Genomic DNA, 57671 nt, shown 5'->3' with positions numbered 1-57671 from the left:
ATACCGACCCGTTCCACAATCTCCTTTATCGATGGTCTCACACGTCTAGATACACGATGGTCCCCCGAACTCGACGACGCTTCCTCCACGTAGCGACGGCAGCGGCTGCCGGTCTCGCCGGCTGTAACACGCTGACCGGCGGCAGCGCGCAGTCCTCCCGGTCGAGCACTGGCAGCGAGGGCGCGGACCCGCCCGCGAGCGATAGCAAGACCGATCCACCGATGGTCCGCCTCCGGGCCGATTCGGACGTACCGCCGATACGGCTCGTCGACCCCGACGAGACCGAGACGAACTCGCCCCCGCCGTGGGAGTCTCGTCCCCGCGATCAGTACGAGGTAATCGACACCCGGGACCGGGCGGACCGGCTCACGGCCGCTCCAGAAAACGCCGAACGGGTGTCGTCGTTCGTCGCCGAGACTGCGTTCGACGCCGAGACGCTCTACCTCGAAACGAGGCGCGTCGAGGAGTGTTTCCGGCTGCGGCTCTGCCGGATCTCTTGGCGACCGAACGGGATCGAGACTGACTACGTGCGGCCGCTTCGCCCCTACGACGAGCGCTGTCGGGACGACGCGACGGTGTTCGAGTCGCGGCTCTTTCGGCTCCCCGTGGCGCTCGACGAAGAATCGGTCCGCTCGTTCGGAACGAGCGTCAGCGGGCGCAGTCGGTGCGGCGCGCCCGGCGGTGCCCGGGCGGGGAGTGGCGGTGGGGGCGGCAGTGGCGGTGGCGGCGGCAGTGGCGACTACAGTTCCGCGTCGTCGACACGCCGACGAGCGCCAGAGGGAGGCGACCGGTGATGCGCGACGCGTCGACGACTCGTCGCGGCTTCATCGCGGCGGCCGGGGCGACGCTGTTCGCGGGCTGTTCCGACCTCGACGCGCTCTCGGGCGAGTCCCGCGAGACGATCCGGAGCTATCGGCTCTCGGAGATGGTCGACGACGAATTCGACCCCATCGTCGTCGAGAGCGTGCCGGTCAATATCGAGCGGGCGCGACTGGCCGAGACGAGACAGCGCGTGTCGGAACTCCTCGGGATGCTCCCGATGCCGTTTGGTCCCGATGCCATCCCAAACGGACACGTCAGAGGGCGGCTCGTCGACGCGGCCGACGACGCGTCGGAATCTGTCGAACAGGCCCGGACTGCACAGACCCGGTTCGCGGCGCTCCGCTCGCTCAGGGACGCGCGCGGTCGGGCCCGGTATGCCGCCGCCGGGTGGGCGTTCGCGGACGGGACGACGACTGACGCGGACCTGCGAGCCGAGTATCTCGGAGCCTTGAGCGACGCCGAGGCGCTCCGAACGGACCACCGGTATCTCGGCCGCGATCCTGTCGACGCGGCGCTGGTCCACGCCCGCATCGAACGGAACCTCGATCGCGTCGGCGGTGAGCGGGACCCGTCAATCTACGCGGACCCCGACTCCCTGCTGGCAGTCGCCGAGTGGGGCGAACACGCCGAGACCGCCCGCGCGCTGGTCTCCGACAGCCGCTACCTGTTCGACAGGCTCGCGTCGTCGCTTCCGGACGACGCCGGCACGGTCGAAACGCGGCTCGCGAACGCCGCCGAGTCGCTCGAAGAGGCCCTTCGTGGCCGCCGGTCTCTTCCTCCGGAGCCGACCGACCACAGCCTCGAACTGCCCTTCCGACTCCGGTACGAACTCCGTGACGACGCCGAGTCGAGCGTCCGCCGGGTCGCCGAGTCCCCCGGTCCAGCGAGCGCCGTACTGGCCGCGACGCGGGGACTTACCGATTTCTCGGCGTACGACAGTGTCCGCGAACGCATCGAGGACGGCGAGCGGTTCCGGGTCGAGGACGCCGCCGGCGTCCGGGCGGTCCGCTCCGAGGCGCTCGACGCCATCCGTACGGCGCTGGACGAGAGCCCGCGCCCGGGACTGGCACGACCGGTGCTCGCGGACGCGGCGACCAGCGTCGCCTTCACCGACGACGCGCTCGCTCGGTATCGCGGTGCGGTCCGCCCCGAGCGCCTCGACGACGAGATCAGACGGTACACGACTGCGGCAGCTCGTGCCCGAAGCGTCCCGGCGGCGTGCCGGCGCGTCCTCGACGCGCTCGGTGTCTGACTCGGCTGTCGCGGCCACGGAACCGTTCGGCCGCTCCGCGGTCAGGGGAGGAGCGACCGCTCTCCTACCCGAACGGTGACTTCGGGGCGGAACGCCGTCCAGTCCGTCGACTCCACGCTCCGATAGGAGAGCGGGACCGGTTCGAAGTACCCTCGGAGCGTGTACGTTCCGGCGCCGTACAGCCGGTCGCCGTGAATCTCGTACCGCCGGGACACCGATTCTCCGGCGGTGAGCTGTCGGACGAGCGGCTCGTTGTCGTTTCCGACGCTGTTTCTCGACACCTGGACGTGGTCCGACTCGGCGTACCGGTCGGACAGGAGGAGGATTCGCTCCGGGCCGCGTTCGCGAGGCAGAGCCAGTGCGAGCAGTCCGAACGGCCAGACACCGGTGGTTCGAACGCTGAGCGCGCTGTCGCCGTCGTTTCGGAGCGTGAACGATAGCCGTGCGGGGCTGTCGACGGTCACGGACGTGTCGACCGGTTCCACGTCGAGCGTGAGCGTTCCCGGCGTCTCCGGAACGGTGACATCGATGACTGTGTACTCTGGGTCGCCGAGACAGCCCGACAGACCCACCAGGGCCGCGCTCGCGACGCTGAGATATCGGCGGCGTCTCATCGAACTCCCTCCCCGGAGCGGACGGAGTCGGCCGTGAGGTCGACGAAGACGTCTTCGACCGTCGCGTCGTCGCCGAGGTCGAGTTTCGAGCGGAGGTCGGCGAGGCTCCCCACGTCGACGAGTCGACCCCGGTGCAGGATACCGACCCGGTCACAGACCACCTGGACCTGTCCGAGGACGTGACTGGAGAAGAACACGGTCGCCCCGCGCTCTGCCTCGGCCGCGACCACGTCTCGCACCAGCGCCACGCCGTGCGGATCGAGTCCGGTGAACGGTTCGTCGAGGACGAGGAGGTCCGGCTCCCCGACGAGACTCATCGCGAGCGCCAGGCGCTGTTCCATCCCCTGGGAGAACTCGCCCGCCGGCTGATCGACGGCGTCGGCGAGACCGACCCGTTCGAGCAGCGCCTCGGGGTCGTCGGTTGCTCGCTTGGTGTCTCTCACCAGTTGGAGATGACGCCGGGCCGAGAGTCCGTCGTAGGTGTCGTACCGATCGGGCAAGATACCCACTCGCCGGTGGCACTCGACCACCTCGTTCCAGGGGTCGTATCCGAGGACGCTCGCCGTTCCCTCGGTCGGTTTGGCGTAGTTCAACAGCAGATTGATCGTCGTCGATTTGCCGGCTCCGTTCGGGCCGAGGAAGCCGAACACCTCGCCTCGTGAGACGGACAGGTCGAGGCGCTCGAGAGCGACGGTCTCACCGTAGCGCTTCGAGAGTCCCTCTGTTTCGATGGCCGGGGTCGTCACACCAGATCACCCCGCTCGAAGAGGTACCGGGCGACGCCGAGCGGGACGACGAGCCACACCACGAGAACGACGAATCCCGTCACTTCGTGAAGATAGAACGGAACCGGGGTCGTCTCGAACGCCGCTTCGACGACGAAGACGCTGATCGACGTGGGCGTCTGGAGCTTCGTGATCACCGCATCGTAGCTCGCGCCGGAATTCCCGACGCCGAGGATCCAGTTCGTCAGGACCCGATAGGACCGGTCCGGTGAGACTCTGAGGAGAGCGAACAGCAGGCCGTCGGCGGGCGCGTCGTACGGGTTCGCCGCCTGTCCGCTCACGGCGCTGTAGATCCTCGACGCGATGAGCTTCCAGAACACTGTCAGCACGAGGAAGACGACGCCGAAGACCACGCCCGTCGCACGGACAGTGCTCGTCGTCACTGCCGACACCGCCGTGGCGAGCGAGACGAGAACCAGGACGTACAGGTGCGTCGCGAGGAGGACAGCGAGGAAGCGAAGCGGCGAGAAGAGCCCGAACCTGACGAGACCGATCAGTCCGAGTGCCGACGCGGACACCGTGACGGGAACCGCGATGCCGACACTCCGCCCCAGGACCTTGCCGACCAGGACGTCGGTTCGTGTGAGCGGGAGTCCGAGAACGAACTTCAGGCTCCCGGAGCGTCGCTCCCCCACAATCGATCGATAGCTCAACAGTAGCGCGCCGAGCGGGAGAACGATCGTCGCGGTCGTCTGGACGAACCCGACCGTCATGTCCGGACCGAGTCCGTCCCAGGCGATATAACTCGGCCGGTACGCCCAGAGGACGAGGAGCGCTGCGAGTGCCCAGGGCCCCTTCGACGTGAGGAGGATCCGGGCTTCGTTCCGCGCGAGCGGGAACCAGCGGGGGAGGGCCATGTGAATTCACCACACCGCGTGACAATAGTAGTGACTATCGTCGAATATGAATAGTCCGGCATCGCCTTCAATCGTCGAGATATTTGCTATCAAATATTAGTATATTCCACTCGTGTCCACGAAGACACGAGGTTCGGTGCGCTGGCTCTGTTCGGAAACGGTAGCGGGGGACCACCTCGCTGTAACGCGAGTTCACCGGTCGGTGGAAACCATAGTCGCTCCCTCTTGTCGACTCTGTTCGCTCGATCCCGTCCGTCATCTCGCCCGAGACTCGCTGACACGGCGACTCCCGTCACTATCGCCGGCAACACACTCACGGCGTAACTCGGCTCGGCGAGACTGCCCGTCGCGATTGCCCACGTTTGACCGAGAATGGATGCCTTTCTCAATGAGGCGCTCGGTGTGTCCGTATGCGCCGGACTGGCTTCGTCGCGCTCGGGAGCGCCGTCTTACTGTACGTCGGCTCGCAGTCGATCCGGCGGTTCAATTTCGACCAGAGCGCGTTCGGGGTGACGCTCGAACCGCTCGTCCTGACGGGGCTCTCCCTGGCGGCGGTCCTTCTCGCGGCCTACGGGAGCTACGCCGTCATCGGCGGCTACCTGCTGGACCACACCGAGAGCAAACGCCGGCGTCACGACGTGCGGAACGTCCTCCGCCTTTCTTTCGGCGCTCTCGCCGTCGCCGCCGCGTTCGGCGTCCTCACGCGCGCCTGGGTCAGCGTGCTGTTCTCGCTCGGCATCGTCGGTTTCGCCGTCACCTTCGCGCTCCAGCAGCCGCTCTTCTCGCTCATCGGCTGGCTCTACATCACGGTCAAGCGGCCCTACCAGGTCGGCGACCGGATCGCGATCGAGGACACGCGCGGCGACGTCGTCTCGATCGACTTCCTCGTGACCGACGTGTGGGAGATCGACGGCGACCTGGTCTCGTCGAACCAGCCGTCCGGGCGGATCGTGACCGTGCCGAACAGCACCATCCTGTCGTCGCGCGTCGTGAATTTCTACGGAGAGGGCGTCCAGTACGTCTGGAACGAACTCTCGATACAGGTCGCCTACGAGACGGACCTGACGTTCGCCTCCGACCTGATGCGTGAGGAGGCGACCGAGTACCTCGGAGACGAGATGGCGCGGCAGGTCGAGGAGTACCGCCGTCGTCTCGCTGAGACGCCGGTCGAACTCGACGTCAACGAGCGACCGACAGTCAACGTCGTCCAGCAGGAGTCGTGGGTCGAACTCCGCCTCCGATACATCGTCCATCCCCGTCGCGGCACCCGGGTACGGAACGCGCTGTACGAGCGGATTCTGGAGCGGTTCAACGAACACCCCGACCGGGTGAAGTTCCCGGTCGGCCGCAGCCGATAGCCCGGTCTCCCTGCGACTCACCGGGATTCGTCGGTCCGTCTCCCCTCCTTCTGGGGCGGCTTCACTCCTCGCGGCCGCCGTCCAGTACCTGTCTCAGCAGATCGAGAAGCTCCCGGTTCGGTCCGTCTGTCCCGTACACCCGCACGGAGTCGACGCCGGCGTAGCCGTGGTCGCCCGAGTCGTCGCGTTCCCAGTAGAGCCACGCGGTCTCCTCTCCGCCGTCGAGTCCGGTCTCGTCCACCGGGAACTCCAGCACGAGCGCGTCGTGGCTCTCTCCGTGGCCGCTGTCTAGCTGTACGACTTCGCCGTCGTCGATCGGTCGCGCGCCGTTCCCGTCCCGTACTGCGTACCGGGACCCGAAGCGATAGCGGACCGTTTCCTCCGTCGGGTCGAACGTCGTCGTCTCGCCGTCCCCGTTGCGGAAGGTCGAGGGATGAACGGCGACCCTCACGGCGTCGTGTGCCGCGAGATCGATGAAATTCTCCGCGTTGTCCGGCTGGATATCGATGTCGAGTTCCGCGGGGAAGTGGGCCGAGGCCACGCCGCTCAGGGCGGGCACCGCGACCGCAGTCGCCGCGACGCCGAGAGCGCCTTCGAGCGCCCGCCGGCGGGTCAGTGTTCTCTCTGTTGACTGGTCAGTCTCCTGCTCATCGAGGTGGAATCTCATACGACAGGATAGTCGTCGGAGCGTCAGCGTATGGCGGTTCTGGTCCGATACTCGAAACTCTCATCGGACCGGCTGGTATTATTTGATTATGATATGTCTCTGAGACGTAGTGACACGGGGACCTCTCTCGGACGAGGTGTGCTGTTCGAGGACTCGTGGCGGCCGATTCGAGGGGTTCCGTCGTCGGGATTGGGGGTATCGATTTCTGAATGTAGCAGAACACTTTTGAGGGTCGTGATAATTCTCACAACTGGGCAGGCCCTGTCACCCGCTGTGTGGGTTGCCCAATTTCACTGTCAGAGGCACATGGGCCCTCTCCCCATGTTTCGGTGATACCAGTGAGCGGCGAGTTCCCGGTGCGAGGAACGAGTCCATGTAGTCCAGGTAGCGCGTCAGGGCAGTGTTGTGCATGGCCGCCTGCGGTGCGGACGCGCTCGCGGATCGACCCCACAGCGAACACGAGCCGCCGTCGTTCACGTCGGACACCGTCTCGGCGACGGTCTCGACGGGTGGTTCGCCCAGCGCACCGACGCCGATTCCCACGGAGTCCAAGACCCGTTTTTTTCAGTTCCTCGACCACGTCGTCGTCGAACTGCTCGTATTCGACGGCCTGCACGAACTCGGCGATCGTCTCTGTCGTTGCCATAATTTTAGGCCAGCCTAAAGTATTGAAAACGTTTTTGTTTTAGGCCTACCTAAAAAGAATGCGGCCGGACGTGGGTGGGACGATCGTCGGCCGACGGACCGCGAGACGGGGTCCGGTCGCACTCCGCTTCGGCCCGCGGAACACCGCCGCTACTCGGCACCGGGAGCGAAAAATCGGCCTGGGGCCGCCCGCGTCAGAACAGCGGCCCGTCGTCTTCGTATTCTTTCGCCGCTCCACTCTCGTCCGTCTCCGATGGCATGACCGCCCGCGGCTTCGTCCAGGTCGCACACCTCGAAGTGACCGCTGTGGTCCTGTCTCCGAGGCACGTTATTGCTCGGGCACGTCTGCGTCTGTTGCTCCAGTCCTTCGGCGCTCATACATCTCAGCCTCTCACGACATGTGATTGCGGGACCGGGACGGCCTCGCGACCGACTCGTCCTACCTACCCCGGGTTTCGGGATTCCGGTCTCTGCGAAATTTCGGGTTTTGACGGGTGAACTGTCCAGATGGTGGACGGTTTCGATACCCGCCGGCCCTTCGATTTCCGCTCCCGTAGTTACTGGCAGACAGTGCACGTCCGACAGAACTGCGACGGCGCGGATCGATGTGTGCCGCGCGCACCGTCGAACGAGGACCGACCAGTGACGCACGACTCCAGTGGTCGGGTGACACCGCTCCATTCATCACCTCTTTCTCGACGCTAGACCGTCTGCAGTCGGGCGGTTACAGTTGAGTGTACCTCGGTTGACCATCTTTCGTCGGGCGAGTACAGTCAACTGTATCTCTTCGAATGGGTACACACAACTGTATCAAGCGCGGGTCCTGAACCGAAATATTTTCACGAGCATCTGCCTGAACCAATAGCTCACGGGCCGATATTTGCAGTCATTGGTGGAATTTAGCGACCGGCAGCTGTCGGCAGATCCCGTTGAACGGTAGTTGGTTATAAATAGTGCATGAATGGATGGCTCGGCTATGCCAGCTCCACCGGCATACCGACACGAACGGACGTCCCGTCGCGGACAGAGACCCGACGCGGTATCTCGCTCGAGCGGGGGTGACGACTGAGGATGGCGACGGCAGCCCAGATCGGTCTGGCCGTTCTACCCCTCGCGACCATCGCGTTCCTGATGATCGGCCGCTACTGGTCGGCGACACGCGCGATGCCGGTCGCGTGGCTGGTCGCCATCGGCGTCGGATTCTTCGGCTGGGGGATGTCGCCCCGCTGGATCGCCGCCGCGTCGATAAACGGTGCCATAACCGCCTCGAACATCCTGTACATCGTCTTCGGGGCGATACTGGTACTGTACACGCTCAAGCAGACGGGCGCGTTCGACGTCATCAATCAGGGGTTCACGTCTATCAGCGACGACCGACGCGTGCAGGTCGTCTTGCTCGTGTTCCTGATGGGTTCGTTCATCGAGGCCGCGGCCGGATTCGGGACTCCGGCGGCCGTCGTCGGGCCGCTGCTGGTCGGTCTCGGCTTCCCCCCGCTGGCGGCGGTCGTCGTCGCGCTGACGGGGAACCTGATGGCAATCACGTTCGGGGCCGTCGGGACGCCGCTGATCATCGGCCTGCAGGATATCTTCAGTTCGACCGAGTCAATCGAGTCGACCGTCGCGGCACAGGGGATGACCATCCCCGAGTGGGTCGCACAGATCGCCATCTGGGCGGCCACCTACCACGTCATCGTGGGCGCGCTGCTCCCGTTCATCGGCGTGGCGATGATGACCCGGTTCTTCGGCGAGGAGCGGTCGATCAAGCCGGCGCTCGAAGTGCTGCCCCTGACGCTGTTCGCGTGGGCCTCGTTCTCAGTGCCGTACTGGCTGACCGCGTACTTCCTCGGTCCGACCTTCCCGGGCCTGTTCGGCGCGATGGGCGGGATGGTTCTCACCGTCGGCGCGCTCAAGGCCGGCTACTTCCACCCCGACGACGAGTGGGACTTCGCCCCGGAGGAGCAGTGGCCCGAGCACTGGGTCGGCGACATCGCCCCCGGCGAGTCCGCGACCGGTCAGAGCGGCACTGTCGCCGCTGACGGCGGTCAGGTCACCGCGGCCGCCGATTCGATGTCGCTCGCCCGCGCGTGGACGCCGTACGCAGTGCTGGCCGGCCTGCTGGTCGTCACCCGCGTCGTCGACCCCGTGACGAACTTCGTCACGTCGACGCTCGTCCTCGAGTGGGGATCGATTCTCGGAACCTCGATGGGCAACAGCTTCGCCGTGCTGTATCTCCCCGGCGCGGTGTTCGTCGCCGTTCACCTGCTGACGATTCCGCTGCACGGGATGGACGGCGGGGAAGTCAAAGCCGCGTGGGTCGAGACCGTCGAGAAGGTCACCCCCGCAGTGCTGGCGCTGGTCTTCGCCGTCGCCACGGTCCAGATCATGATCCAGTCCGGCGAGACCGCCGGCATCGACAGCATGCTCGTCGTCCTCTCGGAGGCGACGGCGAACACCGCCGGCTTCGCCTACCCGTTCTTCGCCGCGCTGGTGGGCGCGTTCGGGGCGTTCCTGGCCGGCTCGAACACTGTCAGCGACATCCTCTTCGGCACGTTCCAGTACAACGTCGCCGCCGACCTCGGGGTCTCCAGGACCATCCTCGTCGGCGCGCAGGCTGTCGGCGGGGCCATCGGGAACCTCATCGCGGTCCACAACGTCGTGGCCGCGCTGGCCGTCGTCGGTCTCGTCGGCGAAGAGGGGCGGGTCATCAGGCTCGAGCTCATCCCGCTGACCTACTACGCGGTGCTCTCGGGCATCCTCTCGCTCCTGTTCGTCTACGTCCTCGCACCGGGGACGTTCTGACCAGCCATGTCGGGACAGGACACGCCGGCGCAGACCGACGCGACGCCGGCCGCGGACCCGCGGGCCGACTACGACCACGTCGACAGCGGCGACGCCGACTCTGCCCTCGCATCGGCGCTGGCCGACCGGGTCGACGGCGATGTCCGCTTCGACGCGTACTCGCGGGAACTGTACGCCACGGACGCGAGCATCTACGAGGTACCGCCAATCGGCGTCGTCTTTCCGGCGTCGACGGCTGACGTGGCCGCCGTCGTCTCCCACTGCGCCGAGCACGATGTCCCGGTCCTGCCCCGCGGCGGCGGGACCAGCCTCGCCGGCCAGACCGTCAACGAGGCCGTCGTCCTCGACTTCACGCGCCACATGGACGCGCTCGGCTCCGTCGACGCCGACGCGCGACGGGCCACCGCGCAGGTCGGGACGACGCTGGGCGAGTTGAACGCCGCACTCGCGCCACACGACCTGAAGTTCGCGCCCGATCCGGCGTGGGGCGAGAAGTCCGCGCTCGGGGGGGCCATCGGGAACAACACCACCGGCGCGCACTCGCTGCAGTACGGCAAGACCGATCACTATATCGAGGCCTGCGAGGTCGTGCTGGCGGACGGGACCGTCACCACCTTCGGCGAGGTGGCGGTCGATGACCTCCGAGACCGGGCGACCGACGCCGACGGACTCGAAGGCGGCATCTACGCGGCGGTCGCGGACGTCCTCGACGACCACCGCGACGAGATCGCCGCGGCCTACCCCGACCTCAAGCGCAACGTCTCGGGGTACAACCTCGACCGGCTCGTCGCCGAGGCCCAGGGCGAGTACGGCGAGTCCGGCACGGTGAACCTCGCCAGCCTGCTGGCCGGCAGCGAGGGGACGCTCGCCGTCGCCACCGAGGCGACCGTCGCGCTCGAACCCGTTCCCGAGACGAAAGCGATGGCGCTGCTGTGCTACGACGACCTCGTCGACGCGATGGCCGACGTCGCGCCCATCCTGGAGCACGACCCCGCGGCCGTCGAGGTGCTCGACGACACGATGCTGGACCTCGCCAGGGACACCGCGGAGTTCGCCGACGTGGCGGCCATGTTACCCGACGGGACGCGTGCGACGCTCATCGTCGAGTTCTACGCCGAGCACGACGACGCGGGTCACGAGTCGGTCGACCGCCTGCTGGCCGACCGACTCGCCGGCTCCGGAGCGGTGACCGACGCGCCCCGCACCGCCGTCGACGCGCTCGAAGCCCACGGGGAGGCCGACCGCGAGCGGTTCTGGAAGCTCCGCAAGTCCGGGCTCCCGATCCTGCTCTCGCGGACGACGGACGCGAAACACGTCGCCTTCATCGAGGACACCGCCGTGCCGCCGGAGAACCTCCCGGAGTACGTCGCGGACTTCCAGCGCGTGCTTGACGACCACGACACCTTCGCGTCGTTCTACGCCCACGCCGGGCCAGGTGTGCTCCACATCCGCCCGCTCGTCGACACGAAGTCCGTCGACGGCGTCGAGCAGATGGTGTCTATCGCCGACGCCGTCACCGACCTCGTCGTCGAGTACGGCGGCTCTGTCTCCGGCGAACACGGCGACGGCCGCGCCCGCACTTGCTGGAACGAGAAGCTCTACGGGACGGATGTCTGGGACGTGTTCCGGCGCCTGAAGACCGCGTTCGACCCCGACTGGCTCCTCAACCCGGGGCAGGTCGTCGGCGTCGACGAGTCCGCCGTCGAGGCCGGCGAGGCCCCGCCGCGGGCCGAGACCGTCGACATGGCTGCTCGGCTCCGCTTTTCCCCCGACTACGAGTTCGACCAGTCGCTGACCCCGACGCTTGACTGGGACACCGAGAACGGGATGCAGGGGATGGTCGAACTCTGTCACGGCTGTGGCGGCTGTCGCGGCCCGCAGGAGACCACCGGCGGCGTGATGTGTCCGACCTACCGCGCGGCCGACGAGGAGATCACCGCGACGCGGGGCCGAGCGAACATGCTCCGACAGGCGATGAGCGGCGACCTGCCGGAAGACCCCACCGACGAGGCGTTCGTCGCCGAGGTGCTGGACCTCTGTATCGGCTGTAAGGGCTGTGCCCACGACTGCCCGAGCGGGGTCGACATGGCCAAGCTCAAGGCCGAGGTCACTCACGCGTACCACCAAGAGCACGGTGTGAGTCTCCGCGACCGGGTGTTCGCCAACGTCGACACGCTGTTCGCGCTCGGGAGTCGCATAGCTCCCGTCGCGAACGCGCTCTCGTCGCTCCCCGGTGCCGACCGGCTCCTGGGGGCCACCGTTGGCATCGCCCGCGAGCGGGACACTCCGACGCTCCACCGGGAGACGTTCGTCGACTGGTTCGAGCGTCGCGGGACGACCGTCCCGGCTGTCGACGCCGAGCGCTCGGCCGTCCTGTTCCCTGACGCGTACACGAACTACGCCCATCTCGATGTCGGCAAAGCGGCGGTCGCAGTGCTGGAAGCGGCCGACGTTCACGTGACGGTCCTCGGGGACCACACCGACAGCGGTCGCCCGGCGTACTCCAAGGGGATGCTGGACCACGCGCGGGCGACGGCCGAGACGAACGTCGACGCGCTCGCCGATCACGTCCGAGACGGAAGGGACGTGGTGTTCGTCGAACCGTCCGACGCCGTCATGGTCCAGTACGACTACCCGGACCTGCTGGGCCACGACGACGAGCAGACGGCGACGGTGGCGGCGAACACTTACGGGTTCTGTGAGTATCTGGACCGCCACGACTTAGACCGCCGAATCGACTGGACGGACGCGGACCGGTCGCTGACCTATCACGGCCACTGTCATCAGAAGGCGACGAAGAAAGACCACCACGCGGTCGGCGTCCTGCGCCGCGCTGGATACGCCGTCGACCCGCTGGACTCGGGGTGTTGCGGGATGGCCGGCAGTTTCGGCTACGAAGCCGAGCACTACTCGATGAGTCGGGCCATCGGCGACATCCTCTTCCAGCAGGTCGACGACTCCGCCGGGGACCAGGTGGTCGCGCCGGGGACCTCCTGCCGAACGCAACTGGGCGACCGCGGGGAGCGGCCGGAACCACCTCATCCAGCGGAGACGCTCGCGGAAGCACTACCAGCCAACCGACCGTAATTCAGAGTATACACCCGTGACTACCGATCACACGACGCTCGACCGCTTCACCGAGCGACTCGACGACTTCGACGTATCGCACACGCTGACGACGCCGGACGGCGTCCCCGACGCCATCGAGGCGGTGACGGACCTCCCGGCGGTCGGCGTCGAACTGCCCGACTCGCTGGGGCGACTCCCCGAGTCGGTCGAGACCGACCCCTCGCCGAGCGATCTGGAAGCGGCCGTGACGGGCGTCACAGCCGCGACGCTCGGCATCGCCGACTACGGGAGTCTCGTCCTGCCGTCGACTCCCGACGGGGCCGAACCCGCGAGCCTCTACCCGGACCGACACGTCGCCGTCGTCGCGGCGGCGGACGTCGTGCCCGGGATGAGCGAGGCGCTGGCCCGCCTCGGGGACCGGTTCCGGGCCGACGGCGGCGACGCGATCGTCGCTACCGGTCCCAGCGCGACGGCCGACATGGGCGCACTGGTGAAGGGCGCACACGGCCCGAAAGCCGTCCACGCCGTCGTCGTCCGACCATGACCGCGAGCGACCGCCGGTCGAAGGCCGACCGCATCCGGCACGTCCTCGAGGCCGAGGGCGACGCCGTCGCCGCGAACACGCAGGGGTTCAACGCGGGCCGGTACGAGTCGGTCGCCGACCTCGAAGCCTACGAGGACCTCAAGAGTGAGGCCCGAGCGATCAAGAAGGACGCCATCGAGCGGCTCCCGGAACTCATCGACGAACTGGAGGCCGCCGTCGAGGCGAACGGCGGAACGGTGTACATTGCGGACGACGCGGCCGACGCGAACGCGTACGTCCGCGAGGTCGTCGCGGACCGCGACGCCGACCGCGTGGTCAAGAGCAAGTCGATGACCAGCGAGGAGATCGAACTGAACGAGGCGCTGGCAGCCGACTGCGACGTGGTCGAGACGGATCTCGGCGAATGGGTCTTGCAACTGGCCGAGGAAGCGCCCTCCCACATCGTCGCGCCGGCCATCCACAAGTCCCGCGAGGCCATCGCGGACCTGTTCAACGAGCGCTTCGACCCCGACGAGGAACTGGAGACCGCCGAGGAGCTGACGATGTTCGCCCGCGAGAAACTGGGCGAACAGATCGCTGACGCCGACGTCGGCGTCACGGGCGCGAACTTCCTGACCGCGGACTCCGGAACGATGGCGCTCGTCACGAGCGAGGGCAACGCCAGGAAGACGGTGGCGGCGACGGACACGCACGTCGCCGTCGCCGGCGTCGAGAAGGTGATTCCGAGCGTCGAGGAGCTCGCGCCGTTCGTCGAACTCATCGGGCGCTCGGGGACCGGCCAGGACATCACCTCCTACGTCTCGCTGCTGACGCCCCCGGTCGACTCGCCGACGCTCGACTTCCAGTCCGACGAGACCGGCCCGGCCGCCGACCGCGACTTCCATCTCGTCCTCATCGACAACGGTCGGCTGGCGATGCGCGAGGACGACCAGCTCCGAGAGACGCTGTACTGCATCCGCTGTTCCGCCTGCTCGAACTCGTGTGCGAACTTCCAGCAGGTCGGCGGTCACGCCTTCGGCGGCGAGACGTACTCCGGCGGCATCGCGACCGGCTGGGAGGCCGGCATCGAGGGCCTCGACACGGCCGCGGAGTTCAACGACCTCTGTACCGGCTGTACCCGCTGTGTGAACGCCTGCCCGGTCGAAATCGACATCCCGTGGATCAACACCGTCGTCCGCGACCGCGTCAACCTCGGCGAGGACGCGGAATTAGACTGGCTCGTCGACGGGCTGACGCCCGACGAGGAACCCGCGGGACTCGACCCGCAGAAACGGCTGTTCGGCAACTTCGCGACGCTCGCCAAACTCGGGAGCGCGACCGCACCGCTGTCGAACTGGCTGGCCGACACCGGCGTCTCCCGCCGCCTCATGGAGCGGTTCGTCGGGATCGACCGGCGCAGGGATCTGCCGGCGTTCGCGTCCGAGACCTTCCGCCAGTGGGCCGACGGCCGGCCGACGGTGGCCGACCCGGAGCGCGAGGTCGTCCTGTTCCCGGACCTCTACACGAACCACGTCCAGGTCGAGCGCGGGAAGGCGGCGGTTCGGGCGCTCGAGGCGCTGGACGTGGCGGTCCGCGTCCCGGACGTGCCCGCGAGCGGCCGCGCCCCGCTCTCGCAGGGGATGATCGAAACCGCACGACGTCACGCCGAAGCGGTCGCCGACGGACTCCTCGACCACGTCGAGGCCGGACGGGACGTCGTCGTCATCGAGCCGAGCGACCACGCGCTGTTCCAGCGGGAGTACGAGCGCTTGCTCGACGCAGACCGGTACCGCGCGCTGGCCGACGACAGCTACGAGCTGTTCGAGTACGTCTACGGCCTGCTCGCCAACGGCGCGAGCGGGGACGCGCTCGCCAGCGGCGACGGTCGGCGACTCGCCTATCACAGCCACTGCCAGCAGCGGACCCTCGGCGTCGAGCGCTACACCGAAGCGGTGCTCGACGACCTCGGGTTCGACGTCGTCACGTCCGACGTGGAGTGCTGCGGGATGGCCGGGAGCTTCGGGTACAAACAGGAGTACTACGACGTCAGCGTCGCCGTCGGCGAGGAACTCACGGCGCAGTTCACGGCCGACGGCGTCGAGGACCGGGCCGTCGTCGCCAGCGGGACCTCCTGTCTCGACCAGCTCGACGACCTGCTGGAACGCCCCTCGAAACACCCCATCGAACTGGTCGCGCCGACCGCGCGGGCCGAGCGGGTCAGCGGCGACTGAGCCCCGGGAGCGCGTCTCGAAGCCCGAGTCCAGGTTCTCGCTCGACCGTCGCGTCGTACGGCGCGAGCACGGTCCGTACCGCGCCCGCGAAGGATTCCACGTCGACGTCACCGTGGACTCTCACCGTCAGTGACTGACCGGTCGCGCGATCGAGGACGACCTTCTCTCGTCCGATACTGCCGCCGTCGTAGATTCTGACCGTGTCGAGCGTCTCGAAGGGGACCTCTCGGACACGCTCGGCGGTGTCGATGGCAGCCGTCACCCCCTCGCGTCTGACCGTCGTCGCGAACGCGTCCGCGCGCCGCCTGTGGCCGCCGGTCGCGATGTCGAACGCCGTCAGACACTCGTACTCGACGGTCACGACCCGGTCGGCGTAGAACAGCAGGTCGAGCAACCGGAGCGGATAACGCCCGGTCATCGCGTGGTGGAGGTGAACGCGGACCCGCTCGGTGTCGCTCACGGGAACAGCCCCCGACTGGCGTCGGCCCCGTCGACGGTCCCCGCCCGCTCGACCTTCGCTCGCGCGGTCCGGTAGACGACGTAGCCCTGCACGGCGCCGTAGCCCGCCCACAGCGCCAGCCCGCCCGGGCCGCTTCCGAGCACGGTCGTCTGCACCGCGAAGGCGGCGACGCCGAGTTGCGTGCTGAGGACGGTCCCGACGAGCAGGACGCTGAAGTAGCCGAAGAAGGCGGCGGCGATCCACATCGCGACCGTCCGGCCCCAGCCGGGCATCGTGTGCTCCGGCAGTTTGACGGTGTTGACGAGCTGTATCACGACGATGTAGGGCCACATGATGAGCCCGGACATCGCCGCGCCGACGACCAGCAGATTGAACGGGTTCTCCACCTCGAACGGGAGGAGCAGAATGAGGATGCCCCAGCCACAGAAGACGGTCAGCAGGCCCCAGAACAGCCGCGGGAGTTGCCAGCCCGCTTCGCGCCCGTACAGTTCGTAGATGACGTCCGAGCTGTTGCGGACGAACGACTCGATGATGGCGTACTCGGTGGTAAAGAGCGCCAGAAAGAGCGTGGCGTAGATGGTCGCGCCCGCCAGCGGGCTGACCGACGGCGCGATACCGACGAGCCACATGTCCACGGCCGTCCGCGTCGTCCCCGGGGCGTACGTCCCTGCGATGAGGACCAGGACGGTGGTGACGACGACGAGGCCCACGGCGAAGGTCAGCAGGTGTTCGAGCTGTGCCACCCGCCACCAGCCCCGCCACCGCTCCGTGTTCGGCGACGCCGGTCGGAACGAGAACCCGTCTTCGTGGACCGTCTCGGGGTCGTCACCGGCGAACGGGTTCTTGATGCGCCCCTGATATCGCCCCATTCCGTACCCTTTCTCGCGGACCCAGAGGCTCTGTGAGAGATTGAGGTAGCCGCCCGCGCCGGCGTACGCGATGCCGCCAAGCAGTATCGCCACGGTCACCGTCGGCGGCCGGTCACCGACGAGCGCCGGTCCGTTCGGGAGCGCCGGGACCGCCGTCGGTGCGCCGACCAACACGAACAGCACCAGCGCGAAGACCAGCGACAGGAGCACGAGGACCAGCTGGAGGCGCTCGACGACGTTGTACATCAGCGGCGTCAGCTGATAGGTGAGCCAGATGAACACCATCAGCGCGATGCCGAACAGTCGCCAGCCCGCGAGTTCGACGCCCGCGAACTGGTAGGTCCCGAGCGACAGCCCCGCGGCCCCGACCTTCGCGGCGCTCGCCGCCCACCCCGGCCATCCGAGGCTGACGAACCCGCCCAGCATGAACGCGAACGGGACCAGCGGGTGGACTCGTTCCATCGCTCGAAAGATGCTCTCCCCGGTGGCGAGCGTCCATCGCTGTATCTCCGTGTTGACGACGAACTGGAGCACCACGCCGGCGACGAAGATCCAGTACAGCGCCCATCCGTACTGGGCGACGAGCTGCGGCCAGAACAGGGTCTCCCCGCTTCCCAGCGACGCGCCAAGCATGATGGCGCTCGGCCCGACGACGTGTTTGAGCCGCGGGACCTTCGGGAGGTCGAGCAGACGGAACGATCCCCCTCTGCCCTCCTCGGGGTGGTCGTCGTCCGCCGGCGCGGTGTCGAGGTTGTCGTAGGCGACCGGGGTGTACGTCGACGTCGGGTAGCCCAGTTCCTCGGGCGTAGCGTACACCACTGAGTCGCCGTCGTCGTCACTGCTCTCAGCGTGGGCGTCTGTCTCGTCGGTCTCTGTTGGCATCGTGTTCCAGTGTGTGCTCGTCGTGCTGTCTGCACCGGCCGCGAGGGCCGCGTGCCAAACTGTTCGCTCAACCGCCGATGTAGTGCCAGACGTGTTCCGGATCGGTGTCCATCTCGACGTCCGGGAGTTCCTTCAGCGCCGGCTTGATGACGTCCCACCACTTGTCGGCGGTGTCGTAGCCGGCGGGGTAGTCCGGGAACACCTCGGTGATGACCTCCGTCTCGGAGGCGTCGGGATTCTCGTTGAGGTAGTCGTAGGCCGCCCGAAGCGCCTCTCGCCGCGCGGCAAGTCGGTCCCCCTCGCCGGGCAGATCGACGCTGGTGATCTCTCGCTGGACTGGCTGGGCGTGATCCCCGGGTTCGGGGCGGTCTCCCGCCCGTGGCGCGTCCATCGGGACCCACCACACGCGACCGCGCGCGCCGACCTTCCGCGTCGCGAGTCGTCCCTGTTCGACGAGCTCGTTGAGCTTGTTGTGCGCCGTGCGCCGCGAACAGCCGATCTCATCCATCACGTCGTTCGCCGTCAGCGGCCGCGCCGGGTCCGATCGGTCGTCGAACACCGCGAGCACAGCGTCGAGCGTGAACTGTCCCGTCGACGAACCGTCCTCGGTACCGGTCGCCGCCTCGCGCATACCGGAGAGTTACACTCGTGTGTAATGTATTTTTGTGTACGAGTCTCGACCGCCGTCCCGGAACGAGGACAGATATCGCGACCGGTTGACAGCGTGCCGTGGTGCAGTCGGGACCGAGACAGTCGGTCGCGCGAGCCCGAGACTGCTATCAGGCGTTAGAACACAAATAACAATGTTTAATATTTGAACGCCACTGAGTTGTTATACATGAGCGTTGTCAGCGTTTCGATGCCCGAGGAACTGCTCGAACGAATCGACCAATTCGCGGACGACCACGGCTATACGGGCCGAAGCGAGGTCCTTCGAGAGGCGAGCCGTAATCTGCTGGGGGAGTTCGAGGACAAGAAACTCGAAGGTCGCGACCTGATGGGCGTCGTCACCGTGGTCTTCGATTACGAGACCACGAGCGTCGAGGAGAAGATGATGCACCTCCGCCACGAGCACGAAGACATCGTCGCGTCGAACTTCCACAGTCACGTCGGCGGGCATCACTGCATGGAACTGTTCGTTCTGGAGGGCTCGCTCGAAGAAATTTCGACGTTCGTCGGCAAAATTCGGGCGACGAAAGACACGCTCACCATCGACTACTCCGTGTTGCCGGTGGACGATTTCGGCCCGCTGGCCGATATGACCTGAGCGTTCCGCTCCCGTCGTACGTCGAATGTAGTACTAGATATTCCCGATATAGATCTGTGTTCTAAAATCAACACTCAAAACATCTCTACTTTCTATCGAAGTACTCATATAGTGAATAAGTAAGACACCTCACAAATAACAGTATCAAAAAATTCGAATACAGACGCAAATTTATCCATTAGTTTCACAGTAGTGGGTAGAATCTCTCATATGAGTGTATTTGCAGATATATATCGTTATCATGCCTGATACGGAACCGATCTATGTCTATTTTCTCTCCTTTGGGACTATACGTATCGGTCCTGTCAGCGAGTCCCGTCGACGATATCGTTCCGTAGCGTGCCCACGCCCTCGTAGGTTATCTCGACGGTGTCGCCGGGAGCGACGGTCCCGGGGTTCGCGGGGCTTCCGAAGGCGATGGCGTCGCCCGGGCGGAGTGTGAACCGACGGGACAGGAAGGAGACGATCTCGTACGGGTCGAACAGCATCAGTTCGGTGTTGGCCTCCTGGCGCGTCTCGCCGTTGATCTCCGTCTCCATGTCGATCCCCCGCGGGTCGAGATCCGTCTCGATCCAGGGCCCGAGCGGAGCGGACGTGTCGAAGGCTTTGCGGGCCGTCCGACCCGGCTGGTCGAGGGCGTCGACGTCGTTCAACACGGTGTAACCACGGACGACCTCGGGGACGTCGTCCGCGTCGACGTCTCGACAGCGCTCGTCGATCACCGCGACGAGTTCGCCGGCGTAGGTCAGTTCGTCCGTCCAGTCCGGGTAGCGAACGGGCTGCTCCGGACCGATCACCGACGCCGGTGGCTTGATGAAGAAGTCGGGCTCGTCCGGTCTGTCGTAGTCCATCTGGTCGAGCGTCTCCGCGAAGTTCCGGCCGACGCAGTACAGGGCAGACGGCGAACAGGGCGCGGTCAGGTCGCCGTCGCGCCCCGCGACGTACTCGCCGTGGTCCGTGGTCAGCACGCCGTCTTCGTAGCGGCCGTCGACTATGCCGTCGGGCGTCTGCATTCGTGCGAGTTTCATAGTCGGGCTTGACCGTCGCGAGTAAAAGGTCTACTGGAGCCGGAATTGGCCCGAGAGACGGAGTCAGAGCCGGTCTGCGACGGCTTCGATCGGATGGGGAGGAATGTCGTCGGCGCCGTCCCGGTCGCCGAGCTGTGACCGACAGGACCCACCCGGTGCGACGACGTAGTCGCCGTCGCTCTCGTCCACGTCTTCGAACAGCAGGCGGCCGATGGACTTCGAGAGGTCGTAGTGCTCGTCGTGGTAGCCGAAGCTGCCGGCCATCCCGCAACACGTCGAATCCAGCGGGTCCACCTCGTAGCCGACGCGGCGCATGACGCCCACGGCGTGGTGGTCCTTGTTCGTTCCCTTCTGATTGCAATGCCCGTGATAGCTCACCGCGTCCGCGGCCCCGAGCGAGCGGTCTTCGATCGGTAACGCTTCGTCGAGGCGGTAGGTGTCGAGGTACTCCATGACGCCGTAGGCGTTATCGACCACGGCCGTCACGTCGTCCCCGCTCAGGAGGTCGGGGTACTCGTCCTGGAACATCACCGCGTCCGAGGGTTCGACGAACACGACGTCCCACCCGTCGGCGACCCGATCCGCGAGGCGGTCGACGTTGGCGCGGGCCCGTTCCCGGGCGCGGTCGAGCATCCCCGTGGAGAACGCCGCGCGGCCAGACGGGGCCGTGTCCTCGGGGATGGCGACGTGGACTCCCGCGGCTTCGAGCGTCTCGATGGCGGCCTTCCCCGCGTCCGGGTACGAGTAGTTCGTGTAGGTGTCCGGGAACAGGAGCACCGAGCGGTCGGCGTCGGTCCGCGAGACGGTCGTTCCCCCGCGCGCCTCGAACCAGTTCACGAGCGTTTCACTGGTGAACGTCGGCAGTTTCCGCTCCGGGGCGATTCCGAACAGTTTCTGCATCGCCAGGCGTGCGCCGGGGAGTTCGGTCACCCAGTTCGATAGCGGCGCGAGCGCGGACCCGATTCGCGAGGCCGTGTCGATGTTGGCGAACAGTCGCTCTCGACGGTCCGTCCCGGACTCCCGGTGGTGCTGGTGTTTCACCTCGGCCTTGAGCTTCGCCATGTCGACGCCCGTAGGGCAGTCGCTCTTGCAGCCCTTACAGCCGACACAGAGGTCGAGCACTTCCGTCTGGAACCGCTCGGAGTGCAGTTCGTCCTCCGGGAGGTCGCCGCTGATGGCCGACCGCAAGAGGTTCGCCCGGCCCCGCGTCGTCTGCACCTCTTCCCTCGAGACGCGGTACGTCGGACACATCACCTCCTCCCCGGTCTGGCGACAGGTCCCACAGCCGTTACAGAGCTCGACGAGGGTGGAAAAGCCGCCCTCGTCTTCGAAGTCGAGGGTCGTCTGCGGTTCGAGCGACTGGTAGTCCGCTCCGTATCGGAGGTTCTGGCGCATGTCCGCCCCCACGCCGCGGTCGGCGTCCGGTCCGATGTCGGCCGGCCCGTCGCGGTAGACCACGTTCCCGGGGTGCATCCACCACTCGGGGTCGAACGCCGTCTTGACCCGCTTGAACGCGTCCCAGAGCTCTGGTCCGTACATCTTCGGGGTGAACTCCGTGCGAGCCATCCCGTCCCCGTGCTCGCCGGAAAACGACCCGTGGTGTTCGAGCACGAGATCGGTCACGTCGTCCGCGATAGAGTGCATCGCTTCGATACCGGCCTCCTCCTTGAGATTGAGGATCGGCCGGATGTGGAGCGTTCCGGACCCCGCGTGCGCGAAGTACGCGGCCGACGTGTCGTGGTCGTCGAGGACCGCTTCGAACTTCCGGACGTAGTCGGCGAGTTCGTCGGGCGGCACCGTGGCGTCCTCGATGAACGGGTACGGCTTGGGGTCGCCGTCCAGCGACATCAGGAGCGGAATCGCCGCCTTCCGGAGCTTCCAGAGCTCGTCCTGCGCCTCCGCCGTGTACGCCTCGACCACGTCGAAGGCCGCTCCCTCGCGGACGAACCGCTCGGTCGTCCGTTCGACGGCCGCCTCGAAGTCGTCGTGGAGTTCGGAGTCGAATTCGAGCATGAGCGCGGCGGCCGCCCGGTCCGGGATCGGTTCGACGTACTCCGCGTAGCCGTCCGAGTCAGCCGCGAGTCGGAACACCTCGTCGTCCATCAGCTCCACGGCGCTGACGTCGTACTCCAGCGCGACGGGGACGGCCTCCATCGCGTCACCCAGCGTATCGAAGCAGTAGAGCGCCAGCGCCGTCTCCTCGGGCACTGTCACGAGCGACACCTCCGCCTCGACGATGACGCCGAGTGTCCCCTCGCTGCCGACGAACAGCTTCGCGAGGTTCATCACTCGGTCGCCGTCCTCGTTCTCGTAGACCACCCGGTCGAGATTGTAGCCGGTCACGCGGCGCTTGAGGTCCGGATACCGGGCTTCGATCTCGTCGGCGTTGTCCTCGACCACCTGTCGAACGGTGCGGTAAATCTCTGCCTCCCGGTCGGCCTTCGAGACGATCTCGTCCCATTCGGGCGAGTCGAGGACGACTTCCCGCGCGTCGATGACCGACCCGTCCGAGAGGACGGCGGTCACGGCCTCGGTGTAAGCGTCGGTGATGCCGTACCTGACGGAGTGCGCGCCGGTCGAGTTGTTCCCGATGCCGCCGCCGACCGAGGCGCGGTTGGACGACGCCGGATCGGGCGCGAACTTCAGCCCGTACTCGGCGAGCGCGTCGTCCAGGTCGTCCTGCACGACGCCCGGCTGGATTCGGGCCGTCTGTTCGTCCGGGCGGACGTCGAGAATATCGGTCAGGTGCCGCGACAGATCCAGGACGACACAGCCCGGTCCGACGGTCTGTCCCGCCAGCGACGAGCCGGTCCCCCGCGGAAGGACGGGTACGCCGTGGCTCGTCGCCACGTCGACCGCCGCCCTGACGTCGTCCACGTCGGTTGGAAACACGACGCCGGCCGGTTCGGCGCGGTAGATACTCCCGTCCGTCGCGTACAGGACGCGAGCGTACTCGTCGAACTCGACGCCGCCGTCGACGCGCGACCGGAGGGCAGTCGCCAACTCGCGGTACGCATCGGCGTCGCGTCGGTCGATATCGAGCTCCTGCACTGACCAGGACTGGTCGACGTTCTCGATGGCCATAGGAGAATTCCGCAGTAATAATAATTAAATCCTGTGGGACGTGCTCACACGAGACTCGGTCACGACACGCGCGAAGCCGTCACTCCAGTCACGGGCGGGGACCGCCGACGATAGCCCTGCTAACGGTGTCTCAGCGTCGGTGATGGAGCAGACTGCAAAAACTGGAGCGCTCAGTTTCCGACCGCGGTCGCTCGCTCGACGACGTCTTCGCCGTACATCGCTTCGAGGTCGTCGTGTTGGTCCGGCCGGTGCTCGTAGACGTCCTGAAACAGCGCGACGGGCGTCTGGGACGCCTGATAGGTGGCTTCGTCCCACATTCGGTCTTTGCTGATCTCGACCGTGACGCCGTCCACGACCAGCGTGGCGGACTGGGTCATCGCGATCGCGCCCTTGCCGGCCGCTTTCGCCGCCTCGAACTCCTCCATCGAGTCGACGATGTCGTTCATGCTGGGGACGTAGGCGGTCCGGTCCAGCAGTTCCTCGCGCAGTTCGTCCGCCGTGAGTTCCAGTCGGTCGCCGCCGGCTTCGAGGGCGAACTGTCCGTCGCCGGTTTCCTCCAGAGAGAGGGCGTCGCCGTCGTAGACGTGTCGGCCGTCCACCGCGTCGAGTTCCACGTCCTCGTCGCCCACCGACAGGAGCCAGCGCCCGGACTCCGGCGGGAGCGGGGCCGTGTTGGCCTCGACGACTTGTCCGGGGGTGAGCGACCAGATGCCGGTCATCCCCTTCGCCCGGTTCTCGGTCATCCGCTCTCGGTACCCCTCGTCGTCGCGGATGTCGTCGTACGGTCCGTCGACTGCGATGAGGCCCGCTGCGCTCGCCCCGCGGGAGGTGTTGTGGCGCAGTTCGGGCCACGGCGGCAGTTCCCCGGTCGGCGTCATGGCTCGCATGTCCTTCGTGTAGTCCACCTCGCCGTCGACGAGGAGGAACAGCCGTTCGAGGGTGTTCGACGGCTTGCCCATCTCGTCGCGGAGATCGCCCATCGCCAGTTCGGCCTCCCCGCTCTCGACGATGACGGACATCGACAGGCTCCCCTCCGACAGTCCGTGCTCGTGCTCGATGATGGTGAGGAACTCGTCGGCCTTCTTCCAGTCGTCGACGTCGCCCACCTCCGGGATGACGAACCCGTCGATGTGCTCGACGGCCCCGTTTTCCGGGTCGGCGATCTCCAGCATCTGTTGGAAGCCCTGGTAGCGCGTGGTCGGCGACTCCCGGTGCCAGACGACGCGGGGATGGATCTCGCCGGGGAAGTCGCCACCGTGCTCCGAGACGACCTCGACGATGTTCTCGACGCCCTCGTCGCGCATGTTCGGCGCCGTCGCGTCCTCGTTGTCCGGAACCCAGACGTCCGGGGCCTGCAGGCCACGGAGCTGGCCCGCGCTTCGGAGCATCTTCGCCGAATCGTCTTCGCCGTCTACCGCGGTCGGCGACGTAAAGAACGTCCGCACGAACTCGCGTTCGTAGTGTCGCTGTACACTCATATCTCGTTTATCGAGATCGAACGAATCCTAATAAATCTATTGCCCAGAACTCTGCCGACTCTCTGCTAATCAGATGATGGCCCCCGACTGGAGGAGCGCGACTAACACGGTCAGGACGACGACGCCCAGGACCGTCGTCACGTAGATCGTAGTGCTCAGATACTCCGGGGCAGTGATACCCTCGATCACGCGCCCGTCGGCGTATTCGATAGTCAGCGCCAGCGGGATGACGGCTGCGGGCGTCGCACACTCCAGGACGAACACGCGAGCCACTGTCGGATCGTCGAATCCGAGTGCGAGCGCGATGACGACGCCGACGAGCGGCGCGACGCCGAGTTTCAATACCGACGGCGTGACGGTCCGCGAGACGGCAGAAACGTCGGTGTCCGCCAGTTGCACCCCCAGTATGAGAAGCATTATCGGAATCGACGAATCGCCGACGAGTTGGAGGGTGTCCATGAGAGCGGTGTCCGCCGCCGGCACGAACCCCCCGGCTCGGAAGAGAACCGCCGCGACGACGGCGTACACCAGCGGCAGCCTGAAGATCTCTGTGATAGAGCGGCGAACGCTCCGATCTGTCCCCTGTGAGGCGATGTACACCCCGAGCGTGTAGACGATCAGGTTCTGGATCGTGAGGTACAACACGGCCGTGGTCCGGCCGACCGCGCCGAACGCGAACTCCGACAGCGGGATCCCGATAAACCCGGAGTTGGGAATCGCTGCCGCGAGCATCAGCGCGCCGAGCAGCGGTCCCGACTCACCGGTCGCTCGACCGACGACCCAGGCGATACCAACCATTACGAGCGCGTACGCGACGACGCCGATACCGAGTTTGAGCACGGCCGTCCCGCCCAGTTGCGTCGTCGCGATACTGTGAAACGCGAGCGCCGGAACCAGCACGTAGAGCCCGACCGTGTTCAGCGACGCGACGTCGATATCGGTCGTCCGCGTCAGCAGATAGCCGACTGCCGAGATGGCGAGGATCGGCCCGACGGCTCCGGTGAACGCTCCGATCAGCGACATCGTCGGTGAGCAGGATCAGTCCACGACGTCAGGCGGTGCTGGTACGTGCGACGCTCGTCAGGGGGGAATGGCATCATCCGTCTACTCGAAACCTGGGCGCTACCGCCATATTACTCATTTGGTCCGTCGCAACTCGATACGAACGACTTCAGACCGCCCTCGAACGCTTTACCCAGCCGATTCGCGTGATGGCCTCCGCACCGAGTTGTCCCAGTAGTCCGGCGGCTTCGAGGTCGTGCTCCGCGAACGCGTCGAGGACGACGTCGCCGGCGCTGAGGACGCCGTGTTCGCCGATCGGGACGTACAGCCCCGACTGGAGGTCGCCCCGGTTGTGATCGTCCTCGGTGAGTTCGTGATCCGCGTGGAGTTCGGGCTCGCCGGTTCGGAACGTTCGCGCGGCGGGGGTCTCCTCGTCCACGGGGTAGTCGGGTCGATCTCCGGCCCGTTCCAGGCACTCCTCGGTCGCGACGACCGTCCGCAGGAGGTCGTCGTTCGGATCGACCAACCGTACCGTCGTGTTGACCAGGCCGAGGATGTTCTTCGCGGCGTCGGCGATGATCTCCGCCACGTCCTGCCGGGAACTCACGGACCGGAGCTCCTGGCTCGTCTGCCGGAGCACCTCGATGCGTTGTTCGCGTCGCTTGACGTCGGTGATGTCCTGAACGGTACCGTATAGCCACGGCGTGCCGTCCGCCGACCGGCGCGGCTCACAGCGCATCCTGATCGACCGCTCGGTCGTCCCCTTTCCGGTGAGCGCCACGTCGACGGTGAATGGCTTCGTTTCCGACGTTGCCTCCGCAAATCGCTGTCGTACCGTCTCTGCATCCGTCTCCGTATAGCGGGCGGCGAGCTCGCCGAACGAGAGCGTCCGACCCGGATCGATTCCGTGGATCTCTTTGGCTTGCCTGCTCCACCAGGTCTCCTCGGCGGCGACGTCGTGGGACCACACGCCGACGCCGGTGAGTCGCTGAAAACTCGACAGGAGCGCCAGACACTGCTCCTCGTCCAGTGACTCCACCGACTGTCCATCTCGTGAATTGCCCATGGTTATGTTAATCAATCACGAGGCGTCGGATAAAAACTTTCGTCTCGACGTCCGGTGCCGGCTTCGAGGCCGTTCGCGATGGGCCACATTCGTCCCGGCCGACAGTCGAGTCAGATATCGGACCATTTCGATGCCAGAATCAGTCCTCTCGTCCGTTGTCAACGACCGAGTACCGACAGTACTTGCGACGGACGTTCACATAATGCGAACAAATGGGTGGTAGCACGGTGACGTTCACATTATGGAAATCGTTATCAGACCGGCGCGGTATGTAGTCGGTATGATCGAGCGATCCGACGGCCGGACCCTCAAGACGACCCGGACGTCCCTGCGTATTCTCACCCTGATTCTGGAACACGACGGGCTGACGCTGGCCCAGCTCGACGGGATGGTCGAGAGTCCGAAGAGTTCGATCCTCAGCCACCTCAACACGCTCTGTGACAGCCGATATCTGGTGAAGTCGGACGGGACGTATCACGTGAGCTTCAGGGTGGCCCTGCTGGGCGAGACGGTCAGATCTCGGTATCCGAGCCGCGAATCCGTCAGGACAGTCCTCGAGGACCTGGCCGAGCGGACCGGCGAGGAAGCCAACTTCACCATCTTCGAACACGGACGGCTGCTGCTGTTCCACGGGACGTCGGGCAACGCGGCGACCGAGGAAGACGAGGCCGACTACCGCTCGGAGTACTACCTCCACAATACGGCGGCTGGCAAGGCGATCCTCTCGGAACTCGACCCGAAGCGAGTCGAACGAATCATCGATAAGTGGGGGCTACCACGGGAGTCAGAGGCCACGATCACGGCCCGAGAGCGCCTGTTCGACGAACTGGCGGAGACCGCGGACCGCGGCTACGGCGTCGTCGACGAGGAGTTCGCCCCCGGACTCGTCGCCGTCGGGGCAGCGATCCACAGCGCCGACGGCACCGTCCTCGGAGGATTGAGCGTGGGCGGCCCGAAGTATCGGGTCGATCGAACGCGCATCGACCACGAATTGGGCGAACAGTTGCTCGACGCCGTGCAGTCACTGGAATCCTCGCTCCGCTCGTAGTCGTCAGTCGACACAAAGAGATAACGGATGTACGCGTGTTATCTGATCGTTCGAGTACCGTCGATAGAACGTCGACAATCTTTCGTCGTATTATGCGAACGGACACTCGTGAGGTCGCCGCTCCTACCGTTCTGAGCAGTGAGTCGAGCGACGGAGACCTGGACGAACAGATTCGGCACAGCAGTATTCGCATTATGTGAATTTATCGCGGGTGTCTCCAACTTCCGCCCGCTTCAGTGACGGGTCGGGTGGCTCGTGGATTGACCGGCCCAATAACATGATTGTTTGTGGATAACTCGCATGCCACCTGTTGGAATCCGCTCGTACTCGAGCCCCACCGATCCAACATTATTAATATAGGAAAAGATTTAAATAGATTGTTGCTCGAATCTTTCATGGACGTTCCAAACATGACCAGAGATGCAGACGCGGTGGACGGGACCAGGCGAAGCTATCTGAAAGCAATCGGGACCGCTGGCATCGCTGCCGGGCTCGCCGGCTGTTCCGGTGGTGGCGGGAGCGGGGACGGGGGCGGAGGAAGCACCGGGAACGGAGACAGCAGCGGCGGAGGCGGTGACGGGGGAACTGAGTACGCCGCTATCGGGAACTTCCCACCCGAAGGGGATACCGTAGCCATCGGATTCAACGGACCGACTTCGGGTGCGTTAGGTCCCGACGGTCAGGACCAAGAGAAGGGCTTCGACCTGGCGGTGACGCACCTCAACGACGGGGGCGGACTCGTCGACTACTGGGACCGACTGAGCGGTGGCGGTATCATGGGCCACCAGATCGAGCCGTCCAAGGCCGACACTGCGGGGAGCGCTGACACCGCACAGGACAACATCGACCGGATGATCCAGCGGGACAACATCCAGTTCTGGACGGGCGGGATGTCCAGCACCGTCACGATGGCGATGCAGAACGTCGCACAGCGCGAGAAAGTACCGTTCATGGGTGGGAACTCCACCTCTGCGGGGATTTCCGGTGAGAACTGCTCGCGGTACTACTTCCACCCGACGTTCCACGCGGAGATCATCGGAATGGCGATGGGCGAGGCCGCGCCCGCCGTTCTCGGCGAGGATCGATCGCTGTTCCACATCTACATGGACTACTCTTACGGACAGTCGAACCGCGACGCCGCGCGCAAGTACCTCACAGAGCAGGGTCCGTGGGAGGACGCGGGCGGTGCCGCCATCGCTGAGGGCGAGACCGACCACAGCTCCCAGATCCAGGCGCTCGAAGACTCCGGCGCCGACACGCTGTACTTCTCCAGCTTCGGGAACTTCGCCGCCAGCGGCCTCGCTCAGCTGCGTGACGCGGGGCTGACAGACGACGTCGACGTCATCATCCCGCACGTCAGCGCGTTCACCCTCGACCCGCTCGGTGCGGACGCAGAGGGCGTCCTCGGCATGGAGCCGTGGAACCCCAACGCGGACAACGAGCCCAGTCAGGTGTTCGTCGAAGCGTATCAGGAGGAGTACGGCGAGACGCCCAATCAGAGCTCGATGCACACCTACGAGTCGATGATGGTCTACGCGGCCGCGGTCGAGGAGGCCGGCACGTTCCACCCGCCGACGGTGGTCCGAACGCTCGAGGAGTTCGAATGGAGCCTCGCGTGGGGCGACTCGGCGTACCGGACCTGCGACCACCAGGTCGAACGGCCGTGGTATCTCGTGCGCGGCGTCGGCGACGATCGCGCCGATGAACTCGGCATTCGGACGGAGATCGTCGAGACGACCGATCCGCTCGTCTACGAGTGCAGCGAGTTCCCGGCGTCCAACTGCGCGATGGGCGACAACCCCTACGGAGACGAGTAGCGACGGCGACTCCGCCGGCCCGCACCGACAGCCGACGGACAGTGGACGCGCGGCAGATACCTGGGCTCCGAGGTCTCAGCCGCGATGTCCCCGAGAGGTCTCGTGTCAGAACGACGGACTCGGGATACCCGCGTTCTGCCGTCCGAGGTCCACCGAAGCGCAAGATTAACATACCAGATGGAATCAGTACTAATCGGACACCCATGAGACGGATAATCACACCTGTACCGAGGTGGCAGAGATGAGTATCGACGGCATCGTCGGCTTCCTGTTCATCGCCTTGAGCGTCGCGTCCCTGTACCTGCTCGTCGCGGTCGGCCTCTCGATCGTGTTCGGGTCGCTCAAATACGTGAACATGGCTCACGGTGTGCTGTACCTCGCCGGTGCGTACATCGGCCTTCTCATCGCATCGAGCGAGGAGTACGGCGGGCTCCTGGGCGAAGCGGGCCAGGTCGGACTCGGCTGGGGGTTCGTCCCGGCGTTGATACTGACCCCCATCGTCATCTTCGTCCTCGGTATCGTGATGGAGCGGTTCGTCGCGAAACCGTTCTACGAACGCGACCTCCTCGACCAGTTGCTGGTGACGTTCGGCATCCTGATCGCCGCCCAGGAGGTCGTCGCCATCATCTTCGGTCGGACGGGGACGATCTACCCCCGGCCCGAATGGCTCACGGGCGCGATATCGCTTCCCGCGATCGGCACGCCCCCCGGGATGAGTGCGGCATCGACGATCCGCGTGCTGGTCGTCGCGCTCACGCTGTTCCTCATCCTCGCCATCTTCGCGTTCTTCAAGTACACCGACTACGGCCTCGCCGTGCGCGCGGGGACCGAGGACTCGGAGATGGCCCAGATGCTCGGGATTCGAGTCGGACGCCCGTTCCTGCTGATATTCGCCGTCGGGTCCGCGTACGCGGGGCTCGCCGGCGTTCTCGGGGGATCGCTGTTCAACGTCACCTCCGGCATCGGGATGGAGATCATCATCCCGTCGCTGGTCATCGTCATCATGGGCGGCGTCGGCAGCCTCAGAGGAACCGTGATCGGCGCGCTCCTCGCCGGACTGTTCTTCGCGACGGCCACGGAACTCGTCCCGAGCATGACCCGGGCCAGCATTTATCTGCTGGCGATCGTGGTCCTGACGCTCAGACCGAACGGGATCTACCCGTCGACGGAGATCGGACAATGAGCATGGACACGATTCGCAACAGCTTCGACGGCGACTCGTCGGTACTCAGCTGGGAGACGTGGAACCAGATCAAACACACCGAGCGGTTCGTCTTCCTGTCGTCGGTGTTGTTCGTCCTCCTGTTCTCGTACACGTTCGGCCGCGCCCCGGTCATCTCGGACGTGTTCCAGGGGTATCACGGACTCGCGATGACGATACTCATCTGGTCGATCTTCGCCCTCGGATTCAACCTTCTGCTCGGCCAGACCGGGCTCCTCTCGTTCGGCCACGCCATGTTCTTCGGGACGGCGAGCTACGCCGCGGCGCTGTTCGCGATTCACGTGTACAACGAGCCGCTCCTCGTCGTGCTCGTCGGGACGCTGGCCGCGGTCACGCTCGGTGTGGTCGCGGCGCTGATACTGCTGCGGCTCCACACGGTGTACTTCTCCATCGTCGCGCTCGCAATCGCCCAGTTCCTCTACTTCCTCGCTCGGGAGCCGCTGGTCGAGGTTACGAAGGGTATCAACGGGCTCGACATTCCGCGTGCCCCGCTCCTGGGGCTCGTCGAACTGGAGCACGAGTACAGCGGTCTCGTCGGTACGCTGCTGGTGAATAACCTCTACATCTTCATCGGGGCCTTCTTCGTCGCCGTCGTCGCGCTCATCACGCGGATTCGGAAGTCCCCCTACGGGCTGATATTCAAGGCGATCCGTGAAAACGAAACGCGGACGGCCTTCGTAGGTCTCGACGTCTGGCGATACAAGTTCGCCGCGTTCATCCTCTCGGCGGCGATCGTGGGGCTCGCCGGGGGACTGATGGCCGTCAATACGCAGTTCGCCGGCGTCGAACGGCTCTACTGGTCGGTCAGCGGCGACATCGTCGTGATGACCGTTCTCGGCGGGCTGGGGACCCTCGCTGGTCCCGTGATCGGGACGTTCGTCTTCTTCTACTTCAAGGGCATCGTCAACGGGTTCCCCACGCTCGGGAACTACTGGCTGCTCCTGCTGGCGCTGTCGTTCACCGCCGTCGTGTGGGCCTACCCCGACGGCATCTGGGGGATGCTGACCGACTTCACCGCCGCACTCCGCGACCCGAAGGAACTGCTGTCGAACGCGAGACAGCGGATTTCTGACCTCGTTTCGACCGGGGGTGACCGGTGATGGCGCTGCTCGAAACGCGGGGGCTGACGAAAGAATTCGGCGGCCTCACGGCCCTCGACGGGGTCGACATCGCCGTCGAGGAGGGCGAACTGGTATCGCTCATCGGCCCGAACGGGGCCGGCAAGTCCACGCTCATCAACACGATCACGGGTCAGCTCTCGCCGACAGCGGGTGACGTCACCTACGCCGGGACCGATCTCGTGGGGATGAAGCCGTTCGAGATCGCCCAACTCGGCGTCGGGCGGTCGTTTCAGACCGCGTCGATTCTGCCCGAACTCACAGTCCGCGAGAACATCCAGGTCGCGTCGTTCGCGGCGGAACACGGCTCGTTCAGGGTCAACTTCCTCCGCCGCCGAGATTCGTTCGACGCCGTCCAGGAGCAGACGAACGAGATTCTGGAGACCATCGACCTGGACTCCAAGGCCGACATGGACGCCCAGTCGCTCCCGTACGGCGACAAGCGCCGACTGGAAGTCGCCATCGGACTCGCGACCGACCCGGACCTGTTGTTCATGGACGAGCCGACCGCGGGGATGTCCCCGACGGAGACCGAAATGACGGTGGACCTCATCGGCGACCTCCTGACGGACTGGGGGATGACGATCTTCCTCGTCGAGCACGACATGGACATCGTCTTCGACGTCTCTGACCGTATCTTCACGCTCCATCAGGGACAACTGATCGCGCGGGGAACGCCGGAAGAGATCAGAGAGCACCCGGCCGTTCGAGAGGCCTACCTCGGCGGGGGTGACGGGGCGTGAGCCTCCTCCAGCTAGACGACGTCCACGCCCATTACGGGCCGAGTCACATCCTCCGCGGCGTCTCGCTCTCCATCGAGGAGGGCGAGGTCGTCACGCTCCTCGGGCGGAACGGTGCTGGCAAGACGACCACCGTCCGGAGCATCGCGGGCACCGAACCGCCGGTGATTCGGTCCGGAACGATCCGGTTCGACGGCACGGACATCACCGACTGGCCGGCCGACGACATCGCGATGGGCGGCATCGGCGTCGTCCCCGAGGGACGCCGGCTGTTCAGCGAACTGACGGTCGAGGAGAACCTCGAGATGTCCAAGATCACCCGCGGCTGGTGGAACAGGATCCGCCGCGGGGGGCTCGGCGGCGACGACAGCACGATGACGCTCGGGGAACTCTACGACCTGTTCCCGCGGCTGGAAGAACGGCGAGAGCAGGAGGCCGGCACGCTCTCCGGCGGCGAACAGCAGATGCTCTCGATCGCGCGGACGCTCCGATTGCCGGACCTGCAACTGTTGTTGCTCGACGAACCGACCGAGGGGCTGGCCCCACAGATCGTCGAGACGGTTGGCGATTCGATCGACGAGATCGCCGACCAGGGACTCACGGTGTTGCTCATCGAGCAGAACGTCCGCGAGGCGCTTCGGATCGCGGACCGCGGCTACGTCCTCGATCAGGGCGACATCGTCTACGAGGGGTCCGTCGAGCAACTCGAGAACGAGGACCTCGACGAGTACCTCGTCGTCTGACGAGAGGCTCATGGGGACGACGGTAGCCGATAGCATTATTTTGCCCGCGCCGATATGTGGAGTAGATGGCGAACAGATCTCGTCGGCAGTTTCTCGCGTCGATCTCGGCGGCCGCAGTCACGGCCGCCGCGGGCTGTCAGAGTCCGGGGGCCGTGGGCACGGCCCGTCACCCCGTCTCCGACCCGATCACGTCCTGGCCGTCTTTTCGGGGGGGCCGATACAACACCGGCTACACGGGTGGGACTTCTTCGATCGGGTCGAGTCCGTCGGTCAAGTGGACTTACGACGCCGACGGTCCGTTCTGGGGGAGCCCGGTCGTCGCGAACGGGACCGTCTACATCGGCGGTACGGACAATTCGCTCTACGCGCTCGACGGCGAAACGGGAACGGAAGAGTGGACGTTCCCGGCGCGACACCGGATCGAGGCGACGCCGGCCTACAGCGACGGGACGGTGTACGTCGGGTCCTACGACAGGCATCTCTACGCCGTCGACGCCGCGGACGGAACGGAGCGGTGGTCTCGATCGTTCGACGGGCTGATCCGTGGCAGTCCGACAGTGTGGGACGGCTCGGTCTTCGTGGGCGTCGGGTGCCACAACCTGGCCTGTGCGTGGTACGCAGACGAGACCGACGTGCCGGAGAACGGCTGGATCTACTCGCTCGACGCCGCGTCGGGAGAGACGAACTGGCGCTACGAGGTCGGCACCGAGGTCGTGAGTAGCCCGGCCGTCACCGGCGAACTGGTGTATATCGGCGCGTCTGACGGGACCCTGTACGCACTGACGCCCGCGTCGGGCGACGTCGAGTGGAGGTACGACACGCGGGACATGATCTGGTCGAGCCCGGCTTTCGCGTACGAGACCGTCTTCATCACGGATTGGAACGGGAACGTCCACGCCGTCGACGCGGCGACCGGCGAGCAGGAGTGGCTCGCCGACACGGCCGGCCGGTACATCTCCGGGTCGGTCGCCGTCGACGAGGAGAGCGTCTACGTCGGCCACACGCCGTACAACACGCTCGACGATCCCACGACGAACCACGCCAAGGTCTTCTGCTTCGACCGAACCACCGGGACGGAGGAGTGGACCTTCGAGACGCCGGCCCTGGAGATCGGAAGCAGTCCGGTCGTGACGGACGAGCGCCTCTACGTCGGCAGTCACCGACAGACCGACGGCGAGGACGTTGGTGTTCACGCGCTCACGACCGAGGGTGACGAGGAGTGGTTCCTGGAGATCGGCAATCGGGGCGTCGGCTCCAGCCCGGCGCTCGTCGACGACGTGCTCTACTTCGGCGGGACCGACGCGACGGTGTACGCAGTCGAGTAGCGTTCGGAATACCGTTTGAAAAAGCAGTCACGGAAGACGGGCGCGATAGCGACCCGCCGACTCCGTTTCGAGCGACCGACGACCGGCCACTGGGCTACGCGTTCGGGACCTCGCCCGGCGGGAAGATCTCCGCGTCGTCGAGGTCGCGTATCTCGGCTTCCGGCCCGGGCGGGCCGTAGACGGCGATGAATCGGAGCGGTTCCCAGGACGTGTTGATCGTGCTGTGTTCCACGCCGCTCGGAATGAAGACCATCTCACCCGCGCCGACGGACCGCTCCTCGTCGGCGACGGTCTGTTCGCCCTCACCGCTGAGGAAGTAGAGTATCTCCTCGCTGTCCGGGTGGGTGTGTCGCTCGTGCCCCTTCCCGGGTTCGAGGACCACGACGCCGGCACTGAACTCCTCGGCACCCGTCACGTCGGGAGCGTTCAGCCACTTCAGCGTTCCCCAGTCCAGTTTGATCGTCTCGACATCGTCCGGGTTGACGAACCGCTCGTCTGCTACCATAACGTGTGGTATCGAACAGCAAGATATATTAAAGATTGTGGTCCGAACGACAGTCCGGTCGGTTCATCGCGTCGGAACATATCGAGAGCCGCACGGAGCCGGCGGTTCGTCGGCGCTGAACCCCAATCTTGATTAGGCATTCTACCGATTACCAGACTGGACTATGGAGTTCGCACGAACGGAGTCGCTAGAGCGGCTAGAGTCGACTGTACAGGACGACGAACCGATTATCGGGGCGGGGGCCGGGACCGGAATTTCGGCGAAGTTCGCCGAACGCGGCGGGGTCGATCTCCTCATTATCTACAACTCGGGCCGATACCGGATGAACGGGCGCGGGTCGCTGGCGGGACTGCTCTCGTACGGTGACGCGAACGAGATCGTACTGGAGATGGGCCAGGAAGTCTTACCTGTCGTCGAGGACACGCCGGTCCTGGCGGGCGTCAACGGCACCGATCCGTTCCGCGAGATGGACGTCTTCATCGAAGACCTCCGACGCCGGGGCTTCTCGGGCGTTCAGAACTTCCCCACCGTCGGACTGATCGACGAAGACAGCTCCTTCAGGAAGAACCTCGAAGAGACCGGGATGGGCTACGACAAGGAGATCGAGATGATTCGGGAGGCCAGCGAGCAGGGGATGCTCACCTGCCCCTACGTCTTCGACGAGTCACAGGCACGCGAGATGGCCGAAGCGGGTGCCGACGTCGTCGTCTCGCACATGGGCCTCACCACGTCGGGCGACATCGGGGCCGAGACCGCCCTGAGCCTGGACGAGGCGGCCGAGCGGGTCCAGGCTCACCACGACGCTGCGAAGAGCGTCAACGACGACGTGCTGGTGATCTGCCACGGCGGCCCCATCGCGTGGCCGGAGGACGCCCAGTACGTCCTCGACAACACCGACGGCGTCGTCGGCTTCTTCGGCGCGTCCAGCATTGAGCGTCTCGCCACCGAAGACGCGATCGAAAAACAGGCGCGCGAGTTCAAGGACATGACCGTCTCATGAGCCGACCGACGCGAACGAGGGGGCCGCGATGAGCGTCGTCATCGTCGGCACGCTCGATACGAAGGGCGAAGAGATCGGCTTCGCACGCGATGTCCTCGCCGCACAGGGCGTCGAGGTCCACCTGGTGGACGTCGGCGTGATGGGGGACCCGGAGATCGAACCGGATACCACGGCCGCCGAGGTAGCGGAAGCCGGTGGCTCCTCGCTCGCCGCGCTCCGCGAAGATGGGGACCGCGGAGCGGCGATGGAGGTCATGGGCGATGGCGCGGCAGCGATCGCGACCCGTCTTCACGAGGCCGGGACGCTCGACGGGATCCTCGGACTCGGCGGGTCGGGGAACACGTCTATCGCCACGAGTGCGATGCGTGCGCTACCCGTGGGTGTCCCGAAGCTCATGGTTTCGACGATGGCCTCGGGCGACACCGAGCCCTACGTCGGGGCCACCGACATCGCGATGCTGTACTCCGTCGCCGACATCGAGGGGCTGAACCAACTCTCACGGACGGTCATTTCGAACGCCGCGCTGGCGATGGTCGGCATGGTCGCCAACGACCCCGGCGTGGCGCTCTCCGAGAAGCCGACCATCGGGATGACGATGTTCGGCGTCACCACGCCGTGCGTCCAGGCGGCACGCGAGGTGCTGGAGGACCGTGGATACGAGACCATCGTCTTCCACGCGACCGGTACCGGCGGCCGGGCGATGGAGAATCTCATTCGGGAGGGCGTCATCGACGGGGTCCTCGACGTGACGACCACCGAGTGGGCCGACGAACTCGTCGGGGGCGTGCTGTCGGCCGGCCCCGACCGACTCGACGCCGCGGCCGAGCGGGGAATCCCGCAGGTCGTCGCTCCCGGCGCACTCGACATGGTCAACTTCGGCCCGCGTGATTCCGTCCCGGAGGAGTTCGAGGGTCGGACGTTCCACGTCCACAATCCGCAGGTGACGCTGATGCGAACGACGCCGGACGAGAACGCCGACCTCGGGCGCATCATCGCAGAGAAACTCAACGCCGCGACCGGACCGACGGCGCTCGCGCTCCCGCTCGGTGGCGTTTCGATGCTCGACGAAGACGGCGCGGAGTTCGACGACTCCGAAGCCGACGGGGCTCTGTTCGACGCGCTCCGCTCCAATCTCGACGAATCGGTGGAACTGATCGAGTCCGAGGCCGCGATCAACGACGACGCGTTCGCCCGGACGATCGCCGACAAACTCGACTCCTATATGCAGATAGAACGATCATAAATACAGGCATTCGAAGTTCATAGTTCCAAATCTCGTGTGTGAAAATGAGATATAGATTTCATATTCGGAATTTCATTACTTTATATGGGATATTCGGAGCCTTATCGGCACACGAGTTACATATTGGGCTGAAAACACGTGAAATATAGCTGTAATCTCCACGATCATCCCATTTCGCGGTGGCCCCGTTTATCGTCACTCCACACACCTGTGTTCTGCTATCGGGAACCAACGCGTGAGGGACGAGAGAGTTCCCCAATATACGGGGTCCCGGAGCCGTGAAACACGGCTTCTAGCCCTCTAGAGTCAACAACTATCCCCAAAATGAGCCTACACTCGATTTACGAGCCATGGATGCCAATGAGGGGGACATCCCGTCCCGGACGAGCGGAACCCATCACGGTACAGCTGACGGTGGCGATGCTGTCGTCGAATGCCCGCTCTGCGTGTTTTCGGGCACTGCCCAAGACGTCTACCGACACTTACAGACGTCACATCGGAAAAGCGAACTGTGCCGCGAGATACTCGTCGATGCGCCACAGACACAGACGTCCGGAGACTGAGCGAAAGCCTGCGATACCGGCGGCTCCGGTCCTCGCGTCGTGGCGCTACTGAAGCCTATCCGTTCCGGCCGCCGCTGGGTCCGGTGTTCGGGCCGGGCGGACACTTTCGGAAGTGTGTCTCATTTTCGCACAGTCGCTCAACTGTTATTGACCGCGACTGCATCAGTTCGTCTGATGGCGCGTCGAACTCGACGGCGATTCCTCGCCGCCGCGGCCCTTTCGTCGCTCGCCGGCTGTGTCGGACAGGACACGGCGGGGGACTCGACCGAGCCGCCCCCGAGCACCGAGTCGACGGATCCGACACCGCGACCGCAGGCAGTTCCGACTGCCGACGAGCGCCTTCCCCTCCCGATGGAACCGGCCCGTCTCCGCGAGCAGGCCCGCTCCGGCGGACCGCCCAAGGACGGCATCCCGTCCATCGACGAACCGGCGTTCGTAGACGCCGAGGCCGCGGATTTCATCGATCCCGGCGACCCTGTCTTCGGCGTCGCTCGGGACGGGACTGCGAAGGCGTACCCACAGAAGATCCTGGCCCATCACGAGATCGTCAACGACGAACTCGCCGGGACGAACGTCGCGGTCACGTACTGCCCGCTGACAGGGACTGTTCAGGGGTTCGAGCGCGGTCAAACGACCTTCGGTGTCTCGGGTCGACTGCTCAATGCCAATCTCGTGATGTACGATCGGGCGACCGAGACTTGGTGGCCCCAGATGCTCGCGACCGCGATTCCGGGTCCGTGGAACGAATCCCCACAGATACGCTCGCTCAGGGAATTCCGTCTCGTCTGGACGACCTGGGAGCGGTGGCGCGAGCACCGGCCAGCGACGCGGGTCCTCTCGACGGAGTCGGGCCACGCGCGGAACTATCAGCGCGATCCGTACGGGTCCTACAACCCGCGCAGGGGCTACTACGAAAGCGACTCGCTGCTGTTCCCGCCGCTGCACGAAAGCGACCGCTTCCCGCGCAAGACCGTCGTCATGGGGGCACGAACGCCCGACGGAGCGGTCGCGTTTCTGAAAGACGCCCTGGCGACCCGGCGAGTGATGACCGGAACACTCGGCACTGACCCGGCCCTCGCCGTCTACGACCCCCATCTCGACACGGGCTACGTCTATCTCAATCCGGCACAGCACGCCTACGAAGCGGACGGCGACGAGGTCGTCGGACCTGACGGGACGACCCACGCGCCCGGCGCGCTCCCGTTGGAGGAAATCCACACGTTCGACGCGATGTGGTTCGCGTGGGCGGGCTACTACCCGAACACCAACGTCTATGGGTGAGTCGTCGCTGATTCGACGGTCGAAGACGGCCGTGTCGAAAACGCACACGGCGACGGTACTGACCGTTCGCCGGCGGGACGCCCTTCTCGTCACCGTCACGGTGGCGGTCGGGTATCTGCTCGTCTACCTGTGGGCGCTGGGCCATCTCGCACCGGGGCTCGGTGGCTACGCCGTTTCGGTCGTCGACGCGCCCCTCTCGAAACTGTTTCGCCCCGCTCTCGGCCCGTTCTCGTTTACGCCGGTCGCACGCGTCCAGTTCGGTCCCGTGACCTATCTGTTCTCGTTCAATTCCGTTCTCGGCCTCGGACTCGCCGTCTTGGTCGGACTGAACTTCGGCCTGACCTACCTCGCGTGGACGCAACCGGCGGCGTGTGGGCTGGGCCAGTCGTCGTCCGGATTCCTCGCCAGTATCCCCGCGGTGCTGTCCGGGACCGCCTGCTGTGGCCCCGTCGTCTTGATCGTACTCGGTATCCAGGCGTCCGGCGTGCTGCTGACGACGTTTCAGTACCTGTTGCCGGTCTCCGCCCTTCTGCTGGTCGGGAGTCTCGTACTAGTCGGGCGACAGATCGATCCGCAGCGTCACTGACCACGTCCTTTAGGGGGCGTTGGCGGCGTACCGACCGTCTCAGTCGGATCCTATTCTACTGACGTGAGGAAGTGGGGATCGGGAGTCAGTCACCGTTGCGGCCAGGGGGATAACGGCGACGACGTTCGTCTCCCGAAGGGCATGATTTCTGGCGCTCACTGGCGACTATAGCGGCGGCCCGTCACCGAAAGCCGTCTCGACCGCATGAATTAGATAGGTCTAAATTCTATATTCGATAGTAACTACTATATTATTCGCCACAACAGAGACTAGTATCCAATGCACGATGCGAACCAGCCTCAATCGGAGTCCGGAATCTCGCGCAGAAGGGCCATTACGGCCGGTGCAGCCCTTCTCACCACCGGGATCGCCGGGTGCGCGAGCAGTAGCGGAAGCGACGACACCACCTCCGCGACCGGATCCAGCAGCGAGGGTGCGTCTGGAGACGGCCCCGTGGTCGTTGCGTCGTTCTTCAGTTTCTACGATTTCGCTCGTCACGTCGTCGATGGGACGCCAATTCAGGTGGACAACCTCGTCCCGACCGGCCTGCACGGTCACGGGTGGGAACCGAACGCCAGCGTCACGAAGGACATCATCGAGGCCGACGCGTTCCTCCACGTCGGTCCGGGGTTCCAGCCGTGGGCCGACCGCGCCATCCAGACGGTCGAAGACGACGGCGTCGACACGCAGTTGATCAACGTCCGCGAGGGCGTCGAACTCGTCGACCTCGCAGCGACCCTCGACCCCGACGAGGAGGGCGTGGGCGCACAGCAGGGCAAGGACCCGCACTTCTGGCTCGACCCCGACCGGGCGAAGACGTCGGTCGACAACATCACCGAGGGGCTCGTGCAACTCGCGCCAGAGCACGAAACCACGCTCCGGGACAACGCGGCGACGTACAAGTCTGACACACTCGAGCGGATCGATCAGGACTATCAGGCCATCTTCGATGCGGCCGAGCGGGACGTGGTCCAGTTGGCCGCTCACAACGCCTTCCAGTACATCGGCGTCAGATACGACGTGCAGATGGTTCCCCTCGTCACCAACCTCGCTGCCAGCGGCGACGTCAAGCCCTCGGACATCGCCGAGGCGAAGGACGTCATCAGGAAAAACGACATCAAGTACATCGCCAACGGCGTCTTCGAGTCGCGGCGGCCCGCCGAACAGTTGCTCGCCGAGACCCAGGTCGAGGGCTACTTCCCGGTCACACCGTACGCGGGCGTTCGGGAAGACTGGGTCGCGAACGACTGGGGATACGAGGAGATCGCCTACAACATCAACATGCCCACGTTCGAGGTCGTTCTCGGCACCAAGCGGCCCGAGGAGGCCGGACCGGACGGCTGGGCCGACGAGTGGATGAACTTCCAATGAGTGCACAGAAGACTTCGACCGCAGAGCGAACGAGGGCAGCGAGCACCACAGCGTCGGTCATCGAACTCTCCGACGTCGAGTTCGGGTACACGTCGACGCCGGTCGTCGAGGATATCTCGATTCAGATCGACCCCGGCGAGTACGTTGCGGTCGTGGGTCCGAACGGATCGGGAAAATCGACGCTGATGCGGTTGATGCTCGGGCTGGTCCGACCGGACGACGGAGTGGCCACGCTCTTCGGTGAACCGGCTCACAAGTTCGACGACGGATCCCGAATCGGCTACGTCGCACAGCACGCCAGTGCCTCGAAGGAGATGCCGATCACCGTCCGGGAGGTCGTGAAGATGGGCCGTTTCCCACACGTCGGCTACGGTCGCCTCTCCAGCGAAGACTGGGCTATCGTAGACGGGGCACTCGATACGGTCGGCATGACGGCGTTCGCCGATCGTCGCGTGACACAACTGTCCGGCGGCCAGCGCCAGCGGGCGTTCATCGCCCGTGCACTCGCCAGCGAGGCCGACCTGCTCGTGCTCGACGAGCCGACCGTCGGGGTCGACATCGAGTCGGTCGGCGCGTTCTACGAACTCCTGGATTCGTTGAATCGAGGCGGCATCACCGTCCTGCTCATCGAACACGACCTCTCCGCGGTCACCGAACACGCGGAACGCGTCATCTGTCTCAACCGCGAGGTCTACTTCGACGGGCCGACCGGGAAATTCGTCGAGAGCGACGCCCTCGCCCGCGCGTTCGGCACCGCAGCGAATCTGTTGGGTGAGTCTCGATGAGCCGAGGACTCGTCACGCCGCTCCAGACGGGGCCGCTGGAGCTACTTCTGGCCCCGCTGTACTGGTTCCTGCAGCTCTGGTCGGGATTCGTTTACTGGATCGGCCAGATGACCGGCTTCGAGCTGCTCCAGTACGGATTCATGCACCGGGCGATCCTGGTCGGACTGTGTATCGGCGTGATGGCCCCGCTCATCGGGACCTTTCTCGTCCACCGCCAACTGGCGCTGATCGGCGATGCGCTCGCTCACACCGGGTTCGCCGGCGTCGCCGTGGGGCTGTTTCTCAACGCCGTTCTCGACCTCGGGGTCTCTCCGTACTTGACGGCCGTTGTGGTCGCGATGATCGCGGCCCTCTTCATCGAACTCATCTCTGAGGCGACCGACGCCTACAACGACGTCTCGATGGCGATCGTCCTCTCGACCGGGTTCGCGCTCGGGACCACGCTGATAAGCATCAATGCGGGCGGGCTCGCCGTCGGAGTGAATCAGTTCCTCTTCGGGAATCTCGCGACGGTTTCCCAGGACAGCGCCGCCATACTCCTCGCCCTGTTCGTCATCGTCATCGGCGTGGTCGGACTCACTCGCAACCAACTGCTGTACGTCACCTTCGACGAGACCGCGGCGGCCGTCTCCGGCATCTCGGTCAGCTGGTACAACCGTATCATGGTGATGCTGACGGCGATGGTCGTGGTCGGTGCCATGCAGATCATGGGCGTCATCCTCGTCGCCGCGATGCTCGTCGTGCCGGTCGCCGGCGCGTCACAGGTCTCTCGGAGTTTCAACGAGTCCCTCCTCGTGTCCGTCGTTCTCGCCGAACTGGCCGTCATTCTCGGTATCGCCGTCTCCTACTACGCGGAGGCGACCGCCGGCGGTGTGATCGTCCTTATCGCAGTCACGGTCTACTCTCTCGCTGTTGTTGTCGGCAAACTCCAGTCGAGATTGGTCGCTGACTCCAACCCCGAGATGGGCAGTATCGAGGCCGGAGAGATCGACTAAATAGGAGCGCTGACAGATCCGTTCACGATCAGTATGTGCGGTAATTCTTGAGTCGCCTATTCGGCACGATTGCTACGAAAGAACGGCAATCGAGAGCGTATTGCCGACCTGTTTCCAGGATTCAACCGCGGAGAATAGAGCTGTTGTGTGGATTTATTCTACACTCTTACTTACCCGTCGGATCGGGTAATTTGCGAACGTACCTTTGTGCGCCGAGCGGTTCCCGGTGGAGCGAACGAGGAAACCCGAGGCGCAAGAATATCCGCGAAAAGGCTGAACGTGAGCGAAGCGAGCGTTCAGGTAACCGCACTCGCTCTGCTCGTTCGGATGCTCACTACACTACCGGACTGCCCACTTACTGCGTCCGATTGCTGATTTCTCTCTCGCTTACCGCAGAGAGCCCGGCTATGGTGGAATCCACTCTCTATTTCGCAGTAGCGGTAATTCGTGTATTCGGACTGTCCGAACCCGTGGGGAACTCCTGTAGATTGTGTATAGCAATATAGGATTTATGTACTCACTCGAAGAGTATGAATTCCGAACTGATGCGTAGAGAACACCACGAGTACCCATCGAGGCATACGGTGAAACGGTCACACGAGGATTTGTGTCACCGGTTCCAGGCACGATCGGTAGTGGAGGGCAGGCCGTGATGGGTACGGACCCGCCGGCGATCAAGACGTGCGTCCCAGTATGTACTTCCACAGCTCAAGCCGTACTGAAAGCCGGCAGTCAGGTCGGTTCGGGAAGTGGGCCACAGCGTGCGGTCGCCCACACTCGAACATGGAACGACACGCTTGTGCATGGTTCTTCCAGGGCTTCCAGCGCGGCTGATTGCGACTTCGTTTCTGAGTGAAAGGTCAGCTCGACTTGGTTCCTGAGTTTTGTGATTGCCACGTCGACTTCAGATCGGTCTCCAGATCGGTACTGTCGAATATCGGCAGCGTGTGTTCAGGTAGTCTCGATAGGACATCTCTCGGAGGCGACCAGCCATCTCGATCCACTATCTGCCGTAGCGGAGTCGAATAGATATGACGTGTTACTGGCCCGTGTAGCGAAGGCGAATAGGCTTCTCGTGTAGATATTCAGCATAGAAACGCTAGATAAGTAGACCATATAGACAGCCCATATCGCGACACTGAATAGTCGGCCCGTATAGCTGGCAATGTCAGTCAATCTAGAGAGTTGTTCCGATAGACTCATCTGTTTAGCTATACCATATGGCTATTCTAGCTGACTATACTTAACGACAATTCTTAGTAACTATGCCGTCTGACTAATCTTTATATCTGGCCGATGTGACTGTTCGAGCATGCTGACCTATACCGTGTACAGCGAGGCCGGCGGTGTCGGCAAGACGACGATGGCGGCGAACCTCGCCGTCGCCGACGCCCGAGCGGGAAACGACGTACTCGCGATTGACATGGACCCACAGGAGGGAAGTCTCTCGTACCTGTTCGACGTTGCCGACCAACGGACAGACTCTGACGCCGATAGCCTGGTCCGGCACCTGGTCGAGCGCCCACGGGGGCCGTTCGCTGACCTCGTTCAGACGGCCGAAGGTGTCGACGTGGTCCCGGCCCACAACTCGCTCGAAGTCCTCTCGAAGCACCTCCGGCGGCGTGAGGAGGAGGCCGCCGATTTCGGCGAGAACTGGAACCCGAACGTGCAGTTGCTTCGCGTGCTGAAGGGGGCCGACGTCCCCTCGGAGTACGACACGGTCATCGTCGACCCGCCCGCGACGGCCGACGTGAAACTCTACAACGCCCTGCACGCGACGCGGAATCTGGTCATTCCCTTCGAACCGAGCGGGAAGGGCCAGCAGTCCGTCGCCGGACTGGCCGACCTCGTTACCGGCCTCGAAGACACGCTGGACATCAACGTGGGCGTCCTCGCTGCCGTCCCGAACCGCTTCAAGGGGACGAACGACCAGGAGGAGATGCTCGAACGCCTCCGCGCCGAATCGTACGACATCCCGGTGGTGTTCCGCGAGCGAACGTCGCTATTGGAGGGGTGCTGGCGGAAACAGTGCTCGGCGTTCAGATACGTCGAGGAGCATCGCGACCGCGAGCGCGACTACGAACTGGAAACGCTGGAGCAGTTCGAGACGCTGGCCGCACAACTCCGCCAGACCCGCGAACAGGAGGCCACGGCATGAAATCAGGCTCCGGCGACGACCCCTTCGCGGAGGGGGACGGCGCAGACGAGACGGACGAGACCGGCGCTTCGGATAGCCCCGACGGCACGTCGACGGAATCCCCCGGGACGTTGCTCGAAACCGAAGTAGACGACGCTGAGAGCACCGAAACCAGCCAGCCCGAGATCCCCTACAAGTTCCGACGTGGATCGGTCAAAGAGGGACGGAAACAGCGCCCGATATTCGTCCGTCCGGAAGTCGAATCTCGGGAGACTGAGTTCATCCGGGCACTCGAAGACGAGGTCGACGAGGACGTGTACAAGACCGATGCACTGGAGGCTGCGCTCGTGGTCGCCATGGACCATCCAGATCTCGTGGCCGAGAAGCTTCGAGAGTGGGGATACGACTGGGACCGGGCGTAACGATTCTAACCAACTAATCCGCACACACCCTCTGAATCCCCCTCAGTCATCCCCTCCCACCTGCCGTAGCGATTAGTTCGGACACTCCTCTGGTGTGCCAGAACTGGCGAAAAAATTACTATCATAATAGTAAACTCATAAAAAGTTCTTTACCGTGCACCGTCCTCCGTGCACATACGATGAGTACGGATGTCCCTGGATCCGCCAATGCGGCCGGTCTCGAAACGGTTTTGGTTGGGGTCGGCGGTCGCGACGACGCCCGGGTCGACGCGCTCGTCGACGCTATCCGCGCAGTTGCGGGACCGAGCGACGCGACCGTCGTGATCGCACACGTGTTCGATACCGATTCGTACAGAGACGCTGTCGAGCGACTGCTCGACACCGAGGGAGGCGATATCGGCCCCGACGAGCTGGCCGCGCGGATGTCGGTCACCCGCGAGATCAGCGACCGACTGGAGGCCGACTCGATCGACTGTGAACCGCGTGCGACGACCGGGACGAGCGGGGAGGGCGTCGTCTCGCTCGCCGAAGACGTCGACGCAGACCTCGTGATCGTCGGTGGGAGACAGCGCTCACCGACGGGGAAAGCGATCTTCGGAAGCACGGCACAGGAGGTGATGCTCAACGCACCGTGTCCAGTCACCTTCGTCCGAGCCGGCGATTGAAAAGACGATAGCGGGACGCTTCCCGAAGGACCGGTCGTTGAGATATGTCGGAAAACTTTTACACGGATGCGAGTAATTTTTGAGCGGATGTCAATCGCCACGATACGGAACGTCATACGCGGTGACGGCGACCGATTCGTTTACGTTGTCTCAGCGATGGCTGCCCTGAACGGGCTGTTGTTTGGTTTCGACACCGGAATCATCTCGGGCGCGTTCCTGTTCATCCAGGACTCGTTCGTCATGTCCCCGCTCATCGAGGGGATCATCGTGAGCGGTGCGATGGCCGGAGCGGCCGCCGGTGCGGCCGTCGGAGGCCAACTGGCGGACCGGCTCGGGCGTCGACGGCTCATCTTCATCGCAGCCGGCGTCTTCTTTCTCGGGTCGTTCACGATGGCCGTCGCTCCGAACATCCCCGTGCTGATCGCGGGACGGCTGATCGACGGGGTCGCCATCGGGTTCGCGTCGATAGTGGGCCCGCTGTACATCTCCGAAATCGCCCCGCCAAAGATTCGCGGGGCGCTCACGTCGCTGAATCAGCTCATGGTCACGACGGGGATCCTCCTCTCGTACTTCGTCAACTTCGCGTTCGCGGACGCGGGCGCCTGGCGCTGGATGCTCGGGGCCGGAATGGTCCCCGCCGTTGTGCTCGCCGTCGGCATCCTGAAGATGCCCGAGAGCCCGCGCTGGCTCTTCGAACACGGACGGAAAGACGAGGCCCGCGCCGTCCTCCAGCGGACTCGACAGTCCGGCGTCGAGACCGAACTCGACGAGATCTCCGAGACCGTCGAGAAGCAGTCTGATACCGGCCTGAGCGACCTGTTCGCGTCGTGGCTCCGGCCGGCACTCGTCGTCGGCCTCGGACTCGCCGTCTTCCAGCAGATCACCGGTATCAACGCCGTGATTTACTACGCACCGACCATCCTCGAATCGACCGGATTCGGTGGCGTGACCTCGATTCTGGCCACGGTCGGCATCGGGACGATCAACGTCGTGATGACGGTAGTCGCCATCGCGCTGGTCGACCGCGTAGGTCGTCGCCGCCTGCTCATCGTCGGGGTCGGCGGGATGGTGGTGACGCTCGCCATCCTCGGAACGGTGTTCTACCTCCCCGGGTTCGGCGACGTGCTCGGTATCGTCGCGACGGCCAGCCTGATGCTGTTCGTGTCCTTCTTCGCCATCGGGCTCGGTCCGGTGTTCTGGCTGCTCATTTCAGAGATCTATCCCCTCTCTGTGCGGGGGTCTGCAATGGGCGCAGTCACCGTCGCGAACTGGGGCGCGAACCTCCTCGTGTCGCTGACGTTCCCCGTGCTGACGGCCAACATCGGAACCCACTGGACGTTCTGGCTGTTCGGACTCTGTAGTCTCGTCGGCCTGGCGTTCGTCTACCGTCTCGTTCCCGAGACCAAGGGCCGAACGCTCGAGGCGATCGAGAACGACCTGCGAGAGAACGTGTCGCTGGCCGACTGAGCGGCGGTTTCCGTACCGAAATTCGGTCGGGACGGCCCACGTCCCGCCACTCAGCTACGTCGTCCTGCTGCGGAGCGAGTCGATCTCGTCGAGTGCCTCCGTCGCAACGTCACCGAGCTCGCCGGCCTCAATGTGGGAATAGCGCTCGCGGACCATCTCTTCGGAGTTGTCCAGATACCGGGCGGCGACCGTGTATCCGAACGCTCTGACGAGCACCTCACCCATTCCCCGGCGGCCACCGTGCGGTGCGAGGTAGTCGTGCTTCGGGTGATCGACGTCGATTTCGGCGGCGTCAGAGAGTCTCTGGAGGATGCGTCGTGCTCCGTCCGTCGTGAGCGACGGCGGCCGAATGTCCTTCTCGAGAGCCAGCAAGAGGTCGCGAGCGTAGTCGTCTCGTCGCTCGTCGATGGCGTCCGTCTGGAGCCCCCGATCCGCCAGCTCGTCTCGTACGTGCGTCGCGAGGGTCTGTTGACCGAACGTCGGGAACACCGGCCACCGGTCCGTCGGCGGGTCCATGAGCGTTCGATAACTCCGCAGCGGCGATAGTACCGGGTCGGGAAGGCTCGCGGCGTCCCACTGCTGTTTCTTCCGATAGACGTCCATACTGCCGTCTTCGAGCGAAATTTCCTCCCATCGGACGCCGCGCCGCCGCGGATCGTTCGGATCCCGGAGCAGTTCGCCGACGCGAACGGCCGTGTACGCGAGCACGAACACGAGCGACCGATCTCGGGCCGCCTTCAGGGCCTCGTACCGCGCCCGCTGCTTGTCGAATGCGTCCGTCTCCGCGGGGAGCGTCGTGTACCCCTCGATGGCCTTGCGTGCCCGTTCGTCGACGTACCGAGTGATCGCGTGGCGCTGCTCGGACGTCCAGGCCTGCTGATCCCCGGGTTTTCGGCCGTCGTCCTCGGGCAGTGGCGCCGTCGCACTCGCGCGCTGTGCGTAGTGGGCTTCGAGATAGCCCTCGTTGACGCACCAGCCACACCACGCAGAGATATAGCGGTAGTAGGTCTGTACAGTGTTCTGCTTGAGTCCGCGGTCACCGGCGAGGTGACGGGCGTACTCCCTGAATACTCGCTCGTCGAGGTCCCCGAAGGCGGGCGGGCGGTCGACATCGTCAGGGGCGATCCCAGTCCAGTGTTCGGGACCGCGTCTTCCGCCGGCCCAGTCGGCGAACCGTTCGAGTTCGCGAGCGGCGTTCCGTCGGTAGTTCCCGCCGTCGCCACCGCGACCCTTGCCCTTGTCCTGCAGATAGCGCTCGAAAGTCTCCTCGAGACGCGTCGAGAGCGGTCGCTCAGCCATCGACCCCTCCCTCCAGTCCCCACGAACCCGGTCCCGGCGGCGTTACCCAGGGGGTAGCGTCGATCTGCGGCGGTTGCAGCATTCGTGCGTACCCGACGGCGGCAGGGTACTTCAAACTGGTCGTGATTATCAGAGTAATCACGAGTAAGCAGTATTTCGCCAGATGTCGCGAAAACGGACGCATACAGCACTCATCTCCGAGAATGTGTTTTTATAAATCATATAGTGCTATATGAAATAGTACTGTGGGAGAGTTGAGACTACACAGGGTTTAGCGGGGCTGTAATGCATCTATTTGGACGAATTGCCGAACAGATACTGCCCCAGATTAGCTCTCAATCAGCCATTCATGTTGTACTACTAACTATATTGCCGGCTTCCGAAGATTTTCGATAGTGTAGCCACTCAGAATCCGCATTCACCTGGATTGAGTCGGCTCTCTACCCGATTCCGGTTTCTTTCTTCAACAGAGTTAGCGTGTTGTCGGCTGTCACAATTGGCGAGTGTTCGTATTCACCGGTCAATTCGACCTGCACGAGTAGATCCACCGCTCGCCAGATCGAGTACAGCAGACACGCAAACGCGAAATAGAAGAGTCGCAGTCCGAAATGTTTCGACGTCGTTGCGGCCATGAATCGCTTGATCGACTTGTAGCCGCTTTCGATTTCCCAGCGATACCCGTACTCGGTGAGATAGGCGCTGCTGGTGTTCGTCATGAACACCGAGTACTGCCGGTGATCATCGTATTCAGAATCCTCCTTCCGCCGGTAGATCAGTGTCGTCTCGTGCCACTCGTTCTTTCCGAGATGAAGTTTCCTGTCGGTCTCGTACCGATCTTGGCCGCGCTGCAAGAGTCGCTTGGCTTGGGCTTTCTCGCTGGTTTGCATTCGTTTCGGCACGACATAGGAGAGGCCGCGCTGGCTAATCATCTCCAAAACGTGCTGGCTGTCGAATTCCCGATCCATCAGTACGTTATCGACATGCACAGCTGCTTCAGCCGAGTCCAAGAGATCCTCGACGATTTCCTTACGCGTGTCCCCTTTCTGGACTGGCCGTGCGTCTAACACGATTGGGACGGCGTTGCCGACTAACTGGACCGTCGCCCACTGATAGGCGTATTCATCAGTCTGCTCTTTCGTCCCGATGATTTCGTCTTCATGCCCAGTCCTATCGCCTGTGAACGGGTCGGCTTCCGTAATATCGATAGCGACGATACCCGCTCGAACGAATTCCTCTCTCCCTGCTAACTCGTTCAATAGACGGTCAATTGCTTGCCGATACATCTCCCGAATCTGTTCAATCGACAGGTTGCGGATGTGCTCGCGATGAGCGTGACCCAGCGGTGTCCGATCCCGGGTCGATTCATAGACGAAGCTTCGGGCTCCTTCGTTAGCAGCCAGCCCCTCACGAAGTCCGAGATGCGTTTGTAAGTCCCAGTAGGCGTTCTCATGGATCTCACAGCCGTCGTCTCGATTCAGTGAGAAGGCTGGGAAGACGACATGGCTGACATGGTCCGTAATCGATGCTGCTTCGTCGAGGATAGCTTGGTCACTAGTGTCTGATTCTTCCTCGTCACGCTGAAATGGAAGGCGTCGGTCTGGTTCATGAGGGACAGCAACACCTGCGTCTTGGGCTTTGATTAGAACCGTCCGCGCAGTTGTCTCAATTGTCTCACGAAGCTCTGCAGTGAGGCGTTCGTTCCATGTACGCCACAGCGTCGACTGGTCCGGGACTGTCTCTATGCCTAGCTGCTCACGGAGGTCAGGGTGGGTACTGATGTAGGTGACAAGTTCCGTCTCGTGGGTCCAGCCATGAATTTCTTTGAGCAGAAACAGTCGGAACAGTTGGTCCATCCCGTACTGGGTTGCTCCAGAATACCGGTCGTGTGGTCGAAACTGAAAATATGCTACTGGGTAGTGAGACACGAACTCGTCGACGGAATTGTGGGCCTCGTGGTCGAACCATGTGGAGGCAACAGTCCGGATGTCTTCTTCCAGGCCGCAGGGAGAACTCTGGTCGTACAGTGGTGTCGAATCATATGCTGGCCATTCAGCGTATGACTGCTGTGCGATTCGTCGAAAGACACTGCGTTGAGAATAGCAACTCGCGACCACTACGAAATACTGGCCACGACACCCCCAAAAATTCGTCTAACTGGTCATAGAAAAAACATATATAGTTCTGTAATAGTGAGAATAATATGAAACGTCGAGATGTTTTGACTGGCACTGCTATTATTTTACCTTTCATTTCTGGGTGTGCAGAAGATAGTCTAGGAAGTGATTCCCAATCTGAAACATCAGACGAATCAACAGTGAATGATGGTCAATCCACCATCACAGCCGAACCTGCACGACCTAATCGAACTGAGGTGAATTCGAAGGGTCCTACACGTGGTACAAGTCAGGTTGATCTGGAGATCGAAGTACAAGAGACAGATGACCAAGTCCAACATATTGCAGAAAACAATACCGTCAGGTACGTGGCCAAATGGCGACGCACAAATGACGGAGCAGTAGAAGGTGGTGACGCACCCACACGAGAACCAGTTTACGAGACGGTTCCATTCAGCCAATGGGCAACGACGCAGTCTGTCTCAGCAGCCGCCAAAGAGGCTGCTGATCATATCGAACAAGAACTTGGTATCGACCAAATCAGTAGTGGCGTTACAAGATCAATCGAAAGCGGGGATGTTGCTGCCATTGTTTCTGTCCAGACTGTCGTCAATCAAGATGGTGATCCGGTGAGTCAAACAGCTATATCGTTCGAATCACTCGTCAAAACAACACCTTCTGCCGCGAATGTGACATACCTACTTGAGAATCAGGAATATGAGATGGATGTGCCGGTCTATGCTAGCTATAGCGTGATACAACAGAATAATGAGTAAACAGGTCCCCTCCTTCTCTCTACTGTACACCTGCTGGTGCGGGTTTGACTTGTGGCGGTGGTACGAGGACGACCAAATACTGTGATTCGGCAGGTCCACAACCGACAGATCGTTCCGATGCATTGAGAGCGCCAGTCTCAACTACCAGCACTGTGTGGAAGTTGAGACTACAGCGGGTTAAGCGGGACTGTAATGCGTGATTTCGGACGGATTGGCACTGAAATCACAGTGTCGCGACAAACGTCCCCTGGCGACAGCGGGACCGACAGCAGTTAGAACTGGTGGACTGAGGCGAGAAATCGCCGATCGTGTATGTCTATGTACGGTGAATTTCGTGCGCTCGTTCTGATGTGTATGGTTCACAACAACAAGCAGTCGCTGACACCGTGAAATCAAGCTCAGTCTGGTGATTCACCACGGCCCTTCAGGGTGATGTCGCGTGCTTCAAAATCTTCTAAAAATGCCTTGTACCCGCCGACAGTAAACGTTTCATCGGCTGTTTCAACGACGAACGACTCCTGGGTGGGGAACTCGTTCGAGAAGGGGCGTACAAGACTTTGCTTTACGTCAATAATAGTTCCAGTTGTCGTCTTGAACGCGTCCTCGCTTTGGGTTGGTCGGACTTCTATCTCAGCAGTAACTGGCTGCCCATCCATCAAATACAGCGTTGCTTCGAACACTGCGTGGCGGAAACTAGTGAACGTTCTCGGTAACGGCTCTCTCTCTGCGACGTGGGCTTGCTCGCCCATGGGCCAATAATTTGCGATAAACGAGTCGAACAGCGAGGAGACGATGTGTTCCTCCGCGTGGTATATCGCGTAGTCGTCTGAATTCGAGTTTAACACGGCGTCGGCTGACGAGACGATTCCGTCTGAGCGGTCGATGGTAAGAGTAACTGGCGCGGGTGCGTTCCACGTCTGCACAACGTTCGCTATCGACTCGCTGATCGGGACCTCACCGTCGTATTCTGTTACCAATAGCATACAGAACACGCTACGGTCCTGTGCTGCCTGGAGTGAGTCCTCGACTCTATGGAGCGCCGAGGCAGGAAGCGCGAGGATAATCTCTTCGGTTGCAGAATCGATCAAATCAACAAGCTGGGAGAGTATCGTGCGTCGCGATTTGATGATACTGAACCGCTGTTGTTCGTAGCTCTCCGAATCGAACAGGTCGTCCAGTTGTGTCTCAATAGTCTGTAACTGAGAGACGAGATTTTCGATGCCCTCCGAGGGCGGAATCGCCCGGAGCTGTGTCGGTTGGACGTGATCGTCGATCTGGATGAGATTACGTTCCTCTAGCTTTCCAACGATATCGTACGCATAGCTCTTCGATATATCTGTTTCGTCGGAGATCACGCGAATCGTCGTGGATCCATTCTGGAGAATCGTCACGTAGGCGAGCGCCTCTTTCTCCGAGAGACCAAAACGAGTGAGATTATCGACGATGTCGTCCTCAACCATGGTCAATCGTTGGGCAGATATCGAAGATAAAACTTAGTATCAACACGGGTCGTCGTCACGACGATCATCAGCGTGTGCCCGACTGACGGTCCACTGCAGAGTCCGCGTTTCGCGTACTCCGAGCCGCATACGTTGCGAGTCGAATCGCGTGGGACCAACCGAGTGGTGTTGCACTATCCGGCGTACCGGAATCGAAGAACTGTTCTGGCAAGTATCCCGAAGAGAGACAGAGCGACCCTGTAAGATCAATTTCAGTAAACAGACGGTCAGACCACGCCGTCGGGTCGAACTGCTGAGACGTCGTCGAGAACAGTCGAATCGCGTTTTCGGCCGCGTATGCGCCCCAGCCAGTCGAGACGGTCCAAATCTTTCCACTTGCTTGGTTTCGTCGACGCCACGTATCCTCTTCGAACCGCGTCAATCCGCGAATAGCGTCCGTCTCCGTCCAGAGACGCTCGAACGCAGTCTCGAGGTGAGTTGCCAGTCTGCAGTATCGCTCATCGCTGATATCGCCTACGTCCCTGTAAGCCAAGTGCGCGTCTATCAGCGAGAACGTGGTACTGTCGATCCGCACGTCCAGGTCCTCATCGGCCAAACGAAGCCCGTAAATTTTCCCGTCGGGGCACCACATCGTCTCGAGTGCCTCGTAGATTCTCCCCGCTTGCGCTGCTGCACGGTTCTGTAGGGTTGCGGGCAGCGGCGCAGTCGCAATAGTACTGTATGCCTGCATGAACTTCGCAGCGGTATGCGTGAACCGGCCGTTCATATTCTCCCATGCGTTCTCGCATTCGGTCGGTAATCCGTCCGTTTCCAGCGAGATGTCCATCCCTTCTACTCCCAGTTCCAGTGCGGTCTCGATATCTTTGGTCGTGTCTTTCGGGAGCGACTCGTGGTGCGTAGCGAGGTATTCTGCGAGGAAGACGAGGACGCTTGCAGTCTGGTCGGCTTGATACTGTGTTTCGGACCCCTCCACGTGCCCGTTTGCCCAGCCGGGTGCCAGCCGACCGTTCATCGGCCACACACGGTGGGGCCAACGACCGTCGTCCAGTTGCGTCCGGAGATAAAATCGGGCGCTCTTGCGGTGTCGATTCTCTATGTCGAGACCGAGCCTCTCGCCGGCCTCTAAGAGAAACGTCGAGATCTCCCCATCGTCCCGGAACCAAGTGTACCCGTAGCCGCCGGAGTACTGATAATACGGATCGAAATCGGGACCTGCTATTCGGGCACCCGTCGGCGCAGACAACAGGTCGAGGACGTGGAGGTCCGTTTGGACGAGTTGGTCCGTGATGTCCGGTGTCTGTCTCGACTGTTGGGCAGCGGTGAGTAACTGCGATGGTTCGCTGTAGCGCTGTGTCCGGTCAGCGACGTGCTTAAGACTGGCAGACCGTGATTGCTCCTCGATGTCCGACAGTGTAGTGATGACAGTTGTCCGTCCATCTTCGAATTCGGTGCGGAATCTCACACCTCCAGTGAGACGGCTCCCCTCATAGCTTTCGGATTCACCCTTTCGCGGGAACGACTGGGGCTCGTCAGCAAGAATTTCGTCGAACTTCTCCATCACTTCTGGCGTAATTTCCAGTTCTGTCGATGCCCCCAGATAGTCGTGCTCCCGGTTGTGATACACTTCGACGAGTTCGTCGTCATGAACCAACTGTCCGATTCGTCCTTCCTGCCCCTCCGGAGTCAGCTCCACGAATCCGACGAGTTCGATAGAGTCCGGTGCCTCGCCCCGGAGTTCGAACGCGGTCGCATGCGTGAGACCGTTGGTGAAATCGCGCTGTACGACCTCGAACTTCTCGAAGTTGTGGATGGTCTCAACGGTCCCTTCATGCAACGTCTGTGACGCCCTCTCGAGCGTATCGAACCACTCGATTGTCTGGTCAAGTCGAACGCCAAACCGGGACGAGGAGAGCCCGTGGAGTCCAGATAGTGGATACGAATAATCTCGAACCGAACCGGATGGATCAACGTGTATCAGCCGTTGCGTCGAACCAGTGAACTGCCCCAACTGTGTGCGCTGTTCGCCCGGAAATACCTCTGCCGCCTCTTTGTTTCGCTTGTAATCATCGAGTGACCGTCGGAGTCCCATGTCAGAATAGCAGCGAACTGCAGATAAAGTTCTTGTGATGTCTCAACTCAAATCCCTAATCTATAAGTAGGCATATTTTGATTGACAAAGTGAGCGATGTCAGAGAACTCAGAGACCGGCAGAAAACGGAGTAGCATTTCGCGGCGGCGGTTCGTCGCGGGAGCGGGTGCATCGGGGATAGCAGCTGGCCTCGCTGGCTGTGCAAGCATGTTCAACGGCGGCGAGAGCGATGGGAACGCCACGGGTACACAGACTGGTGCCGCTGGAAGCGGAGAGACGACGACTGTGACGTGGGGGTTCGACGCGACGGTGGTACAGGACCACGCTGACGAAGTTCGCGATGCACTGCACGACAAGGGCGGCCTTTCAGATAATATCCGAATCAAGTTCACCCAAGGACAACCCGACAGCGGGAAGCGACGGGCCAACTACAACCGGCTCCTGAGCTCACAGGAGACTAAACCGGACATGTTCATGATGGACAACGGGTGGGTGAACATCTTCATTCAACGGGGGCAACTCGCCAACCTCTCAGAGGTTCTCGCGGACGACATGCTCTCAACCATCGAGTCGGAGTACTTTAGCGGCTTCACGGAAACGGCCATCGATCCGTCGAGTGGCGACCTCTTCGGTGTCCCACTCTATCCTGATTATCCGACGATGCTGTACCGGAAGGACCTCGTTGAGCAAGCTGGATACAGCCCTGAATCCGAGAACTGGGCCACCGAACCGATGACCTGGAAAAAATGGTCGAACATTGCGGCTGATACCGTTGATGCGACAGACGTCAAATACGGCTTTACTACCCAGTGGGACATCTATGAGGGGACCGCCTGCTGTACGTTCAACGAGGTCATGTCTTCGTGGGGCGGCGCGTACTTCGGCGGCCGTGAGAACCTCTTTGGCCCGGTCGGCGACCGACCCGTCACAGTCGATTCCGAACCGGTTATCAACTCACTGAATATGATGCGGAAGTTCGTTCACGACGAGGACTTCGACAATCTCGAAGGCTACGGCGGCGGCTTCACGCCCACGAACATCCTCGGCTGGATAGAAGACGGGTCGCTCGCACCGTTCCTCGATGGGAACGCCCTCTTCCATCGCAACTGGCCCTACGCCATCAATCAGGCTGCCTCGGAGTTTGGCGACGACCTCGGAACAATGCCAATCCCCTATGCCGTTTCGGAGAGCAACGCCGAGTTCCAGGGGACTGGTGGAACGACATCGGCACTGGGTGGCTGGCATATTACCGTCAACCCCTACAGCGAGCGACTTGACGCGGTCAGCGAGGTCATCCGAGCCACAATGAAGCCAGAGATCCAACTGTTCCTACTAGAGATGGAGGGGTGGCTCCCACCACGGGGCAGCCTGTTTAACTCCGACAAAGCGTCGAATATCGATCCGATAGGCGACTACATGGACACGCTGCGTCTAGCTGGCGAGAATACGATGGCACGTCCAGTCACCGCAGTCTGGAGCAATCAGTCCAGCAAAATTGCTCAGCAAGCGAACCGCGCGGTCAATCAAGACGTCCCGTCCTCGGAGGCGATGGCTACTCTGCAGTCTGGGTTGGAGCAAACCGAGAGCAGCAACTAACGCTGCGGACCGATTTTCCAACTACCGAGACACAATCCATGCAAACTACATTATCAGGAGGTCACTCGTGAGTCCAGAGTCAACGACCCACCAGTCACGGGAATCACATCGTTCGGGACTCCTCGTCGGTCTGATGAGGCGGTTAGAGACCTTGAGCGACACGCAGTACGCGTATCTGCTATTGTTGCCGGTATTTCTCCTGCTGGGCGTCGTCGCCCTCTATCCGCTGTTGCGGACGTTCGAGCTGTCGCTGTACGCCCTCTCAATTGACCTCTCGAGCAGAACTTTCGTCGGACTGGAAAACTATATCCAACTGTTCACGGGCGAGAAGAATCAGTTTCTCCCGGGCGGGACTACGTTCCTCCCGTCAAACCTCGAGTTCACCAGTCTGTTAAACAGCGCGTTAGTCATCACAATCACCTTCGCCGTGGTGAGCGTGCTGTTCGAGACGCTCATCGGTCTGGGCCAGGCGCTCATCCTGGACCAGGACTTCTACGGCCGGCGGTGGGTCCGCGCGGCCATCATCATCCCGTGGGCGGTGCCCAT

The 57671-nt window shown here is 63.4% G+C and carries 47 protein-coding genes and 1 pseudogene; 30 read left to right on the top strand and 18 right to left on the bottom strand.

Annotated elements, in window-relative coordinates:
* Positions 1-56: 56 nt before the first annotated feature.
* Positions 57-794: a hypothetical protein gene (locus GM656_RS18375; protein ID WP_162415166.1), complete on the top strand. Its 738-nt coding sequence runs from the start codon at positions 57-59 to the stop codon at positions 792-794.
* A complete protein-coding gene (locus GM656_RS18370) occupies positions 794-2074 on the top strand; it encodes a hypothetical protein (RefSeq protein WP_162415165.1) in 1281 nt (426 codons plus the stop codon). The genes GM656_RS18375 and GM656_RS18370 overlap by 1 nt, the downstream gene beginning before the upstream one ends.
* A 41-nt stretch (positions 2075-2115) precedes the next feature.
* Here GM656_RS18370 and GM656_RS18365 read toward each other — a convergent pair whose 3' ends face one another.
* Genes GM656_RS18365 through GM656_RS18355 form a run of 3 tightly spaced genes read right to left on the bottom strand, consistent with a single transcriptional unit; the run spans position 2116 to position 4330 of the window.
* Complete coding sequence (locus GM656_RS18365) at positions 2116-2688, bottom strand: hypothetical protein (protein WP_162415164.1); 573 nt, start codon at positions 2686-2688, stop codon at positions 2116-2118.
* Positions 2685-3434, bottom strand: a complete 750-nt coding sequence (locus tag GM656_RS18360) for an ABC transporter ATP-binding protein (protein ID WP_162415163.1) — start codon at positions 3432-3434, stop codon at positions 2685-2687. The genes GM656_RS18365 and GM656_RS18360 overlap by 4 nt, the downstream gene beginning before the upstream one ends.
* Positions 3431-4330 (bottom strand): ABC transporter permease, encoded by a 900-nt coding sequence (locus tag GM656_RS18355; RefSeq protein ID WP_162415162.1) that lies wholly within the window; start codon positions 4328-4330, stop codon positions 3431-3433. Before GM656_RS18355 ends, GM656_RS18360 begins: the two co-directional genes overlap by 4 nt.
* A gap of 410 nt (positions 4331-4740) precedes the next feature.
* Between GM656_RS18355 and GM656_RS18350 the strand changes: the two genes are divergently transcribed.
* Positions 4741-5688 carry a mechanosensitive ion channel family protein gene (locus GM656_RS18350; RefSeq protein WP_162415161.1) on the top strand — a complete coding sequence of 316 codons (948 nt, stop codon included), beginning with the start codon at positions 4741-4743 and terminating at the stop codon, positions 5686-5688.
* A gap of 61 nt (positions 5689-5749) precedes the next feature.
* Here GM656_RS18350 and GM656_RS18345 read toward each other — a convergent pair whose 3' ends face one another.
* Complete coding sequence (locus tag GM656_RS18345; RefSeq protein WP_241692818.1) at positions 5750-6355, bottom strand: hypothetical protein; 606 nt, start codon at positions 6353-6355, stop codon at positions 5750-5752.
* Positions 6356-6619: 264 nt separating this feature from the next.
* The gene (locus tag GM656_RS18340) at positions 6620-6877 is read right to left on the bottom strand and encodes an MmgE/PrpD family protein (RefSeq protein WP_241692820.1); all 258 of its coding nucleotides are present in this window, start codon (positions 6875-6877) and stop codon (positions 6620-6622) included.
* Between GM656_RS18340 and GM656_RS19410 the strand changes: the two genes are divergently transcribed.
* From GM656_RS19410 to GM656_RS18320, 5 genes are all read left to right on the top strand, one after another.
* Entirely contained in the window at positions 6765-7019 is a 255-nt protein-coding gene (locus tag GM656_RS19410) for a hypothetical protein (RefSeq protein WP_241692821.1), read from the top strand. The two genes, GM656_RS18340 and GM656_RS19410, sit on opposite strands and share 113 nt — an antisense overlap.
* A 1052-nt stretch (positions 7020-8071) precedes the next feature.
* The gene (locus GM656_RS18335) at positions 8072-9799 is read left to right on the top strand and encodes an L-lactate permease (protein WP_162415160.1); all 1728 of its coding nucleotides are present in this window, start codon (positions 8072-8074) and stop codon (positions 9797-9799) included.
* A gap of 6 nt (positions 9800-9805) precedes the next feature.
* Complete coding sequence (locus GM656_RS18330; protein ID WP_162415159.1) at positions 9806-12886, top strand: FAD-binding and (Fe-S)-binding domain-containing protein; 3081 nt, start codon at positions 9806-9808, stop codon at positions 12884-12886.
* A gap of 16 nt (positions 12887-12902) precedes the next feature.
* The gene (locus GM656_RS18325) at positions 12903-13412 is read left to right on the top strand and encodes an LUD domain-containing protein (RefSeq protein ID WP_162415158.1); all 510 of its coding nucleotides are present in this window, start codon (positions 12903-12905) and stop codon (positions 13410-13412) included.
* On the top strand, positions 13409-15622 hold the full coding sequence (locus tag GM656_RS18320) for an LUD domain-containing protein (protein WP_162415157.1): 2214 nt from the start codon (positions 13409-13411) through the stop codon (positions 15620-15622). Before GM656_RS18325 ends, GM656_RS18320 begins: the two co-directional genes overlap by 4 nt.
* Here the strand turns inward: GM656_RS18320 and GM656_RS18315 are convergent.
* From GM656_RS18315 to GM656_RS18305, 3 genes are all read right to left on the bottom strand, one after another.
* Complete coding sequence (locus GM656_RS18315; RefSeq protein ID WP_162415156.1) at positions 15609-16082, bottom strand: hypothetical protein; 474 nt, start codon at positions 16080-16082, stop codon at positions 15609-15611. The two genes, GM656_RS18320 and GM656_RS18315, sit on opposite strands and share 14 nt — an antisense overlap.
* Positions 16079-17833, bottom strand: coding sequence for an Nramp family divalent metal transporter (locus tag GM656_RS18310; protein WP_162415155.1), 1755 nt, complete (start codon positions 17831-17833; stop codon positions 16079-16081). The genes GM656_RS18315 and GM656_RS18310 overlap by 4 nt, the downstream gene beginning before the upstream one ends.
* 67 nt (positions 17834-17900) lie before the next feature.
* Complete coding sequence (locus GM656_RS18305) at positions 17901-18464, bottom strand: helix-turn-helix transcriptional regulator (RefSeq protein ID WP_162415154.1); 564 nt, start codon at positions 18462-18464, stop codon at positions 17901-17903.
* Between the two features lie 207 nt (positions 18465-18671).
* Here GM656_RS18305 and GM656_RS18300 point away from each other — a divergent pair, with 207 nt between their 5' ends.
* Positions 18672-19100, top strand: coding sequence for a CopG family ribbon-helix-helix protein (locus GM656_RS18300; protein WP_162415153.1), 429 nt, complete (start codon positions 18672-18674; stop codon positions 19098-19100).
* Positions 19101-19405: 305 nt separating this feature from the next.
* Here GM656_RS18300 and GM656_RS18295 read toward each other — a convergent pair whose 3' ends face one another.
* The 5 genes from GM656_RS18295 to GM656_RS18275 all read right to left on the bottom strand — a co-directional run bounded on the left by GM656_RS18295 (position 19406) and on the right by GM656_RS18275 (position 26758).
* Positions 19406-20128 carry a fumarylacetoacetate hydrolase family protein gene (locus tag GM656_RS18295; RefSeq protein WP_162415152.1) on the bottom strand — a complete coding sequence of 241 codons (723 nt, stop codon included), beginning with the start codon at positions 20126-20128 and terminating at the stop codon, positions 19406-19408.
* A gap of 63 nt (positions 20129-20191) precedes the next feature.
* Positions 20192-23212: an FAD-binding and (Fe-S)-binding domain-containing protein gene (locus GM656_RS18290; protein WP_162415151.1), complete on the bottom strand. Its 3021-nt coding sequence runs from the start codon at positions 23210-23212 to the stop codon at positions 20192-20194.
* Between the two features lie 170 nt (positions 23213-23382).
* Positions 23383-24690: a malate synthase AceB gene (gene aceB / locus GM656_RS18285; RefSeq protein WP_162415150.1), complete on the bottom strand. Its 1308-nt coding sequence runs from the start codon at positions 24688-24690 to the stop codon at positions 23383-23385.
* A 69-nt stretch (positions 24691-24759) separates the two neighbouring features.
* On the bottom strand, positions 24760-25713 hold the full coding sequence (locus GM656_RS18280) for an AEC family transporter (RefSeq protein WP_162415149.1): 954 nt from the start codon (positions 25711-25713) through the stop codon (positions 24760-24762).
* A 148-nt stretch (positions 25714-25861) separates the two neighbouring features.
* Positions 25862-26758: a GAF domain-containing protein gene (locus GM656_RS18275; RefSeq protein ID WP_162415148.1), complete on the bottom strand. Its 897-nt coding sequence runs from the start codon at positions 26756-26758 to the stop codon at positions 25862-25864.
* Between the two features lie 280 nt (positions 26759-27038).
* Between GM656_RS18275 and GM656_RS18270 the strand changes: the two genes are divergently transcribed.
* The 7 genes from GM656_RS18270 to GM656_RS18240 all read left to right on the top strand — a co-directional run bounded on the left by GM656_RS18270 (position 27039) and on the right by GM656_RS18240 (position 34771).
* On the top strand, positions 27039-27806 hold the full coding sequence (locus GM656_RS18270) for an IclR family transcriptional regulator (protein WP_162415147.1): 768 nt from the start codon (positions 27039-27041) through the stop codon (positions 27804-27806).
* A gap of 395 nt (positions 27807-28201) precedes the next feature.
* Complete coding sequence (locus GM656_RS18265) at positions 28202-29623, top strand: substrate-binding protein (RefSeq protein WP_206673741.1); 1422 nt, start codon at positions 28202-28204, stop codon at positions 29621-29623.
* A 241-nt stretch (positions 29624-29864) separates the two neighbouring features.
* Positions 29865-30806: a branched-chain amino acid ABC transporter permease gene (locus GM656_RS18260; RefSeq protein WP_162415146.1), complete on the top strand. Its 942-nt coding sequence runs from the start codon at positions 29865-29867 to the stop codon at positions 30804-30806.
* Positions 30803-31945: a branched-chain amino acid ABC transporter permease gene (locus GM656_RS18255; protein WP_162415145.1), complete on the top strand. Its 1143-nt coding sequence runs from the start codon at positions 30803-30805 to the stop codon at positions 31943-31945. The genes GM656_RS18260 and GM656_RS18255 overlap by 4 nt, the downstream gene beginning before the upstream one ends.
* Positions 31945-32706 carry an ABC transporter ATP-binding protein gene (locus tag GM656_RS18250; RefSeq protein WP_162415144.1) on the top strand — a complete coding sequence of 254 codons (762 nt, stop codon included), beginning with the start codon at positions 31945-31947 and terminating at the stop codon, positions 32704-32706. The genes GM656_RS18255 and GM656_RS18250 overlap by 1 nt, the downstream gene beginning before the upstream one ends.
* On the top strand, positions 32703-33446 hold the full coding sequence (locus GM656_RS18245) for an ABC transporter ATP-binding protein (protein WP_162415143.1): 744 nt from the start codon (positions 32703-32705) through the stop codon (positions 33444-33446). The genes GM656_RS18250 and GM656_RS18245 overlap by 4 nt, the downstream gene beginning before the upstream one ends.
* Positions 33447-33511: 65 nt before the next feature.
* Entirely contained in the window at positions 33512-34771 is a 1260-nt protein-coding gene (locus GM656_RS18240) for an outer membrane protein assembly factor BamB family protein (protein ID WP_162415142.1), read from the top strand.
* A gap of 94 nt (positions 34772-34865) precedes the next feature.
* Here GM656_RS18240 and GM656_RS18235 read toward each other — a convergent pair whose 3' ends face one another.
* Positions 34866-35276: a cupin domain-containing protein gene (locus GM656_RS18235; RefSeq protein WP_162415141.1), complete on the bottom strand. Its 411-nt coding sequence runs from the start codon at positions 35274-35276 to the stop codon at positions 34866-34868.
* A gap of 163 nt (positions 35277-35439) precedes the next feature.
* On the opposite strand from GM656_RS18235, the gene GM656_RS18230 reads away from it, so the two are divergent.
* The 11 genes from GM656_RS18230 to GM656_RS18180 all read left to right on the top strand — a co-directional run bounded on the left by GM656_RS18230 (position 35440) and on the right by GM656_RS18180 (position 47791).
* Positions 35440-36276 (top strand): phosphoenolpyruvate hydrolase family protein, encoded by an 837-nt coding sequence (locus GM656_RS18230; protein WP_162415140.1) that lies wholly within the window; start codon positions 35440-35442, stop codon positions 36274-36276.
* Positions 36277-36304: 28 nt separating this feature from the next.
* Entirely contained in the window at positions 36305-37519 is a 1215-nt protein-coding gene (locus GM656_RS18225) for a Tm-1-like ATP-binding domain-containing protein (protein WP_162415139.1), read from the top strand.
* A gap of 737 nt (positions 37520-38256) precedes the next feature.
* Positions 38257-39363 carry a DUF3179 domain-containing protein gene (locus tag GM656_RS18220; protein ID WP_162415138.1) on the top strand — a complete coding sequence of 369 codons (1107 nt, stop codon included), beginning with the start codon at positions 38257-38259 and terminating at the stop codon, positions 39361-39363.
* A gap of 31 nt (positions 39364-39394) precedes the next feature.
* Entirely contained in the window at positions 39395-39949 is a 555-nt protein-coding gene (locus tag GM656_RS18215; protein ID WP_241692817.1) for a hypothetical protein, read from the top strand.
* Positions 39950-40228: 279 nt separating this feature from the next.
* Positions 40229-41320, top strand: a complete 1092-nt coding sequence (locus GM656_RS18210) for a metal ABC transporter substrate-binding protein (protein WP_162415136.1) — start codon at positions 40229-40231, stop codon at positions 41318-41320.
* A complete protein-coding gene (locus tag GM656_RS18205; RefSeq protein WP_162415135.1) occupies positions 41317-42105 on the top strand; it encodes a metal ABC transporter ATP-binding protein in 789 nt (262 codons plus the stop codon). Before GM656_RS18210 ends, GM656_RS18205 begins: the two co-directional genes overlap by 4 nt.
* Positions 42102-43100 carry a metal ABC transporter permease gene (locus GM656_RS18200; protein ID WP_162415134.1) on the top strand — a complete coding sequence of 333 codons (999 nt, stop codon included), beginning with the start codon at positions 42102-42104 and terminating at the stop codon, positions 43098-43100. Before GM656_RS18205 ends, GM656_RS18200 begins: the two co-directional genes overlap by 4 nt.
* 1312 nt (positions 43101-44412) lie before the next feature.
* Positions 44413-45258 (top strand): ParA family protein, encoded by an 846-nt coding sequence (locus tag GM656_RS18195; protein WP_162415133.1) that lies wholly within the window; start codon positions 44413-44415, stop codon positions 45256-45258.
* Positions 45255-45659: a hypothetical protein gene (locus GM656_RS18190; RefSeq protein WP_162415132.1), complete on the top strand. Its 405-nt coding sequence runs from the start codon at positions 45255-45257 to the stop codon at positions 45657-45659. Before GM656_RS18195 ends, GM656_RS18190 begins: the two co-directional genes overlap by 4 nt.
* 179 nt (positions 45660-45838) lie before the next feature.
* On the top strand, positions 45839-46324 hold the full coding sequence (locus GM656_RS18185) for a universal stress protein (RefSeq protein WP_162415131.1): 486 nt from the start codon (positions 45839-45841) through the stop codon (positions 46322-46324).
* A gap of 87 nt (positions 46325-46411) precedes the next feature.
* Complete coding sequence (locus tag GM656_RS18180; protein WP_162415130.1) at positions 46412-47791, top strand: sugar porter family MFS transporter; 1380 nt, start codon at positions 46412-46414, stop codon at positions 47789-47791.
* A 54-nt stretch (positions 47792-47845) separates the two neighbouring features.
* Here GM656_RS18180 and GM656_RS18175 read toward each other — a convergent pair whose 3' ends face one another.
* Both GM656_RS18175 and GM656_RS18170 read right to left on the bottom strand, forming a co-directional pair.
* Positions 47846-49090 (bottom strand): phage integrase SAM-like domain-containing protein, encoded by a 1245-nt coding sequence (locus tag GM656_RS18175; RefSeq protein WP_162415129.1) that lies wholly within the window; start codon positions 49088-49090, stop codon positions 47846-47848.
* Positions 49091-49530: 440 nt separating this feature from the next.
* Positions 49531-51204, bottom strand: a complete 1674-nt coding sequence (locus GM656_RS18170; RefSeq protein WP_162415128.1) for a transposase — start codon at positions 51202-51204, stop codon at positions 49531-49533.
* Between the two features lie 86 nt (positions 51205-51290).
* Between GM656_RS18170 and GM656_RS18165 the strand changes: the two genes are divergently transcribed.
* Entirely contained in the window at positions 51291-51980 is a 690-nt protein-coding gene (locus GM656_RS18165; protein WP_162415127.1) for a hypothetical protein, read from the top strand.
* A gap of 398 nt (positions 51981-52378) precedes the next feature.
* On the opposite strand, the gene GM656_RS18160 is transcribed toward GM656_RS18165, so the two are convergent.
* Entirely contained in the window at positions 52379-53440 is a 1062-nt protein-coding gene (locus GM656_RS18160; RefSeq protein WP_162415126.1) for a TrmB family transcriptional regulator, read from the bottom strand.
* Between the two features lie 67 nt (positions 53441-53507).
* A complete protein-coding gene (locus GM656_RS18155) occupies positions 53508-55529 on the bottom strand; it encodes a glycoside hydrolase family 15 protein (RefSeq protein WP_174243006.1) in 2022 nt (673 codons plus the stop codon).
* A 96-nt stretch (positions 55530-55625) separates the two neighbouring features.
* Here GM656_RS18155 and GM656_RS18150 point away from each other — a divergent pair, with 96 nt between their 5' ends.
* Positions 55626-57125, top strand: a complete 1500-nt coding sequence (locus GM656_RS18150; protein ID WP_162415125.1) for an extracellular solute-binding protein — start codon at positions 55626-55628, stop codon at positions 57123-57125.
* A 133-nt stretch (positions 57126-57258) separates the two neighbouring features.
* Positions 57259-57671 (top strand): annotated as a pseudogene (locus GM656_RS18145) (sugar ABC transporter permease); the annotation flags it as partial.

Origin of the sequence: Haloarcula salina (assembly GCF_010119195.1) — an archaeon.
GTDB lineage: Archaea > Halobacteriota > Halobacteria > Halobacteriales > Haloarculaceae > Haloarcula > Haloarcula salina.
The sequence above is the reverse complement of the archived record's forward strand: the minus strand, read 5'-3'. Positions and strand labels throughout refer to the sequence as shown.

Bases quoted from the DNA above. Each gene is read 5' to 3' on its own strand.
- GM656_RS18220 (WP_162415138.1), top strand. From the start codon at position 38,257: ATGGCGCGTCGAACTCGACGGCGATTCCTCGCCGCCGCGGCCCTTTCG.
- GM656_RS18275 (WP_162415148.1), bottom strand. From the start codon at position 26,758: ATGGGCAATTCACGAGATGGACAGTCGGTGGAGTCACTGGACGAGGAG.
- GM656_RS18320 (WP_162415157.1), top strand. From the start codon at position 13,409: ATGACCGCGAGCGACCGCCGGTCGAAGGCCGACCGCATCCGGCACGTC.
- GM656_RS19410 (WP_241692821.1), top strand. From the start codon at position 6,765: ATGGCCGCCTGCGGTGCGGACGCGCTCGCGGATCGACCCCACAGCGAA.
- GM656_RS18270 (WP_162415147.1), top strand. From the start codon at position 27,039: ATGATCGAGCGATCCGACGGCCGGACCCTCAAGACGACCCGGACGTCC.
- GM656_RS18155 (WP_174243006.1), bottom strand. From the start codon at position 55,529: ATGGGACTCCGACGGTCACTCGATGATTACAAGCGAAACAAAGAGGCG.
- GM656_RS18290 (WP_162415151.1), bottom strand. From the start codon at position 23,212: ATGGCCATCGAGAACGTCGACCAGTCCTGGTCAGTGCAGGAGCTCGAT.
- aceB (WP_162415150.1), bottom strand. From the start codon at position 24,690: ATGAGTGTACAGCGACACTACGAACGCGAGTTCGTGCGGACGTTCTTT.
- GM656_RS18230 (WP_162415140.1), top strand. From the start codon at position 35,440: ATGGAGTTCGCACGAACGGAGTCGCTAGAGCGGCTAGAGTCGACTGTA.
- GM656_RS18255 (WP_162415145.1), top strand. From the start codon at position 30,803: ATGAGCATGGACACGATTCGCAACAGCTTCGACGGCGACTCGTCGGTA.
- GM656_RS18370 (WP_162415165.1), top strand. From the start codon at position 794: ATGCGCGACGCGTCGACGACTCGTCGCGGCTTCATCGCGGCGGCCGGG.
- GM656_RS18180 (WP_162415130.1), top strand. From the start codon at position 46,412: ATGTCAATCGCCACGATACGGAACGTCATACGCGGTGACGGCGACCGA.
- GM656_RS18250 (WP_162415144.1), top strand. From the start codon at position 31,945: ATGGCGCTGCTCGAAACGCGGGGGCTGACGAAAGAATTCGGCGGCCTC.
- GM656_RS18160 (WP_162415126.1), bottom strand. From the start codon at position 53,440: ATGGTTGAGGACGACATCGTCGATAATCTCACTCGTTTTGGTCTCTCG.
- GM656_RS18335 (WP_162415160.1), top strand. From the start codon at position 8,072: ATGGCGACGGCAGCCCAGATCGGTCTGGCCGTTCTACCCCTCGCGACC.
- GM656_RS18265 (WP_206673741.1), top strand. From the start codon at position 28,202: ATGGACGTTCCAAACATGACCAGAGATGCAGACGCGGTGGACGGGACC.
- GM656_RS18175 (WP_162415129.1), bottom strand. From the start codon at position 49,090: ATGGCTGAGCGACCGCTCTCGACGCGTCTCGAGGAGACTTTCGAGCGC.
- GM656_RS18235 (WP_162415141.1), bottom strand. From the start codon at position 35,276: ATGGTAGCAGACGAGCGGTTCGTCAACCCGGACGATGTCGAGACGATC.
- GM656_RS18195 (WP_162415133.1), top strand. From the start codon at position 44,413: ATGCTGACCTATACCGTGTACAGCGAGGCCGGCGGTGTCGGCAAGACG.
- GM656_RS18260 (WP_162415146.1), top strand. From the start codon at position 29,865: ATGAGTATCGACGGCATCGTCGGCTTCCTGTTCATCGCCTTGAGCGTC.
- GM656_RS18190 (WP_162415132.1), top strand. From the start codon at position 45,255: ATGAAATCAGGCTCCGGCGACGACCCCTTCGCGGAGGGGGACGGCGCA.
- GM656_RS18200 (WP_162415134.1), top strand. From the start codon at position 42,102: ATGAGCCGAGGACTCGTCACGCCGCTCCAGACGGGGCCGCTGGAGCTA.
- GM656_RS18150 (WP_162415125.1), top strand. From the start codon at position 55,626: ATGTCAGAGAACTCAGAGACCGGCAGAAAACGGAGTAGCATTTCGCGG.
- GM656_RS18310 (WP_162415155.1), bottom strand. From the start codon at position 17,833: ATGCCAACAGAGACCGACGAGACAGACGCCCACGCTGAGAGCAGTGAC.
- GM656_RS18165 (WP_162415127.1), top strand. From the start codon at position 51,291: ATGAAACGTCGAGATGTTTTGACTGGCACTGCTATTATTTTACCTTTC.
- GM656_RS18225 (WP_162415139.1), top strand. From the start codon at position 36,305: ATGAGCGTCGTCATCGTCGGCACGCTCGATACGAAGGGCGAAGAGATC.
- GM656_RS18300 (WP_162415153.1), top strand. From the start codon at position 18,672: ATGAGCGTTGTCAGCGTTTCGATGCCCGAGGAACTGCTCGAACGAATC.
- GM656_RS18240 (WP_162415142.1), top strand. From the start codon at position 33,512: ATGGCGAACAGATCTCGTCGGCAGTTTCTCGCGTCGATCTCGGCGGCC.
- GM656_RS18365 (WP_162415164.1), bottom strand. From the start codon at position 2,688: ATGAGACGCCGCCGATATCTCAGCGTCGCGAGCGCGGCCCTGGTGGGT.
- GM656_RS18350 (WP_162415161.1), top strand. From the start codon at position 4,741: ATGCGCCGGACTGGCTTCGTCGCGCTCGGGAGCGCCGTCTTACTGTAC.
- GM656_RS18345 (WP_241692818.1), bottom strand. From the start codon at position 6,355: ATGAGATTCCACCTCGATGAGCAGGAGACTGACCAGTCAACAGAGAGA.
- GM656_RS18280 (WP_162415149.1), bottom strand. From the start codon at position 25,713: ATGTCGCTGATCGGAGCGTTCACCGGAGCCGTCGGGCCGATCCTCGCC.
- GM656_RS18205 (WP_162415135.1), top strand. From the start codon at position 41,317: ATGAGTGCACAGAAGACTTCGACCGCAGAGCGAACGAGGGCAGCGAGC.
- GM656_RS18330 (WP_162415159.1), top strand. From the start codon at position 9,806: ATGTCGGGACAGGACACGCCGGCGCAGACCGACGCGACGCCGGCCGCG.
- GM656_RS18355 (WP_162415162.1), bottom strand. From the start codon at position 4,330: ATGGCCCTCCCCCGCTGGTTCCCGCTCGCGCGGAACGAAGCCCGGATC.
- GM656_RS18210 (WP_162415136.1), top strand. From the start codon at position 40,229: ATGCACGATGCGAACCAGCCTCAATCGGAGTCCGGAATCTCGCGCAGA.
- GM656_RS18305 (WP_162415154.1), bottom strand. From the start codon at position 18,464: ATGCGCGAGGCGGCGACCGGTACCGAGGACGGTTCGTCGACGGGACAG.
- GM656_RS18185 (WP_162415131.1), top strand. From the start codon at position 45,839: ATGAGTACGGATGTCCCTGGATCCGCCAATGCGGCCGGTCTCGAAACG.
- GM656_RS18295 (WP_162415152.1), bottom strand. From the start codon at position 20,128: ATGAAACTCGCACGAATGCAGACGCCCGACGGCATAGTCGACGGCCGC.
- GM656_RS18375 (WP_162415166.1), top strand. From the start codon at position 57: ATGGTCCCCCGAACTCGACGACGCTTCCTCCACGTAGCGACGGCAGCG.